This is a genomic window from Cryptosporangium minutisporangium, assembly GCF_039536245.1.
Lineage (GTDB): Bacteria > Actinomycetota > Actinomycetes > Mycobacteriales > Cryptosporangiaceae > Cryptosporangium > Cryptosporangium minutisporangium.
Window position 1 is genome coordinate 1 of record NZ_BAAAYN010000061.1, and the last position, 55,554, is coordinate 55,554.

Consider the following 55,554-nt stretch of genomic DNA (forward strand, 5'->3'; position numbering starts at 1 on the left):
GCGGACGCCGCGGCTGGGCCGGCCGCCGTCGCGTCGCCGAACGCCGAGCAGCCGGCCCCCGAGGTGCCGAGCTGCTCCAGCGGCACCCCCTGCTGAGCCGCGTCTCGGCGGGGCCGCGCGCGGGTCAGGCCGGGCCGGCGGACCGGGCGGCGGCGATGACGCGGGTCAGGGACGCGTGGAGTTGCTCCAGCTCGGAGAGCTCCATACCGAGACGCGCGACCACGGCCGGGGGAATCCGCTCGGCCTGCGCCCGCAGCGCCGCCCCGGCCTCGGTCAACGTGACCGCCAGCTGACGTTCGTCCCGCTGGTCCCGCTCGCGGCGGATCAGACCGGCCGCCTCCAGACGCTTGAGCAGCGGAGAGAGCGTTCCCGGATCGAGCTGGAGGACCTCGCTGAGCTCGCGGCCCGAGCGGGGGGCCTGCTCCCAGAGCGCGAGCATGACGAGGTACTGCGGATGGGTCAGGCCCAGCGGCTCCAGCAACGGCCGGTAGACCGCGATGACGCTCCGCGACGCGACCGCCAGCGCGAAGCACACCTGACGATCCAGCGCGAGCAGGTCCTCCGCGCGTACGACGTCGGAGTCGGGGGCACCCATGGCCCGAATCCTGCCACAGAGTTCTAACGCACACCAACCTTTGGTACACCAATAGTTGGCGTACAGTGGGACGTACCAGACCACTCGAGGAGGCAGCGGTGAACAGGTCGGACGAGGCAGCGCAGCCCACCCCTACCGCGAAGCCGGCACCCGCCGCCGCTCCGGCGCCGAGCACGGACGCCGGCCCGAGCGCGGACCCCGGCCCGAAGCCCAAGCGGCGACGCGGCGAGTGGCTGTTCCAGATCTTCGGCCCGCCGACCGTGTCCGGCGCGGTCCAGGGCCACAGCCCGGAGGCGCGGGCAGCGTGGAAGCGCCGGGTCGAGCAGGAGCGTGCGGCCCGCCGGCGCAAGCCCTGACGGACCCGCGTCGCACCTCAGGCGAGCACCGGGACGCGGGCGCGGGCGGTCAGCGGGGCGAGGGCGAGCGCGGCGATCGCGCAGAGCACGATGCCCACCACGAGCGCCTCCGCCGCGTCGGTGGGCGCGAGCGACGCGGTCACCGCGACGCCGAGCGCTGACCCGACGTACCGGGCGGTGTTGTTCGCCCCCGACCCCATCGCGCTGCGCTCCGGCGGCACCGTGCCCACCGCGAGCCTCGGCAGCGTCGCGTTGATCAACCCGCCGCCAAGACCGGCGACGATCATGCCGGGGAACAGCCAGCCCCACGCGTGGCCCACGGCCGGCAGCGCGAGGGCACACCCCACCGCAGAGAGCAGGAAACCGAGGCCCAGCTCAACGCCGCCGTGCACGCTCGACCGCATCCGCCGCGCGGCGAGCCCGACCAGGAACATCGTGAACGCCCAGGCGAACGCCAGCACCGCGGTCTGGGTGGCGGTCCAGCCGCTGCCGCGCTGCAACGTGGTCGGCAGGAACGTCATCGGGCCGATCACCGCGACCCCGGTACTCGCCGCGCCGAGCGTCGCGAGCAGGAACGGCAGGCGCCGGAACAGCCCCAGGTCGAGCATCGGCTCCCGGGCCCGCAGCTCGCGCAGCGCGAACAGCCCGAACAGCGCCAGGGCCAGAACGATCGGCAGCAGCGTGGGCGCCCGGAGCCACCCGGTGCGGCCGTTCGTCGCTCCGACCAGCAGGGCCGCCAGAGCGGCGGCGAGCAGCACCACCCCGGCCACGTCCAGCCGGCGAGCCTGCGCCGCGCGCGACTCCCGCAACACCGGCCGGGCCACGGCCGCGAGCACCAGCGCGACGAGTGCCGCGACCCAGTAGAACGTCCGCCAGCTGCCGACGTGGTCACCGGCGATGGCGAGCAACGGTCCGGCGGCGATCCCGAGCCCGATCATCGACCCCCAGGTCGCGGCCGCCCGGATCCGGTGCGGCCCGACCGGGAACGCGTGCGCGACCAGCCCGAGGCCGGCGGCGAGGATCGCGGCGCCGGCGATGCCCTGCACCACCCGGGCACCGACGAACACCCAGGCGGACGACGCGAGCGCGCTCGCCGCCATGCCCAGCCCGAGCCCCACCACGCCACCGAGGAACACCCGACGCCGCCCGTAGTCGTCGGCGACGCTGCCCGCGGAGAGCAGCAGCACGGCGAGCCCGAACGTGATGCCGTTGAGGATCCAGACCTGCGCGGTCGCCGACGCGTGCAGCGCGGTGGTGAGCGTCGGGAGCACGGCGGCCGGCGCCGTGTAGTCGGCGAGGGTCACCAGCGTCGCCGCGCTCACCACCCCGAGCACCAGCTGTTCACGGCGGCCCGGCGGCGGCGCCTCCGCCGTCGGCGACGGCACGGACGCTCCCATGGCTGTGGCCACGACGACCCCTCCTCCAGATGGTTCACGGCCGACCCTACAGGAGTCAGTTCAATGAACGAACCTATTTGACGAGCAGAGTTCGGTGAACGAACCAACCCGCTAGACTCCCCGGCGTGGGACTAGGCAAGGACTACGCCGGACAGAACTGCACGTTCGCGCGGACGCTGGAGATCCTCGGCGAGCGCTGGACGTTGCTCGTCGTCCGCGACGCGTTCTATGGCGTCCGGCGGTTCGGGGACTTCCTCGTCCACCTCGACATCCCCCGGGCGGTGCTCTCCGACCGGCTGGAGACCCTGGTGCGCGCGGGCGTCCTCGCGCGGCGGCGTTACCAGGACTCGCCGCCCCGCGACGAGTACGTGCTGACCGACGCCGGCGTCGAATTGTGGCCGGCGCTGTTCCAGCTGACCTCGTGGGGCGCCCGGCACCTGGCCATCGGCCCGTGGCCCCGGACCTTCCGGCACGTCGGCTGCGGCGGCACGATCACCGGGCCGGCCATGTGCCGCGACTGCGGCAAGCTCGTCGACCCCGCGGACACCCAGATCGAACCCGGTCCCGGCGCGGAGTTCACCCGCACCGACCGGGTCAGCGTCGCGCTCCGCCAGCCGCATCGCCTGCTGCAACCGCTGCCGCTGACGTAGCACCGTGGACACCTCGCCCGGTAACCGTTACGGTATCTCAGTTAGTGGCGATTAACTGAATTCCCCGGACGCAGCGAGGCGCACCCGATGACGGCACCCGCAGTAGACGCAACCCTTGCGGCCCACGAGGCACTCGTCGCCGACCTGCGGGCACGGCTCGCCGCCACCGCCGTCGGCGGTCCGGAGCGGGCCCGCGTCCGCCACGTCGAACGCGGCAAGTTGCTCCCCCGCGACCGGGTCGACACGCTGCTCGACCCCGGCAGCCCGTTCCTGGAGCTCTCGGCGCTGGCGGCGAACGGCCTGTACGACGACGAGTCGCCGGGCGCCGGGCTGATCACCGGCATCGGGCGAGTCTCCGGCCGGGAGTGCGTGATCGTGGCCAACGACGCCACGGTCAAAGGCGGCACGTACTACCCGATGACCGTGAAGAAGCACCTCCGCGCCCAGGAGGTCGCGCTCCACAACCACCTGCCGTGCGTCTACCTCGTCGACTCCGGCGGAGCGTTCCTCCCGCGGCAGGACGAGGTCTTCCCCGACCGCGAGCATTTCGGCCGGATCTTCTTCAACCAGGCGCAGCTCTCGGGCAAAGGCATCGCGCAGATCGCCGCCGTGCTCGGCTCCTGCACGGCCGGCGGCGCCTACGTGCCGGCGATGGCCGACGAGACCGTGATCGTCCGCAACCAGGGCACGATCTTCCTCGGCGGGCCCCCGCTCGTGAAGGCCGCGACCGGCGAGGTGGTCAGCGCGGAGGACCTGGGCGGCGGCGACCTGCACGCCAAGACGTCCGGCGTCGTCGACCACCTCGCCGAGGACGACACCGACGCGCTGCGCATCGTCCGCAACATCGTGTCGACCCTCGCGCCGAAACAACCCCCACCGTGGGAGCGCAGAGCGACGCGCCCGGCGAAGGACCAGCAGACGCTCTACGACCTCGTTCCGACCGACCCCCGCACGCCCTACGACGTCCACCCGGTCGTCGAGACGCTCGTCGACGGCGGAGAGTTCTCCGAGTTCAAGGCCGGTTACGGGCCCACGCTGGTCACCGGCTTCGCTCACCTGCACGGACACCCGGTCGGCATCATCGCGAACAACGGCGTGCTGTTCGGCGAGTCCGCGCTCAAGGGCGCCCACTTCATCGAACTCTGCGACCAGCGCGGCATTCCGCTGGTGTTCCTCCAGAACATCACCGGGTTCATGGTGGGCCGCGAGTACGAGGCAGGCGGGATCGCCAAGCACGGCGCGAAGATGGTCACCGCCGTGGCCTGCGCACGAGTGCCCAAGCTGACGGTCGTGATCGGCGGCTCGTTCGGCGCCGGGAACTACGCGATGTGCGGCCGGGCCTACGCACCCCGGTTCCTGTTCATGTGGCCCAACGCCCGGATCTCGGTGATGGGCGGCGAACAGGCCGCCGCGGTGCTCGCCACGGTGCGCGGCTCGATGACACCCGAGGAAGAGGACGCGTTCAAAGCGCCGATCCGGGCCCAGTACGAGAGCCAGGGCAACCCGTACTACTCCACCGCCCGGCTCTGGGACGACGGCGTCATCGACCCCGCCCGGACCCGCGACGTCCTCGGCCTGGCGCTCGGCGCCTGCGCCCAGGCGCCGCTGGAGCCGGTCTCCTACGGCATCTTCCGGATGTGAGCATGTTCCGCACCGTCCTCGTGGCAAACCGCGGCGAGATCGCCGTCCGCGTGATCCGGACACTGCGCCGGCTCGGCGTGCGGTCGGTGGCCGTCTACAGCGATGTGGACGCCGACGCGCGCCACGTCGTCGAGGCCGATACCGCGGTGGCGCTGGGGCCGCCCCGGGCCTACCTGGACATCGAGCGGGTAGTGGCGGCCGCACGGGCGACCGGCGCCGACGCCGTCCACCCCGGCTACGGCTTCCTCTCCGAGAACGCGCAGTTCGCCGCCGCGCTCGCCGACGCCGGGATCGCCTTCCTCGGGCCGCCGGTCCGCGCTCTGGAGGTGATGGGCGACAAGATCGCGGCGAAGAACGCGGTCGCGGCGTACGGCGTCCCGGTCACCCCTGGCCTCGCCCGGCCCGGGCTCTCCGACGACGAGCTGGTCGCCGCCGCAGACGACGTCGGCTACCCGGTCCTGATCAAGCCGTCGGCCGGTGGGGGCGGCAAGGGCATGCACCGCGTCGACGACCCGGCCGCCCTTCGCGGCGCGCTGGCGACCGCCCGCCGGGAGGCCGCCGCGAGCTTCGGCGACGACACGCTGTTCCTGGAGCGGTTCGTCTCCCGCCCCCGCCACATCGAGGTGCAGGTCCTCGCCGACCGCTACGGCACGATCGTGCACCTCGGTGAACGCGAGTGCAGCCTGCAGCGCCGCCACCAGAAGGTGATCGAGGAGGCGCCCTCGCCGCTCCTGGACGCCGACACCCGGGCGCGGATCGGGGCCGCCGCGGTCGCCACCGCGCGCAGCGTCGACTACGTGGGTGTGGGCACGGTCGAGTTCCTGGTCTCCGCGGAGCGGCCGGACGAGTTCTTCTTCATGGAGATGAACACCCGGCTGCAGGTCGAGCACCCGGTCACCGAGGAGGTCACCGGCCTGGACCTCGTCGAGTGGCAGCTCCGGGTCGCCGCCGGCGAGAAGCTGCCGTTCGCGCAGGACGACGTCGTGCTCACCGGCCACGCGATCGAGGCACGCGTCTACGCCGAAGACCCGGGGCTCGGTTTCCTGCCGACCGGTGGACGGGTGCTGGCGCTGACCGAGCCGAGCGGCCCCGGGGTAAGGGTCGACTCCGGGTTGAGACTGCGCACCGTGGTCGGTTCTGATTACGACCCGATGCTGGCCAAGGTCATCGCGTCCGGACCAGATCGCACCACCGCACTCCAGAGGCTCGACGCCGCACTGGCCGGCACCGCGGTCCTGGGCGTGACCACGAACGTCGAGTTCCTCCGCTTCCTGCTCGCCGACCCGGACGTCGTCGCCGGGCGCCTCGACACCGGCCTGCTCGACCGGCGGCTGCCGGACTTCGTGCCCGCCGAGCCCGGCAACGACGTGGTGGTGGCGGCCGCCGTGCGCGCCTGGCTCGCCGCCTGGTCGGCGTCGACCGACGACTTGTGGTCGCAGCCGTCCGGCTGGCGGCTCGGCGAGCCCGCGGCGACCGTCAGCCGGTGGCGGATCGGCGAGCGCACGGTCGAGGTCCGCCTTCGGGGGACGCCGGACGACGGGACGGTGACGGTGGGAGACACACCGCCGCAGACGTTCGCGGCGTCGCTCGACGGGGACGTGCTGGCGCTGACCCTTTCCGGGGTACGCGTGCACTACCGGGTCGCGATCGAGGCCGGTACCGCGTGGGTGAGCGGGCCCTCCGGCACGGCGGCGCTGCGGGTGCTGGGTCCGCGGCGGGCCCGTCCGGACACCGCGGCCGAAGCGACCGCCGAGCTTCCCAGCCCGATGCCCGGCGCGGTGATCGCCGTGCACGCGGTGGACGGGAAGGCGGTCGCGGCCGGCGCCCCGGTGCTGGTCGTCGAGGCGATGAAGATGGAGCACACGCTCACCGCGCCGGGCGACGGCATCCTCCGGCTGGCGGTGGCGCTCGGCGACCGGGTGAGCGTCGGCCAGATCCTGGCGACGATCGAGCCGGCCGAGGTAGAGCCGGCTGGGCGGCCACCGTCCGACGGTGCGGCCGTGCCGGACGTCGAGATGAAGGAGAGCAACCGATGACCGCGTGGACTCCCCCGGGACCGGCGTGGCTGTTCTGTCCGGCCGACAGGCCGGACCGCTACGCGAAGGCCGAGGCACTCGCGGACGTCGTGATCCTGGACCTGGAGGACGCGGTCGCCGCGGCCGACAAGGACGCCGCCCGGGACGCGCTGGCGGCGACGCCGCTCGACCCGGAGCGCACGCTGGTCCGGATCAACGCCGGCACTGCGACCGACTACGCGGGGGGGACGGCGGATCTGCGCGCGCTGGAGCGGACGCCGTACACGCGGGTGATGCTGCCGAAGGCGGAGACCGCCGCCGAGGTGCTCGCGCTGCGGCCGTACCAGGTGGTCGTGTTGATCGAGTCGCCGCGCGGGGCACTGGCCGCCGCCGAACTGGCCGCTGCGGAGAACACGATCGGTGTGATGTGGGGTCCGGAGGATCTGATCGCGGGGCTGGGCGGCAGCTCGGCCCGGCATGCCGACGGCCGGTTCCGCGACGTACCCCGGCACGTCCGGTCGTCGACGCTGCTCGCCGCGAAGGCGTTCGGACGGTTCGCGCTGGACACCGTCCACCTGAACATCGCCGATCTGGAGGGCCTGCGACTCGCCGCCGAGGACGCCGTGGCGCAGGGCTTCGACGGCGGCGTGGCCATTCACCCGACGCAGGTCCCGGTGATCCGTGCCGCGTTCGCCCCGCCGGAGGCACAGGTCGACTGGGCTCGCCGCGTACTCGCCGCGGCCCAGGTCGAGCGTGGGGTGTTCCGGTTCGAAGGCCGGATGGTCGACGGACCCGTGCTGCGGCACGCGGAGGCGCTGCTGCGTCGGGCGTAACAGCCTGACGCGCTTCGGCCGGCGGCCGTACAGTGCGGCATGGCTTCACGGAGCAACGGGGCACACCTGGACTTCACCGGCCGGACCGTGCTGGTCACCGGCGGCACCAAGGGGATCGGACGGGTCATCGCCGAGACGTTCGGCAAAGCCGGCGCCGACGTGGTGGTCTGCGCGCGGAGCGAGCCGGCGCAGCCGCCGCCGGGGGTGTTCGTCCAGACCGACGTCCGGGACCCGGCGGCGTGCCGCGCGCTGGTCGCCGCGGCCGCCGACCGGTTCGGACGGCTGGACGTCCTGGTCAACAACGCCGGTGGTTCTCCCGACGCGGACGCGACCACGGTCTCCCCGCGGTTCGTCGAGAAGATCGTCGCGCTCAACCTGCTCGCGCCGTTCTACGTGGCCCAGGCCGCGAACGAGGTGATGCAGGGGCAGGAGAGCGGCGGCTCGATCGTCAACATCGGCAGCGTCTCGGGCATCGACCCGCAGCCCGGCACCGCCGCGTACTCGGCCGCGAAGGCCGGATTACGGACGCTCACCCAGGCGCTGGCGCTGGAGTGGGGACCGGCCGTGCGCGTCAACCACATCACGGCCGGGCTGATTCGGACCGAGACCACCGACTACACCGAGCAGACCGCGAGCCTGATCCCGCTGGGCCGGTTGGCGACCCCCGAGGACGTCGCCAACGCGTGCACGTACCTCGCCAGCGACCTCGCCGGTTACGTGACCGGCGCCGACCTGGCCGTCCACGGCGGCGGCGAAGTCCCGGCCCGCTTCGTCGTCAATCCCTGACCCGAGCGGTCACCAGGCCGGTCTCGTACGCGGTGACGACCAACTGTGCCCGATCGCGGCAGTGCAACTTCATCAGCAGGCGCCCGATGTGCGTCTTGACCGTCGCCGGGCTGACGAACAGCCGGGCGCCGATCTCGTCGTTGGACAAGCCACCCGCCACCAGGCCGAGCACCTCGGTCTCCCGCTCGGTGAGGACGTCGAGCGCGGCCGGTGGTGGCGCCGACGGCGCGGGACGGCGCACGTAGGACTCGATCAGTTGGCGGGTGACGCTCGGCGCCAGCAGCGCCTCCCCCGCCGCGACGATCCGGATACCGGCCAGCAGCTGTGTCGGTGGAGTGTCCTTGAGCAGGAAGCCGCTGGCGCCGGCCCGCAGGGCGCCGAACACGTACTCGTCCAGGTCGAACGTGGTGAGGATGAGGATCTTCGTGTCCGGCACGGTACTCAGGATCGCCGCCGTCGCCTCCAGCCCGTCCATCACCGGCATCCGGATGTCCATCAGGACGACGTCCGGCGTGCTGGCGCGGGCCAGCTCCACGGCGTCCGCGCCGTTCGCCGCCGACCCCACCACCTCCACGCCGTCGTCGACCTCGATCAGTGCTTCGAAACCGGCGCGGACGAGCTCCTGGTCGTCGACGACGAGGACGCGGATCATGTGCTCACTCTCCCGAACGGCAGTACGGCGGACACCCGGAACCCTCCGTCCGGGCACGGACCTGCGTCCAGCGAGCCACCGAACACCGCGACCCGCTCCCGCATCCCGATCAGGCCGTGCCCCGTACCCGGAACCTGCGGTGTTCCGGCCACTGGACCGGGGTCGGTGACCTCGATCCGGACGTGATCCGGCGCTGCGGTGACCCGGAGCGTCGCCGACGGCCCGCCGTGCTTGAGGACGTTGGTCAAGCTCTCCTGCACGATGCGGTACGCCGAGAGGTCGACGCCCGGCGGGATCGCGCCGACGTCCCCGCTTACCTGGATCGTCACCGCGAGCCCTGCGTACTGCGCGACCAGGCCGTCCAGCTCGCCCAGGCCCGGGGACGGTGCGAGCGCGGCGCCCGGCTCGTTCGGCTGGCGCAGCACCCCCAGCAGCCGTCGCATCTCGACCAGCGCCGACCGGGACGTCGCCTCGATCGCGCCCAGCGCCTGACGAGCCAGGTCGGGGCGCCGCTCGATGACGTGGTGCGCGACGCCCGCCTGCACCGCGACGACGCTCATCGAGTGGGCGACGACGTCGTGCAGCTCCCGGGCGATCCGCATCCGCTCCTCGGTCACCGCCTGCCGGGCCCGCTCCTCGCGCTCGGCCTCGAGCCGCCGGGCCCGGTCCTCCAGGGCGGCCCACCGGGCGCGACGGGCCCGGACGTACTCGCCGCCGAGCCACGCGACGGTGACCACCAACACTGTGGTGAACCAGGTGCTGCCGTTCACCACGGTCTCCGGCTGCACGGCCAGCGCGGCCGACAGGACGACGAGCCCCACCACGTACGTCAGCCACGCCCGCGGCCGCTCGACGTGCAGCGCGTACGCGAACACCAGCACGAACATCGCGTAACCCGGGTAGCCGGCGTATTGGCGGGCGGAGTAGGCCAGTAAGCCGACCGCGGTCACCGCGAGGACGACGGTCGGAGCCCGACGGTGCAGCGCGTACGGCACCGTGAACGCGGCCGCGAGCAGGTAGGCGAGCGGGTCGGTGGAGGCCGCGCCGGGCTCCACCCGCGCGGTCAGCTCCACCGCGATCACGCCCAGCATCACCAGCGCGACGGCGGCATCAAGAAAGCGCGGCATGCGGACGACCGTAGGCAGCCACCCGGTGCGGGCGCATCAGACTCCCGGTGTACGCCGCTGCTCCGACGCGGAAGCCCTCGGGCTGACCGCACCGTCGAGAGCATGACGATTCTCGCCTCCCCTCCCCGGGTTCGCCGCCCGCTCCTACTGTTCGTGGTGACCGTGATCGCGGTCACGTGGGCCGTCCAGCTCGCCTTCCTCGCTGTGGGCCTCCCCCTCTTCCCCGCGCTGCTGATCGAGCTGGTCGTGCTGGTGGGCACGGCGGCTGTGCTGACCCGTCGTGCCGACGGCCGGGCCGGCGTGCGGCGCCTGTTCGCGGGCGTGCTGCGGTGGCGGTTCGGAGTGCGGTGGTACGTGCTGGCGCTGGTGGCTCTGCCCGTGCTGACTCTGGGCGTGGCCGTTCTCGCCGGGACGTTCCGGGCTCCGGACGGCTGGGCCGGTGAGCTGGTCCAGTACCTGTTCGTCGCCGTGGTGTTCGGCGCCCTGCTCGGCAACGTCTGGGAGGAGTTGGCCTGGACCGGCTATCTGCAGAGCCGGCTGGCCGATCGGCACGGATGGCTGCTCGGTGCGCTGCTCACCGCGGTGCCGTTCGGGCTGATCCACCTCCCGATGGCGTTCGAGGAGCACGGCCTCACCGGCACCGGCGTCGGCGAGGTGGCGATCGCCTGGGGTGCGCTGGTCGCGGTCGCGCCGTTCTTCCGGGTGTTGCTGGGTGTCGCTTACGAGCGGACCGGCCGCAGCGTGCTCGCCGTCGGGCTGCTCCACGGCAGCTTCAACGCCAGCGGCGCGACCGCGCTCGCCGGCGGAGGCTGGGAGTACCTCGTCGCGGCCGGCGTCCTCGCGATCGCGGTGGCGGGCTGGGCGGTGGCCGACCGACGCCGCGTCCGCACGTGACCCCGGCGAACAACGACGCGGCGGCCATCTGGATCGGGACGGCCGCCGCGTCGGGCCGTGCTCACCGGGCGGGGGCGCCGACGACTGCGGGGGCGAGCCGGTGGGGCATCGCCGCGCAGGCGCACTCGGGCACCGTGTAACGGGTCCGGACGAGTTCGACGCCACCGAACGTCACCGCGGCCTCGTAGACGTGGAAGCCACAGAACTCGTCCGTGGTCAGGTAGCGGGTCACCAGGTCGGCGTGCGCAGGCGGACGGCCGTCGGTGGTGCGGACCTCCAGTTCCCGGAGCCCGCACTGGTGGACGGCGGCCAGGGCAGCGGGGAGCTGGTCGGCGGCGACCACCCATCGCGGCTGCTGGTCATCCCGAGAGCACAGGCCTTCATACAGCAAGAAGACGACGTCTGGCATGGCTACCTTCTTCGCTCGGTGCGGTTCGGCGGCTCCCGGTGCCCCTCTGCCGTACACGCAGCGCGACGCTTCCCTGTTCAGTCGCGGTCGCAGTCATCGAGTCTCTTTGGCCCCGGCAGACCCATCCGTGACGTAGGCAACATCCGCTCAGGGTCGACGCCGTTCGGCCGACGGGACACCTCGGTCGGACGGATGAAGGGGTGGGCCGGTGCAGACGAACGACACGGCAGGCGACGCGGTGCGCGAATCGGCGGTGGCGATGCGTGCGCTGGTGGAGGCGAGCGCCGACATCGAGGCGTTCGTGACGCTGCTCAGCGGCGTCGCCGAACAGACCAAGTTGCTCGCGCTCAACGCCTCGGTCGAAGCCGCCCGCGCCGGGGAGGCCGGACGCGGGTTCGCGATCGTCGCGACCGAGGTGAAGGAGCTGGCGAACCGGACAGCGGAGGGAAGCGCGTCGATCCGGCGCTGCGTCGACGCGCTCCGCGAGCGGGGACGCGAGGCGGAGGCGGCGCTGAGCCGCCTCGCCGCCAGCTCTCCCTGACGTTTTCCAGCGGTCGCTTCACCGGCGACCGGCGGGGACGCCGGGAACCACGGTGGCGGACTCGGTGCCGTGCGCGACGATCAACGTGCGGGCGATACCGGCCATCCACAGCACGGTGAACGCGATGACCGTCGGGTTCTTCACCGCGACCAGCGTCGCGGCGACCGCGTCCCGATGCGTCTCCGGCACCCAGAGCGCGACCGCGGCATTCGGCAGGACGTCGCACACGACGAACGCGGCAGCGAGCACGACCAGCTGAAAGTAGAACGCGCCGCGCCGGGCGTCGATCGCCGCGCCCAGCCGCCGCAGCGCCGCGCGTCCGCCGAGACCGTGGCCGACGGCCAACTCCCGAGCCAGGAGCCGGACCACGAGCAGCACCAGCAGCAGCCGGACGCCGGTCACCAGCACCTCGCTGCCGATCGCGACAGCGGCCGGCACGTCGTACCGCACCACCAGGTACCGCTGCACGCTCGGCACCAGCGACAGCCCGAGGACGAGCGGTACGTGCCGACCGTAGAACCGCGCCGCCCAGTCTGCGGCAGCTTTGCTGAGCGACCACCCTGCTGCGATCATCGTCCGCTCCTCTCATATACTCCACGAGAGTGAACTATTCACGATGATGAAGCAAGGGCGGGACGGCAAGTGCGTGACTACGGCTGGGAGCTGAGCACCGCCGTGGTGCTGTTCCACGAGGCGATCGCCCGGCGGCTGGGCCTGTCCGCGGCGGAACACAAGGCGCTGGGCGCGATCGTCCGCTCCGGACCCCTGCCGACCGGCGCACTCGCCCCCGAACTGGGGGTGGGCATCACGGCGGTCACCGGCATCGTCGACCGGCTGGTGCGCGCCGGGTACGTGCGGCGCGAGCCGGATCCGGCCGACCGCCGACGGGTCCTGCTCTACGCCGAGACCGGCGCGATGCCCGATCTCGGCGCGATCTTCGCGGACCTCGGACAGGCGATGGCCGCGTTCACGTCGAAGTACGACGAGCGGGAGATGGCCGTGGTGGTCGACTACCTCGACAACACGATCCGGGTCCTGCGCGAACAGACCGCCAAGCTGGTGGACTAGAGCGCCATGCCGTTGGCGCTGTCGAGGTGGCACTGCTCGATCGAACCGCGGTAACCACGGGCGAACGCGGAGAGGCGCTGATCCATCGAGCCGTGGGCGTCCGGGGCGAGCCAGGTGACGATCGCGTCGCTGCCCTGCGCCCGGTCCCCGAGCGACCGCACGCCGCGCGTCAACTCGTCGAGGTCACCGTCCTCCAGCTCGAGCACGCCGGACCGGACCGAATCACCGACGAACGCGCCGGAAAGGCAGTCGGCCTGTAACTCGTACGTGATGCTGACCAGCCGGTTCGCCCGCACGCGCTCCTGAATGGCGTGGCCGTACTCGTGGGCGACGAGGAAGTACACGAACGAGTCGCCGATCTGCTGGTAACTCTGCCGCACCCAGTTGACGTCGTACCCGATGCTGTCGTCGGCCGGGCAGTAGAACGCGTTCTGCGTCGGCTGGGCTTGTCCGGCGCAGGTCAGCTCGCCGTCCTTCGTGTAGGGCCGGACCGCGGCGACCGGACGGAAGTCGTGCCCGCCGGCGGAGAACTTGCCGTCCCAGTAGTCGGCGACCAGCCGGAACGCCGCCTCGACCTCGACGTCGAACTCGCTGTTCGGCGAGGCGGTACTCGCGGTACTCGCGGCGTTCGCGGGGACGCCGGACGCGGCGGTTCGCGGCGCGGACGGTGCCGCCGGGTCCTGATCGGACGCGGTGCACCCGGCCACCGCCAGCAGCGCCACCGCGCCCGCCAGTGCCATCGTCCGGCGACCGATCCCGACCATCCCGCGCATCCGTCCGTCCTTCCGGTCGTATCCCGTGTGGTCAGCCGACTGAACCACGGGGCCCGGAGAATCGGTGTCACAGCGACTACAGATAGGAGCGCAGGTACGCGACATCCGTCACGACGCCGGGCGTCCCGGTCTTAAGAACTCGCATAGAGTACGTACGTTCGTTCGTTGAGTTAGCTAGGGTTGTTCCCTTCGTGCGCGGCGAGGCTGAGGGGAGGCCGGAGTCATGTGGGGTGTCGCCCTCACGATCGTCTTCTCCATCGCCGCCGCAGTCGCGCTCCTCACCGCCACCGTCGCCTACCGGCTCCGCCGGGTGGTCCCAGCCGGGACCGCGCTGTTCCTGATCGCGATCGGCATCACCTGCTGGTCGGTGACTGCGGCGGTGACCGCGGACCTGAGCGACCCGACGTTCGTTCCGGCGCTCGCATCGATCGGCGTATTCGGACAGTGCTTGATCGTGCTGGGCTACCTCGGCCTCGCCGAAGTCGTCACCGGCCGGCCGTGGCACCCCCGACTGCGCGCACGGCTCCTGCTCGCGGTCGAACCCACGCTGGTCCTGGCCATGCTGCTGACCGAGCCCTGGCACCACGCCTTCTTCGACGGCGTGGTCCGGTCACCGCACGGCACCTGGCAGGTCGGAATCGGCCCCGGGTACGTGCTGCACATCGTCTACAGCTACGCGATCACGATGATCGGGGCGTACCGCGGGCTGCTGTTCGCCCGCCACCGGTCGGCGTTCAGCCGCCGCGCTCGCCGATGGCTCGCCGCGATCGTGACGCCGCCGCTGGTCGCGAACGTCGTCGCGTTGACCGTGCTGCACGACATCGACGTCACGTTGATCGGCACGACGCTCAGCACGGTCATCGCCTACGGTGCGCTGACCCGGCGATCGCTGGAGCTGCTCCCGGTGGCCCGGGCCCAGCTGGTCGATACGCTCACCGACGGCGTGGTCGTGGTGGACCGCAACGGCAACATCGCGGACGTCAATGCGCCCGGCAGACGGATGATCCTGGGCACGGCACCGTGGATCGTCGACCCGATCGGCGTCGAGCTGGACTCGATCGATCCGACGTTCCCCGCGCTGGAGGAGACCGACACCCACTTCATCTTCGTCTCCGAACCGCTGGGGCTGGACCTCGAGATCCGTTCCCGGGTCATCCGCGACCGGCACGGCGTGCTCGCCGGGTGGGTGCTGGTCGCCCGGGACGTCACCGAGTTCCGGGCGCAGCGGCGTGCGCTGGAGGCCGCGAACGCGCAGCTCCGAGCGCAGATCGCGACGAACGAGCGGCTCCGCGCCGACCTCGCCGAGCAGGCGATCCGGGACGCGCTGACCGGCCTGCACAACCGGCGGCACCTGATGACCGTCCTCGCCGAGGCGGAGCGCGCGGAGTCCGGGCCGCTGAGCGTCGCGCTCATCGACGTCGACCACTTCAAGCGGGTCAACGACGAGTACGGGCACGCCGCCGGCGACCGGGTTCTGGTCGCGGTCGCCCGGTTGCTCGCCGACGGTGTGCGCTCCACGGACGTACTGGCCCGCTACGGCGGTGAGGAGTTCGTGCTCTTGATGCCCGGTTTGTCGGCCGAGGAGGCACAGGAACAGGTGAACCGGCTGCGACGGCTGGTGGCGAGCACGCCGATCGAGGTCGCCGGGCAGGCGGTCACGGTGAGCTTCAGCGCCGGCCTGGCGTCCGGCTCCGGCCCGGTGGACGCGGACGCGCTGCTCGAGGCCGCCGACCACGCGCTCTACGCTGCGAAGCGCAACGGCCGGGACCGGGTCGAGCGCGCCGCCTCGGTGGTCTGAGCCCGTGACGGGGCCGGGTACGGTGGAGAGCGGTGGATGAGAACAGAGCACGACGGGTCGTGGACGCGCTCCGCGATCGGGGCGTCGACGCCTTTCCGGCGAAGGTCGGGGTGTACCAGTTCGGCGTCGGCGTGATGCTGTCCGAGGGGCGCCAGGCGATCTGGGACTCCGACAGCACCGCTGGCATCGAGGCGCAGGTGATGCGCAACGGTGTGCTCGTGGGGTTCGTGCCGGTGATCGAGGGCTCCGAGAACTTCGACGAAGAGCAGATCATCGACGCGATCGTGCGCACCGACTACGACCAGCCGATCGCGCGACGGATGACGACCGCGCCGCCGCAGGCCGCGCCGCTCCCCCGTTCCGGAGGCGTGTTCCGCCGCTTCTTCGACGGGTTCCGTTACCGCTGACCGGCGGCGATCGTCGCGGATCGGCGGTAGTGGCTCGCGGCCTCGTCGCGACGCCCGAGCGCGGTGGCGAGGTCTCCGAGGTAACGGGCGACCGGGCCGAGCGTGAGCAGGCCGCTCCCGGCGCCGGCGAGCTCCCCTTCCGCGGGCAGTAGCGCGTCGTAGAGGCGCTCGGCCGCCGGCCGGTCACCCGCCTCGATCGCGATCAGCGCGTGCAGGCAGGTGCGCGCCTCGTACAGCAGGTCACGCGGCGAGTCCGGGATCTCGCGGAGGTCCGGCGCAGGTGTGGTGACGAACGGGCGACACCACGGGGCGTACGCGCCGAAGTCCGTGTCCGGCGGCAGCGCCGGCCGGCCGCCGTGCTGGACGGAGTGGCAGAGCAGCGCGAACGGCAGGATGCCGCGCTCCAGCCCGGACATGCCGGTCCCGGCCAGCCGCGCAGCAGCAGCCCGGTACCGCGCCTCGGCGTCGACGGTTCGCCGGGTGGCCGAGGCGCGCAGCGCCCGATACCAGTCGGTGAACACGCTCACCAGCGGAGACTGGTACCGCTCCCCCAGTGTGTCGGCGACCCGCGCGTGTTCGTCCGCGGCGGCGAAGTCCGCGAGCGCCGACCGCGCCTGGAGCAGGATCAGGTGGCCGAGGATCTCGAACGTCGCCAGCTCGTGACGCCGGGACAGCTCGACCAGCTCGGTGCCGACCCTGGCCCGCTCCGGCGCCAGGCCCGCGCGTCCGAACGACTGCATGAACGCGGCGTTCAGCGCGAACGCCAGCACCCGCGGGTCGCCCAGTTCGCGGGCGAGCGTCTCGGCCTCGCGGGCCGCCGCGGCGCCCCGGTCCCCGCCCGCGTTGCGCAGCTCCAACGCGAGCGTGGCGAGTAGGCGGCTGCGATCGGCGACGTGGTCGGCGGGCAACGCGGCGAGCGTCCGTTCGGTGACCTCGGCGATGTATCGCGCCAGCGCCGGATCGTCGTGCTCGGTCCAGAGGGCCGGGACGTCGAACGCGCCGATCACCCGTGCGGTCAGGGCCGGGTCGCCGATCTCCTCGGCGAGCGCGATCGCCTCGGCGCGGCGGTGCCGGGCGGGGGCGAGCGCACCGGTCACCGCCAGCGCCCGGACGCTGCCCATGATCAGGTCGAGCCGGGTACGCACGTCGTCGCCGTCGCGCCCGCCCCGGTGGACCGCGGCCCGGTCGAACGCGTCGAGCGCCGCGTCATAGAGCCGGGCCGCCTCCGACGGGTCCGGACGCCGCTCGGCGCGCTCGGCGGCGGCACGCGCGTACCGGGCGGCGCGCGCCGCGGTCTCCGGGCCGTCGGCTAGCAGGAAGTGGTGGGCCAGCGCCGCGACGTCGTCCGGACGGAGCCGTTCGAGGATGTCGGCGGCGGCCGCATGCCAGGCCGCCCGGCGCGAGTGCGAGACGTCGGCGGAGAGCGCGTCCCGCACCAGGGCGTGGGAGAACGCGAACCGGCGCGGGCCACGTTCGACGAGGAGCCCGCCGGCGGTGGCGACGTCGACGGCGTCCAGCACGGTGTGTTCTGCCCCGACCACCGCGCTGAGCAGGTCGAGGTCGACGCCGAGCACCGCCGCGCGCCGGAGGACGTCCGGTGCTGGCTCCGGCAGCGTCGCCACCCGGTACCGGACGACGTCCCGGACGCCCGGGGGCACCGCCGCGAGCCCGTCGGAGCCCGCGGTGGCGTAGAGCCGGGCCAGCTCCCGGACGAAGAACGGGTTGCCGCCGGTCCGGCGGTGGATCGCGGCCGCGGTATCGGCGTCGACGTCCTGGCCGGTCGTGGCGCGGACCAGATCGGGTACCACCTCGAGCGGAAGGCCGCCCAGGTACACCCGGGCCGGCTCGGCCCGGGCCACCCGGCCGAGGACGTCGGCGAGCGGCGGCGAGAGGTCGGTGCTGCGGTAGGTCGTGACGAGCAGCACCGGCGCGGCCAGGGGTTCGGTCACGACGGCCGCGAGCAGCGCGAGCGTCTCGGCGCCCGCCCAGTGCAGGTCCTCCACGACGAGCAGCAGCGGCGCCCGGCGCGCGACCGTGGTCAGGTGCGCACCGACGGCGCGGTGCCAGCGGAACCGGGCGGCGGCCGGGTCACCGCCGGGGGTGGGTGCGTAGGGCGGGTCGGGGACGACCGTGCTGAGCGTCTCGAGGATCCGGTGCCACGGCCAGCCGGCCGGAAGCCCTCGATCGTCGGGGTTGGTGCCCCACGCCGTACTCCAGCCGTCCGCGCCGAGCCTGGCGGTGAGCGCGTCGGCCAGCGCGGTCTTGCCCGCACCGGCCTCACCCGAGATCAGCGCGAGCCGCAGCCGTCCACGCGCGACGACGTCCGCCGCGGCGTCCGCCAGCTGGGTGAGCTCCGCGGCCCGTCCGACCAGCGGCTCCACGGCCGGTTCGACCAGCCGTTCCGCGTGGCCGTGCGAGCGCGGCGGCGCGGGAACGGCCGGGAGGGCGGGTTCGCGCCGCGGTATCTCGGACAGGGAGGGCGCCTGGGCGAGGATGTCGGCTTCGAGTCGACGCAGCTCCGGGCCGGGATCCAGCCCCGACGCCTCGGCCAGCACGCGCCGCACCCGGCGCAGCGCGGCCAGAGCGTCGCCCTGCCGTCCGGCACGGTAGAGGGCGAGCGCGTAGAGCCGCCAGGTGTCCTCGCGCCCGGGGTGGGCGCGCGCATGGGCCTCCAGGTCGGGGATCGCCTCCGCGTCCCGCCCGAGCGTGATCAGCGCCTCGGCCCGGCGGTCGGCCGCCAGCAGCCGAAGCTCCTCCAGCCGGGTCGCCTCGCCGCGGGCCCACCCGTGCGCCTCGAACTCGGCGTACGCCGGGCCCCGCCAGTCGGTGAGCGCGGCGTCGATCCCGGCCAGTGCCTCGGCCACCTGTCCTCGGCCGAGCAGCTCGCCCGACGCGGTCACCGCGTCCTCGAACCGCCACGCGTCCACGTCGTCCGGGGCGGCCCGCAGCGCGTACCCGGAGCCCGCGGTCACCAGCAGGGTCGCCGGCGCCCGGGGTGGCCGGTCGGGTTCGAGCGCCCGGCGCAGCGCCGAGACGAACGTCTGCACCGCACCGGTGGCGCCCTCCGGAGGCGCGCCGTCCCACAGATCGTCCACCAGCCGCTCGGTGGGGACCACCCGGCCGCGGGCCACCAGGAGACGGGCCAGCACCGACCGGTGCCGCGGCCCCTTCAGGTCCACCGGACCGCGGTCGTCCTCGGCCACCAACGGACCCAGGACCCCGAACCGCAGCACGCCCGAAGACTAGCTGCTCAGTCCGTGCTGACCGGCTGCTGAGTGCGGGGGCGCACGGTAGGCACTGTCCGACGAACAGAGAGGCACACCATGCGCATCCCCGGATTCGACTACCAGCGGGTGACCGTCGCCGACGGCGTCGCGCTGAACGTCGCCGTGGCCGGCTCCGGCAGCCCGATCGTGCTACTGCACGGCTTCCCGCAGACCCACCTGATGTGGCGGCACGTCGCCGCTGACCTCGCGGCCGACCACACCGTGCTCCTCCCGGACCTGCGCGGTTACGGCGACAGCGACAAGCCGGCCGAGAGCGGGCCGGACACCTACTCGAAGCGCACGATGGCCGCCGACATCGTCGCGCTGGCCGCCGCGTTCGGCCACGAACGCTTCGCGCTCGCCGGTCACGACCGCGGTGCGCTGGTGGCGATCCGCGCCGGGCTCGACCACCCGGAGACGGTCACCCACCTCGCCTCACTCGACGTGCTCCCGACGCTCGACATGTGGGACGTGCTGCGCGGCGTCAACGCGGCGGTCGGGTACCACCTGTACCTGATGGCGCAGCCGCCCGGCCTGCCCGAGCAGATGATCGGCGCGGTGCCGGACGCGTTCTTCGGCTCGTTCCTCGACGGCTGGGCGCAGAACCCGGACGCGATCCCGGCCGACGTCCGGTCCGAGTACCTGCGCGCGTCCCGTGAGGCGGTGCCCTCGATCGTCGCCGACTACCGGGCCACCGCGACGATCGACGTCGCGCACGACACCGCCGACAAGGAGGCGGGCAACCAGCTGCGGATGCCGGTCGCCGTGCTGCAGCAGGACTGGGGCGCGGCGCTGGGGTACGACGCCGCCGCGGTGTGGCGGGCGTGGGCACCGGACCTGGACCACCGGACGGTGTCCAGCGGCCACTTCATGGCCGAGGAGGCCCCGGCCGACGTCGTGAAGGCGATTCGCACGCTGCTCACCCGCTGATCTGCGGGGCGTGGGTGCGTTCTCGCGACCCCCGGGTCACGAGAACGCACCCACGCTCAGCGGTCCGGCAGCAGCCCGGTCGTGACGAGCGCGGCCAGCTCGGTGTAGGCGTCGGCGTCGGAGAGGCCGGTGGCCGCCGCCACCTGGCGCTGCTGGATCCGCACCATCGTCGACGCGACGACGTCGGCGACGAACCCGGTGTGCACGTCGCGGAACGCACCGGCCGCCACGCCCTCGTCGACGAACGACCGGATCCGGCGGGCTGCCGCCTGGGTGTTGCGCTCGTAGACCTCCGCCGCCGGGGCGAACGCGGCCACGTCGTCGATGAACGCGGCCGACGCCGGGCGCAGCGCCGCGGCGACCGCCGAGAGGTAGGTGGCGATCCGCACGGCCGGATCGGAGACCTCCGCGATCGCCTCCTCGACCGCGGCCGTCGAGGCCCGGAAGAAGTGCACGACGGCCGCCCGGACCAGCTGCTCCTTGCTGCCCGCGAGCGCGTAGAGCGTCCGCTTGGAGCAGTGCAGCCGGGCGGCCAGGTCGTCCAGCGTGAACGCCACGAACCCCTCGGCGAGCAGCAGTTCGACCAGCGCGTCGAGCAGCTCGGTACGCCGGGCGGCGCCGCGACGGACGGGGGCTCGGGTCACGGACGAGCATTGTGCCACCCCGGCTATCGGCTACTACTAACGGTTCTGTAGTACCGTTAGCGGTACCGAACGAGGAGATCACGATGTCCGTCGACCGCTTGCTTCCCAGCCCGGAAGCTGCCGACCTGCTCGACCTCACCCGGGCGATCGCCGACAAGGAGCTCGCGCCGCGGGTGGACGCACACGAGCGCGCGGAGACCTACCCGGAGGGCCTGTTCCGGACGCTCGGCGACGCCGGCCTGCTCGGGCTGCCGTACCCGGAGGAGTTCGGCGGCGGCGGCCAGCCCTACGAGGTGTACCTGCAGGTCCTGGAGGAGCTAGCCGCGCGCTGGGCCGCGGTCGCGGTGGCGACCAGCGTGCACGGGCTCTCCTGCTACCCGCTCGCCACCTACGGAACGCCCGAGCAGCAGGAGCGCTGGCTCCCCGCGTTGCTCGCCGGCGACCTGATCGGTGGCTACAGCCTGTCCGAGCCGCAGGCCGGCTCCGACGCCGCGGCGCTGACCTGCCGCGCGGAGCGGGTCGACGCCGGGTACCGGGTCACCGGCACGAAGGCCTGGATCACCCACGGCGGCAAGGCCGACGCGTACGCGCTGTTCGTCCGCACGGCTCCTGGGTCGAAGGGCATCTCCTGCCTGTTCGCACCGGGTGCGGTCGAGGGGCTCACGTTCGGCAGCCCGGAGCAGAAGATGGGCCTGCATGCGATCCCGACCACCGCCGCGTACTGGGACGGCGCGATCCTCGAGGCGGACCGGTTGATCGGCGCCGAGGGACAGGGTCTGCAGATCGCGTTCAGCGCGCTGGACTCCGGCCGCCTGGGCATCGCCGCCTGCGCGACCGGGCTCGCCCAGGCAGCGCTGGACGCGGCGGTCGACTACGCCAACGAGCGGACGACGTTCGGCCGCAAGATCGCCGACCACCAGGGCCTGGGGTTCCTGCTCGCGGACATGGCCGCCGCGGTCGACTCGGCCCGGGCGACCTACCTGGACGCCGCCCGCCGCCGCGACGCGGGCCGCCCGTACTCGCGCCAGGCGAGCGTCGCGAAGCTGATCGCCACCGATGCGGCGATGAAGGTGACCACCGACGCCGTGCAGGTGCTCGGCGGGTACGGCTACACCCGCGACTTCCCGGTCGAGCGGTACATGCGCGAAGCCAAGATCATGCAGATCTTCGAGGGCACGAACCAGATCCAGCGGCTGGTGATCAGCCGCGGCCTGGCGCACTCGGCGTAACGCTCAGCTCTCGAACGGGGTCAGGCCGAGGCGCTGACGGACCGCCGGGCGGCGCAGCGGCGGCACCGTGGCCGGCTCGCCCCGACGCGGCGGCAGACCGGCCAGCAGCGCCCGAGTGATCGCGGCGATCTCCTGCACCGCCTCCTCCATCGCCGGGGCGACGCTCGGATTCGGCTTACCGATACCGGTGACCTTGCGGATGAACTGAGCGGCTGCCGCGGTGATCTCGTCCTCGGTGGCGGGCGGCTGGAGGCCGCGCAGCTCGGTGATGTTTCGGCACATACCCCGACGGTAGGCCGTCCCTCCGACAGAACACACCGTGTTCCGGCTACTCGGAGCGAGCCACCCGGCGCGGGAACCGGCCCGACGCAGGGGTCGCACGGCCGGTCAGAGGAGACCGCGAGCCATCGCGGTGGTCACGGCCGCCGTGCGGTCGGAGACGTCGAGCTTCGTGAACGTCCGCAGCAGGTGCGTCTTCACCGTCGCCTCGCTGATGTGCAGCCGCCGCCCGATCTCAGCGTTCGTGTGGCCCTGCGCGACCAGGCCCAGCACCTCGATCTCGCGCGCGGAGAGCTGCTGCTGTGCCGGGTTGCGCACCTGCCGCACCAGCCGCCCGGCCACCGACGGCGCGAGCACGGTCTCTCCCCGGCTGGCCGCCCGGACCGCCGCGGTCAACTCCGCCCGCGAGGCGTCCTTGAGCAGGTAACCGGCGGCTCCGGCGTCGACGGCGCGCAGGATGTCGGCGTCCGTGTCGTAGGTGGTGAGCACGACGACGTGCGTCGTCCGCACCTCGGCGCGGATCCGGCCGGTCGCGGTCGCGCCGTCCCCGCCCGGCATCCGCAGGTCCATCAAGACGACGTCCGGCCGCAGCGCGCGCACCATCACCACCGCCTCCGGCCCCGATCCGGCCTCCCCCACCACCTCCAGGTCGGGCTCGGCGGCGAGCATGCCGCGCAGGCCGTCCCGGACCACCGGGTGGTCGTCGACGAGCAGCACCGTGATCATCGGGGTAACTCGCAGGTCACGGTGGTGCCCGCACCCGGAGCGGAGCGGACGCTCAGCACGCCGCCGAGCTGCTCCACCCGGGCCCGCATGCCCGGTAAGCCGAACCCGGACGGGTGCGCGGCCGGGTCGAACCCGACACCGTCGTCGTCGACGGTCAGGGTCACCACGTCCGCATGCGCGCACAGGTCGACGGTGACGGACGAGGCCGAGGCGTGCTTCCGGACGTTGGTCAGCGACTCCTGGACCGCCCGGACCAGGACGACCTGCGCCCGGGTGGGCAGGTCGGCAGGGACGCCGTCCACCGCGCAGCTCGTCTCCACCCCGGTCTCCTCCGCCAGCCGTGTCACCTGCTTGCGCACCACCTCGGCGAGGGTCCCGGCGCCCAGGTCGGCCGGCGCCAGCACGGTGACCATCGCCCTGGCCTCGGCGAGGTTCTCACGGGCGGTCCGCACGGCCAGCGCCAGGTGCCGGTCGGCGGCGGGCCGGTCGGCGTCCAGCTCCGACTCCGCCGCCTGGACGAGCGTCACGATGCTGGTGAAGCCCTGGGCGAGCGTGTCGTGGATCTCGGCGGCGAGCCGGGTCCGCTCGGCCGCGGCGCCGGCCTCGTGGGAGAGCGCCGTGACCTCGGCCCGGCGGGCCTCCAGTTCGTCGATGAGCTGGGCCCGCTCGGCGCTCTGCTTGCTGATGTTGACGAGCGAGACCCCGATGAGCACGGTGAACGCGAGTCCGAGCGCCGCGAGCGCGAGGTCCGGCCCGAGTTGGTCGAGCGACCGCTCCTGCAGTGCGTGCACCGGGACCGGGGTCAGGTTGAACACGGTGACCGCCACGAGCGACGTCCGCAGTCGCAGGCAGAGGAACGCGATCGGGCAGACCGCGAACAGCGCGAACGAGGCGAGCCCGTCCGCGGTGACCGCGGCCGCGAACAGCACGGCGACCGCCGTCACGTAGCCGATCGCCGCCGGGGTGTCCGGCTCGCGGTCGAGATCGTCGTCCCGCGCGAGCCGGCGACCGATCAGCCCCCAGCTCAGCGCAATCAACGCGAGGCAGGTCACCGACACCACCCGGTGAGCCGTGTCCGCCTCGTCGTCGGCGTAGACCAGCACGCTCAGACCGAGCAGGCACACGGTCAGGTAGGCGTCCCAGGACCCCAGCCACCGCCGCGACGCCGCAGCCGCGGTGGCCACTGTGGCCGCTGCGGCGCTGCCCGCCGGACCGGCCGTGGGGGCCGGTCCGGCGGGCGGGGCTACGGTCGGGGTGGCGGTCGGCGTCACCGGGTCCGCCGGTCGGTCCAGCGGAACGTCGCCAGCGCCAGTACCAGCCCGGCGACGCACCAGGCGCCGAGTACCAGCGCGATCCGGCCGTGCTCCCACTGCCCCGCCCCCTCCTGCGCTGCCAAGCCGTCCGGCAGGAACACCGACCGGAACCCCTGGCCCATCCACTTCACCGGGAAGATCGAGGCCACCTTCACCATCGCATCCGGCAGCGAGGCGATGTCGACGAAGACGCCGGAGACGAACATCAGCCCGATCACCGGCAGGTTGAGCACCGCCGCCGCGCTCTTCGCCGACCGGGCCACCGCACTCGCCGCGACACCGAACAGTGTGCAGGCGACCACCGACAAGGCGAACAGCCAGCCGAACGTCAGCCAGCGACCGGCGTCCTGCGGTAACGGCAGGTCGAACAGCAGGGCGCCGACGCCGAGCAGCAGCGCGATCTCGGCCAGCGTGGTGACCAGGACCAGGACGATCTTGCCGATCAGGTACGCCCCGGCGGTGGCCGGCGTCCCGTGCAGCCGCTTGAGCGTGCCGTCTTCGCGGTCGGTGACGATGCCGGTGCCGACGTTGAGGAACGCGGTCGAGAGGATGCCGTAGGCGATCATGCTCGCGGCGAAGATCTGCGAGACGCTCACGTCCGGGAATCCGGCCAGCGGCTCGTCGAAGATGAAGCCGAGCATCACCAGGATGAACGCGGGCAGCGTGAACGTGAAGATCACCGCGTCGCGCTCCCGGAAGAACTGCTTGATCTCGAGGGAGCCACGGGAGAGGCCGAGTCGCAGGGTCGACGGCAGCGGGGCGGTCACGGTGGTCATCGGGCCTCTCCGATCAGGTCGAGGTAGACGTCTTCGAGGCTGCGACGTTCGATCCGCAGCTCGCTCAGGCTCGGGTCGTCGCGGCGGCTGAGCGAGGCCACCAGCGCGGTCGGGTCGATGGTGGTCAGCCGGTGCGGACCGTCCGAGTCGCGCCAGGTCACCGTGGACTCGCCGGAGCGCCCGCCGATGTCCTGCGGTGTTCCCTCGGCGACGATGCGCCCGCCGACCAGGACCGCGAGCCGACCGGCCAGCGCCTCGACCTCGTCCAGGTAGTGGCTGGTCAGGATGATCGTCGTGCCGCCGTCGGCGAGGCTGCGGATCAGCGTCCAGAACTGCCGCCTGGCTTCCGGGTCGAAGCCGGTGGTGGGCTCGTCGAGGAAGAGGAGTTCGGGGTCCCCGACGATGCCGAGCGCCACGTCGACGCGGCGACGCTGACCTCCGGAGAGCGTGCGCAGCTTCGCACCGGCTTTCTCCGCCAGGCCGCACTGGGCGATCACCGCGTCCGGGTCGCGCGGCGCCGGGTAGTAGCCGGCGACGTGCCGGACGAGTTCGCGGACGGTCAGCTCGGGGGCGTCGGCGGTGCTCTGCAGCACGATGCCCAGGCGTGCTCGCCAGCGGCGGCCGGCCGCACCGGGGTCGTCGCCCAGGACGTGGACCGTGCCGCTGTCCCGGCGCCGGTGGCCCTCCAGGATCTCCACGGTCGTGGTCTTTCCGGCGCCGTTCGGGCCGAGTAGCCCGAACACCTCGCCGCGCTCGACCCGCAGGTCGATGCCGTCGACGGCGGTGTGCCCGCCATAGGACTTACGGAGTTGGGTTACCTCGATGACTGCCATGTATCGAGCGTCCCGTCGCGCGCGCCGCCCAGGGACGACCACCGGACTGAACCTGGCTGTCCACCAACCGGTGGACAGAACCGCCGCGTGCCCTGGCAAGCCGCAGCTTTCGGGAAGGCAACGTCTGGACGGGCCGCGGAGAGGTTGCCTTTCGGGAAATGCGCCCACGCCCGCGCGGCCCGCGCGTGGGCGGGCCGTGCGGGACGGGTTCAGGCGGCGGCCGGGTCGGCGGGTGCGTGCGCCTCTGCGAGGGCCTGCCACGCGGCGCGCTGGGCGTCGGTCAGGTGCTCCGGCACGACGATGCGCACCTCGGCGTAGAGGTCACCGGCGCCACCCCGCGGGTTCGGCAGGCCGCGTCCGCGCAGCCGGAGGCGGCGGCCGGACGACGACCCAGCAGGCACCTTCACGTCCACGCGCCCACCCGGCGTCACCACCGCGGCCTTCGCGCCGAGCACCGCTTCCCACGGCGCCACCGGCAACTCCACGGTGAGGTCGCGGCCGTCCACCCGGTACCGGGAGTGCGGCGCCAATCGCACGACCAGGTACAGATCGCCGCGCGGCGCACCCTCGCCGAGGCCGTCGCCGCCCTGGCCGGCCAGCCGGATTCGCTGCCCGTCGACCACCCCGGCCGGAATGTTCACGTCGACCGTCCGGACGCCCGACGAGGTCCCCATCGTCAGGCTGCGCCGCCCACCGGAGTAAGCGTCCTCGACCGACAGCTCCAGCTCCGCCTCGACGTCCGGTCCGGGCACCGTGCCGATGCCACCGCCCCCGAAGAACCCGGAGCGCCCACCCCCGAACAACCCACCGAGCAGGTCCTCGAAGCCGCCGGCGGCGAAACCGTCGCCCCCGGTGGAGAAGTGGACCCGCTGACCACCAAACGGCGTCCCGGCCGCGCCCGGGTCGAAGTTCTCGGGGACCTTCCGCCAGTCGTCGCCGAACTGCGGCGAGAACCGGTCGTACCGGGCCCGCGTCCCCGGATCCGAGAGCACCTCGTTGGCCTCGTTGATCCGCTTGAACTGGTCCTCGGCACCGGGGTCGGAGTTCACGTCCGGGTGGTACTTACGGGCCAGCTTGCGGTAGGCGCGCTGGATGTCCTCCTGGCTCGCCGACCGGTCGACGCCCAGCACCTCGTAGTAGTCGCTCGTGGTGGTGGCCACCTTTCCGCTCCTCGTCGCTCGCGTAGCTACGTCCAGCCCCAAAGACACCGGGGCAGGGCGTTTCATTCCCCGAAGTTGAGCGTACGACGCTCAACTTCGGCGTGGAACGGCTCAGACCTCCAGCGTCAGCGGCGTATCGGCGACCGAGCGGCCGACGTGCAGGGTGAACGGCCCGGGCTCGCGCTCCCACCCGTCGCCGGACCAGTGCTCGAACGCGCGCGCAGGCAGCGGGATCCGCACCGTCGCCGCCGCGCCGGACGCCGCGGACACGACGGCGAACCCGACGAGCCACCGGGCCGGCCGGTCGACCGCGCTCTCCGGCCGGGACGCGTACACCTGCACCACCTCGCGACCCTCGCGAGAGCCGGTGTTCGCCACGGTCACCTCGACGGCGTCGCCCTCGACCGCGGCGGAGTCGTACGACCACGTCGTGTACCCCAGCCCGTGCCCGAACCAGAACGCCGGCTCCGCGCCGGAGCGCAGCCATCCGCGGTGCCCGACGTGGATCGACTCGGCGTACGTGAGCCCGCCCTCGACCGGCTGCGTCGAGTACACCGGGACGTCGCTCTCCGACGCCGGCCAGGTAGTGGGCAGCCGTCCACCCGGCTCCGCGACGCCGAGCAACACGTCGGCGAGTGCGTTCCCGGTCTCCATCCCGGCGAACCACGACAGCAGCACCGCCGGCGCCTCAGCGAGCCACGGCAGCACGACCGGCGCGCCGGAGTTCACCACGACGACCGTGTTCGGGTTGGCCGCCAGTACCCGGCGCACCAGTTCGTCCTGCCGCCCGGGCAGCGCGAGTCCGGCGCGGTCGTAACCCTCGCTCTCGACCTCCTCGTTGGTGCCGACCGCGAGCACGACCGCGTCGGCCTCGGCGGCCAGCGCGACGGCGTGTGCGAGCTCGTCGTCCTCCGCGCGGCGCGGGGGCTGTGCGACCAGGCGGAGCATCGCGGCCGCGAACGTGTTCCCGGCGGGCAGGTCGTGCCGCAGCACGACGTCGACCGATCCACCGGCTGCGAGCCGGACCGGCGCGTAGGCCTGGTCGGGCTTCATCATCGCCTCGACCAGGTCCCCGCCCGGTGGGTCGATGACCTGGTCGATGACGTCGTGGCCGTCGACGGTCAGCCGGAACTGACCCACCCCGGCCGCGCCCAGGAGATGCTCGCCGTCCGCCGACGCGGTGTACCGGGTGGCGATCTCGACCGCCCTGACCTTCGCCGGGTCGGCGCCGGCGAAGCTGCCCAGATAGGTGAGCTGGGCGCTCTCCCGGTGCTCCTCGGCGAGCGTGGCGCCGGTCTCGTCGACGAAACGGACGCGCAGCCCCGGCGTGCCGTCGGCCGGGTCGGTGACCTGCTCCAACGGCACAGGCGCGAGCGACGTCGTGGGGAAACACCCCTCCGCGGCGACCACCTCGACACCCTCGCCGAGCGCCGCGGTCAGGCCCGCGAGCGGCGTCACCGTGTAGGTCGGGCTGACGCTCGCCGACCCGCCGCCCATCGTCCGCGCGTGCAGGGCGTTCGGGCCGAGTACGGCCACCTTCCGCAGCGCCCCGGCCGACAACGGCAGCACACCGGAGTTCTTCACCAGCACCATGCCGCAGGCCGCGGCCTCGCGGCCGAGCGCGGCGATCTCCGCCGCGGGCGCGGGCGCGACGAGCGGCACGACCGGCTCGACGCCCTCCAGCGCGCCCACCCGGGCGGCCAGCCGGAGGAGGCGCCGCACCTTGTCGTCGATCCGCGCCTCGTCGACCTCTCCGCTGCGGACCGCGGCGACCAGCGCGTCGCCCCACGGCCCGATGGGCCCGGGCATCGCCAGGTCCAGGCCCGCGTTGCCGGCCGCCACGGTGCTGCGGGTGGCGAACCAGTCCGACATGACGACGCCGTCGAAGCCCCACTCCTCCTGCAGGATCTCGCGCAGCAGCGGGCTCTCGGTCATCGTGGCCCCGGCCACCGCGTTGTAGGCGGCCATCACCGCCCAGACGCCCTCGGCGACGATGCGCTCGAACGGCGCCAGGTACACCTCCCGCAGTGCCCGGTCGTCGACGGTGACGTCGTAGGTCATCCGCTCGGTCTCGCTGTCGTTGGCGACGAAGTGCTTCACGGTCGCCGCGACGCCGCCGGACTGGACGCCGCGGACGTAGGCCGCGCCGATCTCCGCGGAGAGCAGCGGGTCCTCCGAATACGCCTCGAAGTGCCGCCCGCCCAGCGGCGACCGGTGCAGGTTCACGGTCGGTGCGAGCAGCACGTCGACGTTCTTCCGGCGCGCTTCGGCGGCCAGTAAACGGCCGAGGCGCTCCACCAGTGAAACGTCCCAGGACGCGGCGAGCGCGGTCGGCGACGGAATGTTGGCCGAGCGGTCCCGTTCGTCCCAGTTAGTGCCACGGACGCCCGCCGGCCCGTCGGAGACCAGGATCTTCCGCAGGCCGATCCTGGGCTCCGGGTACAGCGACCAGAAGTCCTCGCCGGTCAGCAGCCGGACCTTCTGCTCCAACGACAGCTCGCCGAGGAGGTCTTCGCTCATGCCACACTCCTGATTCTGGTGACGAGGAGCGCGCCGATGATCCCGACGACGGCTCCGGCGATGAACAGCAGCGGGTAGCCGCCGATCGCGAGGAACACCGGCGCGATCGCCGGTGCCAACGACTGGGGTAGCGCGTTCGCCATGTTGATGACGCCGAGGTCCTTGGCGACGTCGTCCGCGCTGGGCAGGACCTCGGTGATCAACGCGAGGTCCACCGCGTAGAAGCAGCCCGTCCCCACCCCCAGGATGACCTCACCGATCACCAGCTGGGTGAACGACCCCGACAACGCGACGACGATCAGACCGACCATCGCGACCAGCGCTGCGACCACGACGAACGGCTTGCGCCTGCCGATCCGGTCGGAGAGGAAGCCGCCGAGCACGCTGGCGAGCACGGTCGCACCGGCCGCCGCGACGGTGGCCACCGCCACCCGGCCGGGGACCTCGTCGGTCGGGATGCCCAGCTCGTCGCTGAGGAAGTACGGCAGGTAGGTCAGGCCGGTCGCGGCGGCGAACACGAACGTGAACCGCGTCAGCCAGGCCCACCCGAAGTCGGGGTAGCGGCGCGGGTCGAAGACGAACGACCCGAGGAAACCCCTGAGGTCCAGCCGAGCCGGCGTTCCGGACGCCATCCGATCCCGCAGGACCACCACGAACACGCCGACGAGAACCAGCGCGATCGCCGCGGGCACCAGGAACCGGCCGACATCCCCACCGAACACCGCCGCGAGCAGCGACCCGGCGACGACGCTCAGCAGCGTGGTGATGCCGACCAGGCCGCTCACCGCGCCACGACGTTCCGAGCGCACCTGGTCGGGCAGCGTGGCCGAGAGGGCGGCGAGCGCCCCGTTGTAGGCCACCTGGGTCACGCACCAGCCGACGCCGATCAGCAGCACGCCGTCCGCCAGGGCGATCACCGCCAGGCCGAGGGCTCCGAGAACGCTGCCGCCGAGCAGCCACGGCCGTCGCATGCCGAAGCGGGACGCCGTACGGTCGGACAGCCGCCCGGCGAGCGGGTTGCTGACCAGCGCGAGGAACGCCCCGATACCGAGGATGATGCCTAAGTCGCGTTCCTTCGTGGCCGGCGAGACGTCCTCGACCTTGAGCGCGAGCGTGACGACGACCGGCGTCAGCAGCGCGAGGTTCAGGCCGAACGCGGCGAGCGGCATCGTCACGCCGAAGCGCCCGAGCGGTGTGCCGGGGCGCGCTGTGGGCTCAGTCTGCGCCGACAACGCTGTCGGGTCCAAGGCCATGGACCGCTCCTCTGCGGTGGGTCGGCCGCGGCGAAAACCGACTGACCGATAGGTTTCTATTCTAGGAGAGACGTCCCGGACTAGCGTGTCGATGTGGTGAATCAACCGGTAGACGTCGATCCAGGGGCCCCTCCTCCGGGAGAGGCGGAGCCGGCCGGACGGCGCCGGCCTCGGGGTAGCTACTCCAAGGGCCGCGCGAAACGGGCCGAGATCCTGCGCGAGGCGGTACGGGTGTTCGCCGAGTCCGGGTACCGGGGTGGGTCGCTCAAGGAGATCGCCGACCGGGTCGGGCTGAGCCAAGCGGGGCTGCTGCACCACTTCGCGTCCAAGGAGCACCTGCTCGCCGAGGTCATCGCCGCCCGCGACGCCGAGGACATGGCGCGGATGCACGTCCAGGACGAGCGGGTCGCGCTCCACCGGATCACCGAGCAGGTCCGCTACAACACGACCGTGCCGGGGCTCGTGCAGCTCTACACGACGCTCGCCGGGGAGGCCGTCGCGGAGGGGCACCCGGCGCACGAGCATTTCGCCGAGCGCTACCGCTCGCTGCGCGGGCTGCTGCGGCGAGCCGTGGCGGAGGCGCAGCAGGCCGGCGAAGTCCCGGGTGACCTCGACCCGGACGCGACCGCCACCACGCTCGTCGCCCTGATGGACGGCCTGCAGATCCAGTGGCTCCTGGAGCCGGACGCCGTCGACATGCCTGCCGTCTTCGAGACGTTCCTCGCGCTCCTGCGCAACCAGCGCGACACCGCCTAAGAGTTATCGGACGCAGCCGAGAGCAACAGCGTCCGTTCGTACGCCTGACAGTTGAATCGCCGCACCCGTGAGGAACCCGACGTTTATCCCTCGCCGAGCGGGTACTTGGCACGGTGCGGATGGGGCCGCCGGGTTGGGTGTGAGCCGCTCCGGCCGGGTCCCGTTCGCAGCAGGCAGTACTGGCGGCGAAAGGGTTCCCACGATGCGTGTACTCGGGATCAACGCTCTGTTCCACGACCCGTCCGCGTGCCTCGTAGTGGACGGACGAATCGTGGCCGCCGCCGAGGAGGAGCGGTTCTCCCGGCGCAAACACGGCAAGCGTCCGGTGCCGTTCTCCGCATGGGAGGTTCCCGAGCAAGCCGCCGCCTGGTGCCTCGCCCAGGCCGGCCTGCGTCCGAGGGATGTGGACCTCGTCGGTTACGCCTACGATCCCGCGCTCGCCGAACCCGCCGACGCGCTCGGTCTGCACGACCCGTGGGACCACCTGCGCCAGATGTACGCGCGGGAGGCCCCTGGCTTCCTCGCCGAGGCGCTGCCCGGTCTCGACCCGTCGAAGGTCCGATTCGTCCGGCACCACGTCGCGCACGCCGCGTCCGCCGCCTACGCCGCGCCGGACGCCGCCACCGGATCGGTGCTGGTGCTGGACGGCCGCGGTGAGTCGACGTCGCATCTGGCCGGTCGGCGGGTGGGCAACGAGCTGCAGACGCTGGCGTCCCAGCGACTGCCGCACTCGCTCGGACTGTTCTACGAGGACCTCACCGCCCACCTCGGCTTCCTGCGCTCGTCCGACGAGTACAAGGTGATGGCGCTGGCCTCCTACGGATCGCCGCGGATCGCCGCTGAGCTACGGCGCCGCGTCTACGCCACGGAGGACGGCGGCTTCCGGACCACCGGCATCGACTGGACCGAGTTCTGCCCGCCGCGCCGCGCCGACGAGGCTTGGACCCAGCACCACGCGGACGTGGCGTCCTCGGCGCAGCTCGTCCTCGAGGAAGTGCTGCTCGACCTGGCGCGCTGGCTGCACGGCCAGACCGGCGACGAACTGCTCACGATGGCGGGCGGCACCGCGCTGAACTGCGTCGCGAACTCCCGGATCGCCCGCGAAGGGCCGTTCTCCCGGGTCTGGGTGCAGCCGGCCGCCGGTGACGCCGGGACCGCGCTGGGCGCCGCCGTCTACCTGTCCGCGATGCACGGCGCCGACCCGGAGCCGATGCCCGGCGCCGACCTCGGTCGCGGCTGGTCGGACGCGGAGCTGGAGGCGTGGCTCAAGACCGCCGGCGTCCCGTACGAGCGCCCGGACGACGTCGCCGAAGCGGTCGCCGAAGCGCTCGCCGCCAACCAGATCGTCGCGTGGTTTCAGGGCCGAGCCGAGTTCGGTCCGCGGGCGCTGGGCCACCGCTCGCTGATGGCCCACCCCGGCCACTCCGGCAACCTGGAGCGGCTCAACGACGTCAAGGGCCGGGAGCAGTTCCGTCCGGTCGCTCCGATGGTGCTCTCCGACCGGGCCGGGGAGATCTTCACCAGCGGTCCGTTCCCCAGCCCCTACATGCTGTTCGTGCACGACACGAAGCCCGAGTGGCGGGACCGCATTCCGGCGGTCGTCCACGTCGACGGCACCGCGCGGATCCAGACGGTCGACCCGGCCACCGAGCCGCGGGTGGCCGCGATGCTCCGCGGGTTCGAGCGCCGGACCGGACTGCCGGTGGTCGTGAACACGAGCCTCAACACCGCGGGGCGGCCGATGGTCGACGACCCCCGGGACGCGCTGGAGTGTTTCGGGTCCGCGCCGGTGGACCTGCTCGCCCTCGGCCCGTTCGTGGTGCGGCGTGGGTCGATGTTCCGCAGCGAGGGCGGCCGATGAGCGCTTGCGCGAAGAGCGGAGCGCACCGATGACTTGGTCGGTCGTGATCCCGACGGTCGGGCGGCCGTCGCTCACCGCGTGCCTGTCCGGTCTGGCCGCGAGTGTGGCCTCGGCCGACGTCGGCGGGCGCGCGGGAAGTTCGGCGCCGACCGAGGTCGTGCTGGTGGACGACCGGCCGCTCACCGAGTGCGGCCCGCTCCCGGTCGAGATCCCGTCGTCGCTCCGGGTGCGGGTGGTCTACGGCTGCGGCAACGGGCCGGCGGCCGCCCGCAACGCCGGCTGGCGCACCGTGGGGACGCCCTGGGTGGTGTTCCTCGACGACGACGTCGTGCCCGGTCCGTCTTGGGCCGCCGATCTCGCCGCCGACCTCGCCGACGCCGACCGGCGGACCGGCGCGGTCCAGGGCCGGATCGAGGTACCGCTCCCCACCGACCGGAGCCCCACCGACGCCGAGCGGAACACCGCAGGGCTGGCCACGGCTGCCTGGATCACCGCCGACATCGCGTACCGGGCGTCGGCCCTGACCGCCGTCGGCGGCTTCGACGAGCGGTTCCGCCGCGCCTTCCGGGAAGACGCCGACCTCGCGCTCCGCGTCCAGGACGCCGGGTGGGAACTGGTCATGGGCCGACGCACCACCGTCCACCCGGTACGGATTGACGACGCGTTCGCTTCGGTGCGCGCCCAGGCAGGCAACGCGGACGACGTCCTGATGACCCGGCTGCACGGCGACGAGTGGTGGGAGCGCGCCGACGCGCCCCGCGGCCGGTTCACCCGGCACGTCGTCGTCACCGCCGCGGGTATGGCCGCGGTCGCCCTCGGGCTGGCCGGACGGCGACGAGCCGCAGGGCTCGCCGCCGGGGCCTGGCTCGCCGGCACCGCGGAGTTCGCCGCGGCGCGGATCGCGCCGGGACCGCGGACGCCACGCGAGATCGCCACGATGCTCGCCACCAGCGCGCTGATCCCGCCCGCTGCGCTCACCCATCACCTGCGCGGCCGCTGGCGTCACCGCCATGCGGAGCCGTGGCCCCCGGAGCCATGGCCGCCCGGTGCCGCCGCACCCGCCGCACCGGCCGCGGTGCTGGACGCGGTGCCCGCCGGGTCGGCCGCACGCGTCGCCGCGGAGAGCGGGGTGGTGGCCCGGTGAACGCGACGGCTGTCGCGTCGGTGCTCGCGCCGGACGCCTGGCTGTACCGCGGCCGTCCACAGCCGGAGCCGGCGGACTCCGGCCCCGGCGCGGTCCCCCGGGCCGTCCTGTTCGACCGGGACGGCACGCTGACCGAGGACGACCCGCCGTACAACGGCGACCCGGCGAACGTTCGGCTCCGACCGACCGCCCGGGAGGCGGTGGACGTCCTCCGTGCCCGCGGTATCGCGGTCGGCGTCGTCAGCAACCAGTCCGGCGTCGGGCGTGGCCTGCTCACCCGCTCCCAGGTCGAGGCCGTCGCCGGCCGGATCGAGGAGCTGCTGGGCCGGTTCGACGTCTGGGTCTTCTGCCCGCACGTCCCCGACGACGGCTGCACCTGCCGTAAGCCCGCGCCGGGGATGGTGCTGGCGGCCGCCGGCGCGCTCGGCGTCGCACCGTCCGACGTGGCCGTGATCGGCGACATCGGCGCGGACCTGGGCGCCGCCGCCGCGGCCGGGGCCACCGGCATCCTGGTCCCGACCACGGTCACCCGGCCCGAGGAGGTCGCCGCCGCGGGCACCGTGGCGCCCGATCTGCTCACCGCCGTCTCCGCGCTGCTGAGCCCCCGGAAGGCCGCCGGGCAGGTGGTCCGATGACGACGCTGATCGTCCGACTGGACAGCGCCGGGGACGTCCTGCTCGCCGGGCCCGCCGTCCGGGCCGTGGCGGCGGGCTCCGACCACGTCGTGTTCCTCTGTGGACCACAGGGCGCCGCCGCCGCCCGCCTGCTGCCCGGCGTCGACGAGATCGTGGTCTGGGACGCGCCGTGGGTCGGCCTGCAGCCGCCGCCGGTCCGCCCGGACGACGTCCAGCAGATCGTCCACGCGCTGCACGGCATCGACCGAGCGCTGATCCTGGCCAGCTTCCACCAGAGCCCGCTCCCGACCGCACTCGTGCTGCGCCTGTCCGGCGTCGGATGGATCGGCGCCGACAGCGAGCACTACCCGGGCTCGCTGCTCGACCTACGGCACCAGCGGGCCCCGCACCGGCACGAAGCCGACGCCGCCCTCGACCTCGCGATCGCCGCCGGGTACCGGCTCCCGCCCGGCGACGACGGCCGGATGGCGATCCTGCCGCCGCCGGACGTCCGCGCGCTGACCGGTGAGGACCCGTACGTCGTGGTCCACCCGGGCGCCGCAGTTCCGGCCCGGGCACCGAGCATGGACACCGCCGTCGACGCCACCGAGGCGCTGCTCACCGCCGGTCACCGCGTGCTGCTCACCGGCGGCCCCGACGAGACCGCGCTGACCGCCGCGATCGCCCGCCGCACCGGCGCCGTCGACCTCGGCGGCCGCACCAATCTGCACGGCCTCGGCGGCATCCTCGCCGGCGCAGCCGCCGTCGTGGTCGGCAACACCGGACCGGCGCACCTCGCCGCCGCGGTCGGTACGCCCGTCGTCTCGCTGTTCGCCCCGGTGGTGCCCGCCGAGCGGTGGGCGCCCTACCGGGTGCCCCAGGTCCTGCTCGGCGATCAGGACGCCCCCTGCGCCGGAAGCCGAGCGCGCACCTGCCCGATCCCGGGTCACCCCTGTCTCTCGTCGATCCGCGGTGCCGATGTCGTGGCCGCTGTCGACTCCCTCATCGCCCGGGTCAAGCAGCGGCCCGCCCCTCAGAACACCCGGGAGGTGATCGCGTGAACATCCTGCTCTGGCACGTGCACGGCTCGTGGACCACCGCGTTCGTCCACGGTCCACACCGGTACCTGATACCGGTGACGCCGGACCGAGGGCCGGACGGACTGGGCCGCGCCCAGACCTACGAGTGGCCGGCCTCCGCCGTCGAGCTGACCCCGGAGCAGCTGCGCGAGGCCGCGATCGACGTGGTCGTGCTGCAGCGGCCATCCGAGGTCGCGCTGGTCGAGCAGTGGATCGGTCGCCGTCCCGGCGTCGACGTCCCGGCCGTCTACCTGGAGCACAACGCTCCGGGGACGGGCGGCGCCGGCACCGGCGGCGTGCCCGACACCCGGCACCCGATGGCCGACGCCGGGCTGCCGATCGTCCACGTGACGCACTTCAACCGGTTGTTCTGGGACTCGGGCGCCAGCCGGACCGTCGTCATCGAACACGGGATCCCGGACCCGGGACACCGGTACACCGGCGAGATCCCCCGGGCCGCGGTCGTGGTCAACGACCCGGTCCGCCGGGGCCGGTGGACCGGGACCGACCTGCTGCCGGGGCTGGCGGCCGCGGCGCCGCTGGACGTGTTCGGCATGCGCGCGGACCAGCTCGACGTTCCCGGGATCCGCACGTTCGACCTGCCACAGGCCCAGCTGCACGACGCGATGGCCGCCCGGCGGCTCTACCTGCACCCGATCCGCTGGACGTCGCTCGGGCTGTCGTTGCTGGAGGCGATGCACCTCGGGGTCCCGGTGGTGGCGCTGGCGACCACCGAGGTCTACCGGGCCGTGCCGCCCGGCGCCGGGGTGATCTCCACCGACCCGGAGGAGCTGGCCGCCGCCGCGCGCCGGTACCTCGCCGACCCGGACCTGGCCGCGGCGCACGGTACCGCCGCCCGGCACGCAGTGCTCGAGCGGTACGGCCTCAAACGATTCCTGGACGACTGGGACGCACTGTTGGAGGAGGTGGTCGCATGAGGATCTCCTTGATATCCGAACACGCCAGCCCGCTGGCGGTCCTCGGCGAGGTCGACGCCGGCGGGCAGAACGTCCACGTGGCGAGCCTGGCCACCGCGCTCGCCGCACGCGGCCACCAGGTGACCGTCCACACCCGGCGGGACGACCCCGCGCTGCCGACGACCACCCCGTTCGCGCCGGGGGTCACCGTGCACCACGTGACCGCCGGCCCACCCACCTACGTCCCCAAGGACGAGCTGGTGCCGTTCATGCCGTCGTTCGGCGACGAGCTCGCGGCGTACTGGCGGACCGCGCGGCCGGACGTGGTCCACGCGCATTTCTGGATGTCCGGGCTCGCCGCGCTCGGCGGCGCCCGGCAGCTCGACGGGCCGCCGGTCCCGGTCGTGCAGACGTTCCACGCGCTCGGCAGCGTCAAGCGGCGTCACCAGGGCGCGGCCGACACCAGCCCGCCCGGGCGGATCGCGGACGAGCTGATGATCGGCCGCAGCGTCCACCGCACGGTCGCGACCTGCGCCGACGAGGTACGGGAGCTGCGGGAACTCGGGGTGCCGGTGGAGCGCATCCAGGTCGTGCCGTGCGGGGTGGACGTCGAGACGTTCACCCCGTCCGGCCCGGTCGAGCCGCGCACCGCCCGTCCGCGGCTGCTGCAGGTCGGTCGCTTGGTGCCGCGTAAGGGCGCGGACGTCGCTCTGCGCGCGCTGCGCCGCATTCCGGACGCCGAGCTGCTGCTCGCCGGGGGCCCCGCCGCCGACCGCCTCGACGACGATCCGGAGGCACAGCGGCTGCGTTCGCTGGCGCTCGAACACGGCGTCGCCGACCGGCTCGTGCTGCTCGGCGGCGTCGAGCGGAGCCGGATGCCGGCCCTGTTCCGCAGCGCCGACGTCGTCCTCTGCCCACCGCGGTACGAGCCGTTCGGCATCGTGCCGCTGGAGGCGATGGCCTGCGCGAGACCGGTCGTGGCCAGTGCCGTCGGCGGTCACCTGGACACCGTCGCGGACGGCCGCACCGGGCGGCTCGTCCCCCCGGACGACCCGCAGGCGCTCGCCGCGGCCGCGTGTGACCTGCTCGCCGACTCCCGCATGCGCACCGCGTTCGGCGCCGCCGGACGGCGCCGTGCCGAGAGCCGCTACGGCTGGGACCGGGTCGCCGCGGCGACCGAGGTCGCCTACCGCGGCGTGCTCTCCGCCCGTCCCGCGCCACGCCGCATCACCACCTCGGCGGTCCGCCGCAGCCGGTCGACCGCCACCGCGACAGGAGCAGCCCGATGACCTCTCAGCTGGACCGTCCTGTATATACCGGCCTCGACCAGGCCGTCGAGCACTGTGTCGCTCTGGAGGAGACCCTCGTCCGGCTCCGCCGTACTCAGCTGCCGCTGCTCAGCGAGTGGGGCGAGTCGCTCGCCGACCGGCTCTCGACCGGATCGCGTCTGCTCGCCGCCGGTAACGGCGGGAGCGCCGCGCAGGCGCAGCACCTCACCGCCGAGCTGGTCGGCCGTTACCAGGAGGACCGGCCCGCGTTCTCGGCGATCGCGCTGCACGCCGAGACGTCCAGCCTGACCGCGATCGGCAACGACTACGGGTTCGAGGAGCTGTTCGCCCGTCAGGTCGCCGCGCACGGCCGGCCGGGCGACGTGCTGGTCGCGATGTCGACGTCCGGCAGCAGCCGCAACCTGCTGCGCGCCGCCGATGTGGCCCGTGAGCTGGGCGTCACGGTCTGGGCGATGACCGGGCCCGCCTCCAACCCGCTGGCGGCCGCGGCGGACTCCGCGCTCTGCGTCGAGGCGAGAAGCACCGCGACCGTGCAGGAGGCCCACCTCGTCGCGCTGCACCTGATGTGCGCGGCGTTCGACACGGCGCTGGCCGGGCGCCGGTTGTCGGCATGAGCGGGCCGCTCGTCGTCGTCGGGGACGCGCTCCTCGACCGGGACCTCGACGGGACTGCGACCCGGCTCGCGCCGGACGCGCCCGTGCCGGTCGTGGATCTCACCGGCGAACGGGCCCGTCCCGGCGGCGCGGCACTCGCCGCGTGCCTGGCCGCCGAGCGCACGTCCCGCGAGGTCGTGCTGGTGACCGCGATCGGCTCGGGCCCGGACGCCGACACGCTGCGCGGCCTGCTGGCCGGTCGGGTGCGGCTGGTCGAGCTGCCGCTGCGCGGCAGCCTGCCGGTCAAGACCCGGGTCCGCGCCGGCGGGCGTCCGCTGCTGCGGCTCGACCGAGGTGACGGCGTGCCGCTCCCCGGTCCGGACGCCGGAGTCGGCGACGTTCTGGCGCACGCCGCCGCGGTGCTCGTCGCCGACTACGGGCGCGGCCTGGCCGACGTCGTCCGCCCGGAGCTGGCCGCTGCGGCCCGTCGGGTACCGCTGCTCTGGGACCCGCACCCGCGCGGCGACGTACCGGTGCCGGGCGCCCGGCTGGTCACGCCGAACGCGTCCGAGGCGGACGGTTCCAGCGCGGCCGAGCTGGCGGCCTCCTGGAACGCGTCGTCGGTGGCGGTGACGCTGGGGTCGCGCGGGGCAATGCTCAGCCGCGGCACGGCGTCGCCGATGCTGGTCCCGACGCCGTTCGTCGCGACCGGTGACCCCTGCGGCGCCGGCGACTGCTTCTCCGCGACCGCGGCGGTCGCGCTCGCCGACGGAGCGCTGCCCGAGGAGGCGGTGGCCCGCGCGGTCGCCGCCGCCACTGCGTTCGTGGACGCCGGGGGCGCCGCGGCGTGGCCGGGGCCCGGACCCCGCACGCCGGCTACGGACTCGCTCGCCGAGGCGAAGGCGCTGGTGCGGGCCGTGCACGCCCGCGGTGGAACCGTGGTGGCCACCGGCGGGTGCTTCGATCTGCTGCACGCCGGCCACGTCGGGCTGCTGGAGGCGGCCCGCCGCACCGGCGACTGCCTGATCGTGTGCCTCAACTCCGACGCGTCGGTGGCCCGGCTGAAGGGCCCCGGCCGGCCGCTGAACACCGCCGCGGACCGTGCCCGGGTGCTGGCCGGGCTGGCCTGCGTCGACGCGGTCGTCGTGTTCGACGAGGACACTCCGGAGCAGGTGCTGACCGAACTCCGGCCGGACCGCTGGGTCAAGGGTGGCGACTACACGGTGGAGGCGCTGCCCGAGGCTGCGGTGGTGCGCTCGTGGGGCGGTGAGGCCGTGGTCCTGCCCTATCTGGACGGGCACTCGACGACGAGCCTGGTGCAGCGCGCTGCCGTGGGAGCGTCGCGATGAGCAGCGTCCTGGTGCTGCGGGCGCTCGGACTCGGTGATCTGCTCACCGTGGTTCCGGCGCTGCGGGCGCTCCGGCGACACTTCCCGTCGCACGAGATCGTGCTGGCGGCACCGTCGCGGCTCGCCGAGGCCGCTGCGGCTACCGGCGTGGTCGACCGGCTGCTGCCGACGACCGCGCCCGGCCGGGAGGTGCCGACGACGCTGGATTGGTCCGGGCCGCCCCCGGACGTCGCGGTGGACCTGCACGGCAACGGTCTGCTCAGCCATCGGGTGCTCGCCGCGCTGCGGCCGGGTCGCCTGCTCGGGTGGGCCCACCCGGACCTGCCGTCCCACGAGGGGCCGGTGTGGAGCGCGGACGACCACGAGCGGGTGCGGTGGTGCCGTCTGCTGCGGTGGTACGGGATCTCCGCCGAGCCGGACGACGTCCGGCTCGACGTGAGCGCGCTACCCGGGCCCGGGCCGGTGCTGATCCACCCGGGCGCCGACGCCGGAGCGCGCCGCTGGCCCGCCGAGCGGTTCGCCGCGGTCGCCCGGGCGCTGGTCACGGCCGGGGTACCGGTGATGGTGACCGCCGGGATCGGCGAGCGGGACCTCGCGGAACAGGTGGCGGACGCCGCCGGGCTGCCGCGGGAGGCGGTGGTCGGCGGTGCGGCCGACGTTCCGTTCCGGGAGCTGGCGGTACGCGTGGCCGGGGCCCGCGCCGTCGTCGTCGGCGACACCGGCATCGCGCACCTGGCCAGTGCGGTCGCCGCACCCTCGGTCGTCCTGTTCGGACCGGTGTCGCCCGCGCTGTGGGGACCGCCTGCGCACACCCGGCACCGCGTGCTGTGGCGCGCCGACGACCCCGCGGTACTCCGGCCCGGCGACGCCCACGGCACGTCGCCGGACCCGCGTCTGCTGCGCATCCGGGTCGAGGACGTGCTGGCCGAGCTGGAGACGCTCGGTGTCCCGACCAGTTCACCGCTCCCGGCCAGTTCGCCGCTCCCGGCCAGTTCACCGCTCCCGGCCAGTTCGCCGCTCCCGGCCGGCTCGCCGCTCAGCGGAGCGGTCCGGTGACCGTCTCGCTCGCCCCACTACGGACCGCCACCACCGGGGTGGTCCTGATCACCCGCGACCGGCGCGAGCGGACCCTGGACACGCTCGACCACCTGGCGACGCTGCCGGACCAGCCGCCGATCGTGGTGGTCGACAACGCGTCCACCGACGGCACCGCGGACGCGGTCGCCGCCCGGCACCCTTCCGTCCGGGTCCTGCGGCTGGACACCAATCAGGGGGCCGTGGCCCGAACGCTCGGCGCGCGGCTGCTCGACACGCCCTACCTCGGGTTCAGCGACGACGACTCCTGGTGGAGCCCGGGATCGCTGTCGCGGGCGGCCGGGTTGATGACCCGGTATCCCCGGCTCGGACTGATCGCCGCACGGGCCCTCGTCGGCCCGGAGGAGCGCGAGGATCCGCTGAACGAGGTCCTGGCCACCTCGCCGCTCGGTACCGCCGCCGACCTGCCCGGCCCGTCCGTCCTCGGGTTCCTGGCCTGCGCGAGCATCGTCCGCCGGAGCGCGTTCCTCGAGGTCGGCGGCTTCTCGCCGGTACTGCACTTCGCCGGGGAGGAGACGCTGCTGGCGATCGACCTCTCCGCGGCCGGCTGGGGCGTCGCGTACGTCCCGTCGGTGATCGCCCACCACCACCCGGACACCGGCCCGCGGGTGGGCCGGAACCTCCGGCAGCGCCGCAACGCGCTGCTCACCACCTGGCTGCGCCGTCCGTGGCCGGTCGTCGCCGCCGAGACGGCGAGCCTGGCCGGGCGGGATCCCGAAGCCCGCCGCGCGCTGCTCGCCGCACTGCCCAAACTTCCCGCCGCACTGCGGCACCGCCGACGCCTTCCGGGCCGCGTCGAGCACGATCTGACGCTCCTTTCCTGAGAGGACTTCATGTTCGACGAACGTGTCACCGTCGCGGTGATCACGCACAACCGCCGGGACGAGCTGCTGCACACGCTCGACCAGCTCGCCGCCCTCCCGGAGCGGCCGGCGGTCATCGTGGTGGACAACGCGTCCACCGACGGGACCGCGGAGGCCGTCGCCCAGCGCCACCCGGACGTCCGGCTGCTGCGCCCCGGGCGCAACCTCGGTGCGTGCGGCCGGAACCTCGCCGCACGGGAGGTGACCACCCCGTACCTCGCGTTCTGCGACGACGACACGTGGTGGGAGCCGAAGTCGCTGGCCGGCGCCGCCGACCTGCTCGACGCCCACCCGATGGTCGCCGCGGTGACCGCCCGGATCGTCGTCCACGACCGGGACCATCCCGAGCGCGAGCCGTACGAGGATCCGATCGTCCCGGAGCTGCGTGACTCGCCGGTGCCTTCGCCGGCCTGGCTGCCCGGCCCGGCGCTCGGCTCGTTCTTGGCCGGCGCGACCGTGGTCCGGCTCGAGCCGTTCCGGGACGCCGGTGGCTTCTCGCCGCGGCTGTGGCTCGGCGGCGAGGAGGAGCTGCTCGCGGTCGACCTGGCCGCGGCGGGATGGTGGCTGGTCTACGCGGAGCACCTGACGATCCACCACCGGCCCTCCCCCGCCCGCGATTCGACGCTCCGACGGCGGCACGGCATCCGGAACACACTGTGGTTCACCTGGCTGCGCCGGCCGGTCGGGCGGGCGCTGCGGCGCAGTGCATTCCTCGCGACGACCGTGCCCAGGGACAAGACGTCACTGCTGGCGTTCGCCGAGGCCGCGGCCGGGTTGCCGTGGGTGCTCCGGGAACGGCGGGCCGCGCCGGACTGGGTCGAACGTGGCCTCCGGGCGCTGGAGGCTCCCCAGCGCGAGTCGGGAGCCCGTACCTATGTCGGCTAGCCCTGCGTCGGATCCCGGCTCTCCCTCAGCGCCCAGCGACGGTGCGGTCGGCGAGACGAGGGTTAGCCCTGCGTCGGATCCCGGCTCTCCCTCAGCGCCCAGCGACGGTGCGGTCGGCGAGACGAGGGTTAGCCCTGCGTCGGATCCCGGCTCTCCCTCAGCGCCCAGCGACGGTGCGGTCGGCGAGACGAGGGTTAGCCCTGCGTCGGATCCCGGCTCTCCCTCAGCGCCCAGCGACGGTGCGGTCGGCGAGACGAGGGTTAGCCCTGCGTCGGATCCCGGCTCTCCCTCAGCGCCCAGCGACGGTGCGGTCGGCGAGACGAGGGTTAGCCCTGCGTCGGATCCCGGCTCTCCCTCAGCGCCCAGCGACGGTGCGGTCGGCGAGACGAGGGTTAGCCCTGCGTCGGATCCCGGCTCTCCCTCAGCGCCCAGCGACGGTGCGGTCGGCGAGACGAGGGTTAGCCCTGCGTCGGATCCCGGCTCTCCCTCAGCGCCCAGCGACGGTGCGGTCGGCGAGACGAGGGTTGACCGTCCCATTCTGGTCACCGGGTGGTTCAGCTTCCTGCACGGCGAGGCGACCGCCGGTGACGTGCTCGCGGCCGACGCGGTCACCACGACGCTGGACGCCGCCCGGCTGCCGTACGACGTCGCCTGGTCACCCGGCTTCCGTCCGGACGCCCTGCACCTGGACGCCGTCGACCCGTCCGACTACGCCGCGGTGGTGTTCGCCTGCGGGCCGCTGCACAGCACGCCGCCCGGCCCGGGTATCCCCAGTCCGCTGCTCGACCTGCACGAGCGGTTCGCGGGCACGCGCCGCGTAGCGGTCGGCGTGTCCGTCCCCGACCCGTGCGACCCGGCCGTGACCGGCTTCGACGTCGTCCTCGCGAGGGACGCCGCCGACCAGCAGCCGGCGGCCGACCTGGCGCTCGCCGCCCCGGAGCCGTCCCCGGTGCCGGTGGTGGGCGTGATCCTCACCGACGGCCAGCAGGAGTACGGCGCCCGTCGCCGGCACGGGTCGGTGGCCGATGCGCTCACCGGCTGGCTGCACGGACTCGACGTCGCCCGGCTGCCGCTCGACACCCGGCTGGACACCCGCGACTGGCGGCTGGCGGCCACGCCCGGCCAGCTGCGCTCGGTGCTGACCTGCCTGGACGCGATCGTCACGACCCGGCTGCACGGGCTGGTGCTGGGCCTGCAGGCGGGCGTTCCGGTGCTCGCGGTCGATCCGGTGGCCGGCGGCGCCAAGGTGACCGCCCAGGGCAGGGCCCTCGACTGGCCCGCCGTACTCGCCGCCGACGACCTGGACAACCTCGAAGACCAGTGGCGGTGGTGCCTCTCCCCCGCGGCCAGGGCCCGCGCGGCGACGTACCGGACCGGGCACGCCCCGGACGACCTGACCAAGGGGTTGATCGACGCGCTCCGGGTACCGCTGCAGGTATGACACGAGTTCTCGCGGTCACCGCCGGCTCGCACAGCGTCGGGGTCGCGCTGCTCCGGACGACCGGCGACCCGGACGCGATCGAGGAGCTCGCCGCCCGGACCCTGGACGTCGAGCCGGGATCCTCCGAGGCGGCGGACGCGCTCCGGGACTTCGTCGGAGACCTTCCGGAGCAGCCGGACGCGGTCGGGCACCGACTCGTGCACGGCGGCCGCGTGGTGGCGGTGCCCACCGTCGTCGACGACGCGCTCGCCGACGCACTGGCCGACACGGCCGACCTGGCGCCGCAGCACGTCCCACCCGCGCTCGCGCTGCTGGCTTCGGCGCGGGACGCCCTCCCGGACGTTCCCCACTACGTCTGTCCGGACACCGCCTTCCACGCCGGACTGCCACCGGCCGCGGCGATGCTGCCGCTGCCCGCCGAGTGGCGGGAGCGCTGGCGGCTGCACCGCTACGGGTTCCACGGCCTGTCCTACGCGTGGGCGTCCCGGCGCGCTGCGGTGCTGCTCGGCCGGCCGTCTCCCAACCTCGTGGTCGCCCATCTCGGGGGCGGCGGCTCGGTCTGCGCGATCGCCGGCGGGCGGAGCGTCGACACTACGATGGGGATGACGCCGCTGGACGGGATCCCGATGACCAAGCGCTCCGGGGCGGTGGACCCCGGGCTGTTGCTCTGGCTGCTGGACGGGCGGTTGACGCTCGACGAGCTCTCCGAGGGGTTGCAGCGCCGGTCGGGGCTGCTGGGCATGTCCGGTGGGCTCTCCGACGACACCCGGGAGCTGGTCGCGTCCTCCGAGCCGGCCGCCGCCGCGGCGCTGGACGCGTACGCGCACGCGGTGCGGCGGGCGATCGGGGCGATGGCCGCGTCGCTGCCCCACTTGGACGCGCTGGTGTTCACCGGGGAGATCGGGTGGGACCAGCCCGAGGTGCGCGCGGCGGTCTGCTCGGAGCTCGCGGTGCTGGGCATTCAGCCGGTGAGCGGCGGCAACCGCGAGGACGACGGCGTGATCTCCAGCGCGGGCGTCCCCGTGCTCGTCGTCGAAACGAAGGAGGAGCACCAGATCGCCCGAGAAGTGACCACCGCACTCAGGTAGCGCAACCTCATATGGACGCTACGAGCCGGTCGGTAGCGTCCATATGGCGTGCTTGGGCTTGTTATTACAAGCCACGCCGCGCCCGAGCCCGGCGCCCGCCCACGCGGGTGGACGCCGGGCCTCCGTGCTACGCCGGCGGAACGGCGGACGCCATCACCAGCTCCTGCCGGTCCCAGACCCGGTGCGACCCGACCGCCTGCACGAACGCGGCACCGAAGTCCTTGTCCACCTTGTCCGTGAGCAGCACCCCCGGCCCGGACGCGATGCCCGCACCAGCGAGCACCTTCGCCCCGTCGCCCCACGCGGCGATCGCCTTGTTGTGCCGGTACGCCTCCAGCAGCAAGATGCGCGCCTTGATGTCACCGGCGTCCGGCGTCTCGGCCACACCGGCGGCCACCACGATCGCGTCGAACTCGATCGAGCGGGCGGTGAGGAACGTCCGCTCGACGACCTGCATGTGCTTGCCCTTGCCGAGCATCCCGCCGTGGGGGGCAATCACTCGCAGGATCGCGCCGGCGGCCTCGATCGGTCCGCGCAGCTCGTCGATGCCCGCGAGGTCGGCGCCCGGCCCGGCCACCACGCCGATGATCCGGCCGGTGATCGGCCCCGGCCCCGGCGGGATCTGCGACAGCTTCGGCGACACCGGCCCGTGCGTCACCAGTTCGCTCTTCGGCGCCGGCAGCCCCAGCCCGGCCGCGACCGTCTCGCAGAGCGTCGCGTCGATCTTCGCCAGCACCGTGAGGTACCGCTCCTTGATCGCCTGCTCGTAGCACTTACCCAGCTCGAACGTGAACGCCTCGATGATGTGCGCCTGCTCGATCGGCGTCAGCGAGTGGTAGAACAGCGCCGCCTGGCTGAAGTGATCGTCGAACGAGGCCGGGTTCTCCCGCACCTTCGGGCCGGACACCTGGCGCGGGACCTCGACGTACCCGTCGGTCGTGAAGGGACCGCCGCCGTCGATCGAGTTCGGCAGGTAAGGCGCCTGACCCCGATGGACGGCGGTCTGGTGCATGCCGTCCCGCAGGTTGTCGTTGACCGGGGTGTGCGGCCGGTTGATCGGCAGCTGCGGGAAGTTCGGCCCGCCCAGCCGGGTGAGCTGAGTGTCCAGGTAGGAGAAGAGCCGGGCCTGCAGCAGCGGGTCGTTCGTCACCTGGATGCCCGGCACCAGGTGACCGAGGTGGAACGCGACCTGCTCGGTCTCGGCGAAGAAGTTGGTGGGGTTCCGGTCGAGCGTCAACTTGCCGACCAGCTGTACCGGCGCGAGCTCCTCGGGAACGATCTTCGTCGGGTCCAGCAGGTCGATGCCCTCGAACGTCTCCTCCTCGCTGTCCGGGAACAGCTGCAGGCCCAGCTCGTACTCGAAGAACGCGCCGGCCTCGATCGAGTCGGCCATGTCCCGGCGGTGGAAGTCGGGGTCGACGCCCGCGGCGATCTGGGCTTCCTCCCAGACCAGCGAGTGGATACCGGCGACCGGCTTCCAGTGGAACTTCGCCAGGCAGGTCTCCCCCGCCTCGTTCTCCAGCCGGAACGTGTGGACGCCGAAGCCCTCCATCGTCCGGTAGCTACGCGGGATACCGCGGTCGGACATGTTCCAGAAGACGTGGTGGGTAGCCTCGGTGTGCAGCCCGACGAAGTCCCAGAACGTGTCGTGCGCCGACTGGGCCTGCGGGATCTCGCGGTCCGGGTGCGGCTTACCGGCGTGGATGATGTCCGGGAACTTGATGCCGTCCTGGATGAAGAAGACGGGGATGTTGTTGCCGACGAGGTCGAACGTCCCCTCGTCCGTATAGAACTTGGTGGCGAACCCTCGCGTGTCCCGCACCGTGTCCGCGGACCCGCGGGAGCCCAGCACTGTGGAGAACCGGACGAAGACGTCGGTCTTCTTGCCCTTCTCGGCGAGGAACTTCGCCTTGGTCGCCGAGCCGGCGTTGCCGTACGCGACGAACGTGCCGTGCGCTGCGGCGCCACGCGCGTGCACGACCCGCTCGGGGATGCGCTCGTGGTCGAAGTGGGTGATCTTCTCCCGCAGGTGGAAGTCCTCGAGCAGCGACGGACCGCGCGGTCCTGCCTTGAGCGAGTGGTCGGTGTCGGAGAGCCGTAGCCCCTGCGACGTGGTGAGATGCTCCCCGGCCTGCGCTCGGGGATCGCCGCCGAGCAGGTGCTCCCGCTCGGTCCGGCCGGTGGGGCTCACCGGCTTCGGTGCGGCTTGGTCGGGATTCTGCGTCACGTTGCTGTCTGCCATGAGCACACTCCGGGACATCATCGGACGGAAGCGGATGCATCCGTATGCCACTGGAGGAGCCCTCGAAACCGCTGCGCGCCGATAACTTGAAGAATTCCAGGATGGCCGTCGCGGAGTGTCAACGGCGATCGGCCGGGCACTCCGACCTTCATGGTGAGCATCGGATACTTCCTGTCCTGCGAGGAGTTCGGCCCGAAAGACCTGGTGGAGCAGGCCCGCAAGGCCGAGCAGGCCGGCTTCACGCGGCTCTGGATCTCCGACCACTTCCATCCCTGGAACGGCGAGCAGGGCAACAGCCCGTTCGTCTGGTCGGTGATCGGAGCGCTGTCGGAGGCCGTTTCCCTACCGGTCACGACGGCCGTGACCTGCCCGACCGTGCGCATCCACCCGGCCATCATCGCCCAGGCCGCGGCTACCGCCGCGGTGCAGCTGGAGGGCCGGTTCGTGCTCGGTGTCGGCTCCGGCGAAGCCTTGAACGAACACATCCTGGGCGACGCGTGGCCGCCGGCCGGCGTCCGTCAGGAGATGCTCGAGGAGGCGGTCGCGGTCATCCGTGAGCTGCACACCGGCAAGCTCGTCACGCACCACGGCGAGTACTACGTCGTGGAGAACGCCCGGATCTACACGCTGCCGGAGCAGCCGGTGCCGATCTACGTCTCGGCGTTCGGAGAGAAGGCGGCCCGTCTCGCCGCGGAGATCGGTGACGGGTTCTGCACGACGCAGCCGGACGCTTCTCTCGTCCAGCAGTACCGACGCGCCGGCGGCAAGGGCCCGGCGCAGGGCGGCATGAAGGTCTGTTACGCCCCGGACCGGGCGTCGGCGGTACGGACCGTGCACCGGCTCTGGCCGAACGAGCAGCTGCCCGGGCAGCTGGCGCAGGAACTGGCGACGCCGCTGCTGTTCGAGCAGGCATCCGAGCTCATCACCGAGGAGACCATCGATTCGTCGCCGCTGCCGCTCGGGCCGGATCTCGACCAGCACGCCCAGTCCGTGCAGCAGTACGTGGACGCGGGCTTCGACGAGGTGTACGTGCAGCAGATCGGCGCCGACCAGGACGCGTTCTTCGCGGCTTGGCAGAAGGAGGTCCTCCCCCGCTTCGCCTGAACACCGCCGCTGGGGGCGCGCCACGCGCGGGCGCGTCACACGCGGACATGCGTCGGGCGCGGGCGCGCGTCCGGAGGGGCGCGCGTCCGGAAGGGCGCGCGTCCGGAAGGGCGCGCGTCCGGAGAGTGGATTTCGGGAAGACCACCTCTGACGGCGCTTCGCGAGGTGGTCTTTCGGGAACAGCACCTCTCGCCGCGCCCGGAGAGGTGGTCTCTCGGGAAGACCACCTCTCGGCGCGCTCGGGGAGGTGCATTTTCGGGAAGACCACCTCGCGCGGCGCGAGTTACCGGCGGGTGCCCGCTTCGCCGCCGGAGAAGCGGGCGTAGGTGGTCATCACCTTGCGGAGCCCGCGCCGGGCGTAGAAGCGCTCGGCGCCGTCGTTGCCCGCCAGCACCTCCAGCATCAGGTCGTGAACGCCGCGGACGTCCAGCTCCGCGTCGACCCGGTCGAGCAGGAGCGTGCCGAGCCCGCGGCCGCGCCACTCCGGCGCCACCGAGAGCGTCTGCAACTCGGCGATCAGGTCACCGGTGATCCAGGTGTCCTCCGGCCCCTCGATGATCTCGACCAGCGCGTACCCGACCGGGGTCGCGCCGTCGTAGGCGACCAGCACGAACGCCTGCGGGTGAGCCAGCCAGTGGTGGTACTGCGCCCGGCGGATCCGCCAGGAGGTGGCCGGCGGGTGGTAGGCGAAACCGGGCAAACCCTCCTGATGGTGCGCGTGCAGGGCTAACCAGAGTTCTTTGAGCTCGTCGACGAGCTCGATCCGCCCGATCGTGATCGTCGGTTCCACCGTGTGCATCCGCCCAGCCTGCCTCGGCTTTTCGGCACCGACCAGGTATTTAACGGTCACGCGCGAAGTACGTGCCCGGCGGCGCACCAACGGTCCGGTGGAACGCCGCCACGAACGCGCTGGCCGTTCCGTAGCCGGCGCGCCGGGCCGCCGCCGCGACCGGTTGACCGGCGGCAAGCACCGGCATGGCGGCCCGCAGTCGCGCGTGCGTACGCCAGCGGCCGAACGAGAGCCCGGTCTCGGCCAGGAACACCCGGCGTAACGTGCGGGCGCTGGCACCGGTCAGCGCGCCCCACTGGGCCAGTGTGCGGCCGTCCGCCGGATCGTCGATCAGCGCGGCGGCGACCTGGCCGGCGCGGGCGTCCCGCGGCATCGGCAGCGGGATCGCCACCGTGGAGAGCGGCCGGAGCAGGTCGAACACGACGGCCTCGGCCCGGATTCGCTGTTCGGTCGGGAGCGCGGCATCGGCGAGGTGGTCGATCAGCGCGGCGAGCAGCGGCGTCACCGCGACCACGGTCGGCTCGGCCCAAGCCGAGATCGCCGCCGGGCACCGCTCCGGCAGGAAGTACGGGCTCCGGTTCCAGGACGGGTCCACCGCACCGGTCGCGTGGACCACCCCGGCCGGAACCCACAGCGCCAGTGTCCGGGGCAGGAACCAGGTCTCGTCGCCGACCCGGACGCTGCCCACGCCGCGCCGGGACCACACCAGCTGGTGCGCCGAGTGCCGGTGCGGCGGGAACCACTCGCCGCCGGTGAGCGCGAAGTCGCCGACCACGACCGCCCCGGGCACGCCGTCGTAAGGGGCGTCCCACATGGGTGCGTGGCCGTTACGCGACATGGCTTGGCAAGCTAGCGCATCGCGGCCGCGCGTGCTCCGCGCCTAACGTCCCGCTCATGCCGATGAACTGGATACACCGCAAGCTCTGCAGCTCCGATCGGTGGGCCGCGACGGTCGAGGGCACGCTGCTGCCGTGGGCCCTGTCCGGGGTCGAACTCGGCGACGAGGTGCTGGAGATCGGTCCCGGCTTCGGCGCCACGACGACGGTTCTCGCCCGGGACGTGCCACGCTTGACCGCCGTCGAGATCGACCCGGCGTCCGCCGAATCGCTGCGGCGCACGCTCGCCGACCGCGCGACGATCGTGAACGGGGACGCGACCGACCTGCCGTTCCCGGACGAGTCCTTCGACGCGGTCGTGTGTTTCACGATGCTGCACCACGTGCCGTCGCCGTCCGCTCAGGACACCCTGTTCGCGCAGGCCTGCCGAGTGCTCCGCCCCGGCGGCACGTTCGCGGGATCGGACAGCCGGTACAGCCGGGCCTTCCGCCTCCTGCACCTGCGCGACACGATGGTCGTCGTCGATCCGGACGGGCTGCCCGAACGGCTCCGGGCGGCCGGGCTCACCGATCCTCAGGTGACGACGGGGCGCGGGAGTTTCCGTTTCCGGGCCAGTAAGCCAGGCACCGTCCGTAAAAGTTAACGGCGAGTCTCGACAGCCCCGGGTGCCACAGGTCACGATGCCTGGGCCAGGTAACCAAGGTCGGCGCCGACCCGGGCGCGGGCCTCGGACTCCTCCGAGCGCGTGAGGTGTTGCCCGTGTACCCAGGAGCCTACGTCGCCTCCACCCCTGACAAGCCCGCCGTTGTCATGGAAGACGACAGCGAGATCCTCACCTATGCCCAGCTGGAAGAACGGTCGACCCGGCTCGCGAACGCATTCGCGGCGGCCGGATTACGGCCGGGCGACGTGGTCGCGCTGCTCTGCGAGAACAGCCCGCGCGTGTTCGAGGTGTACTGGGCCTGCCTGCGGTCCGGGTTGTACCTCACCGCGGTCAACTGGCACCTCGCCAAGCCCGAGGTCGCCTACATCCTGCGGAACAGCGACGCCGCCGCGCTCGTCGTCTCCGCAAGTCTGCGCCCCCTCGTCGAGGACGACTTCCCGGCCCTGCACACGCGCGTCCTGATCGGCAACGGGACACACCCGGAGTACCACGACTACGAGGAGTTCCTGGCGAGCGCGTCGCCCGAGCCGCCGGCCCACCAGCCGCGGGGCGGCGACATGCTCTACTCGTCGGGCACCACCGGACGCCCGAAGGGCATCAAGCCGGTCCTACCGGACCGCCAGGTGCACGAGCCGGGCGACCCCTATGTCGGAGTGTTCGCACCGATCTACGGAATGGACCAGAACACGGTCTACCTCTCCCCCGCGCCGCTCTACCACGCCGCGCCGCTGCGTTTCGGGATGGTGGTCACCAGCATCGGCGGCACGGTGGTCGTGATGCCGAGCTTCGACGCCGAGCGCGCCGTGCGGGCGATCGCCCGGTTCCGGGTGACGCACAGCCAGTGGGTGCCGACCCACTTCGTCCGGATGCTGCGGCTGCCGGTGTCGGTGCGCGGTGGCTTCGACCTGAGCTCGCACCGGGTCGCGATCCACGCCGCCGCGCCCTGCCCGGTCGAGGTGAAGCGGCAGATGATCGAGTGGTGGGGGCCGATCCTGGAGGAGTACTACGCGTCCACCGAAGGGGCCGGCGGCACGTTCATCGGCTCCGAGGATTGGCTCAAGCACCCGGGCTCGGTCGGCAAGCCGATGATCGGGATACCGCGCATCTGCGACGACAAGGGCAACGAGCTGCCGGTCGGCGAGACCGGGCTGATCTATTTCGAGCGCGACGACCTGCCGTTCACGTACCACAACGACCCGGAGAAGACCCGAAGCGCGCAGCACCCGGACCACCCCACCTGGACCACGGTCGGCGACGTCGGGCGGCTGGACGAGGAGGGGTACCTGTACCTGAGCGACCGGAAGGCGTTCACGATCATCTCCGGCGGCGTGAACATCTACCCACAGGAGATCGAGGACGCGCTGCTGCAGCACCCGGCGGTGCTCGACGTCGCGGTGATCGGCGTCCCCGACCCGGAGTTCGGTGAGACGGTGCTCGCGGTCGTCCAGCTGGTCTCCTCCGCCGAGCCGTCGGACGAGACCCGCGCGTCGCTCGGGGAGTTCGCCCGGGCACGGCTGGCCGGCTTCAAGGTGCCGCGCCGGATCGAGTTCACCGACGCCCTCCCCCGCACCCCCACCGGGAAGCTAGTCAAGGGCAAACTCCGCGACGAGTACAGCGGAACGCCCGCCTGATCCCGGCTCAGAAGATCGACCCGTTATCGACGTATCGCCGGCTGGCGATACGTCGATACGGGTCAGTTTTCTCGGAGGGTCAGACGGTGAGGTTCACGCTCGCTTCGCCGGTTTGGACGACGAACGTGAGGCTCTCCTGGAGGTACAGCTCGATCGACGTGGCGTCGTGGGAGAGGTAGCCGATCGAGACGTCCTGGCCCAGGTAGAGCTCGTAGTCCCCGCCGCGGGTGGAGAGCACGACGGCACCGTCGATCGCCGGCGCCCAGATGATCTCGCCGTCCCGCAGCACCCGGGCGATGTGCTCGTGGATCGGGTAACCGTGGTCACTGGTCTCCGCGACGGCGGTGTACGCCTCGGCCGACAGCAGCAGGCTGTACGGACCGTCGACACCGGCGAGCCGCAGCGACGTGATCGCCTGCGCCACCGCGTTCGGGTACTCGCGCACGTCGGCGGGGAGCGCGACCGTCGTGTTGGTACTGCCCGGCCGCACGCCGACGATGCCGCCCGCGGCGTACCCGTCGAGGATCGCGCGGTCCTCGGCGAACGCCAGCGCCTTCGCGGCGTCTTTGACCGGCTGCCAGTCCGAGTCCTTCGCCCCGCGCTCGACGTCGTCCACCGCCTGGCGGTCGACGACGAACGGGATGCGGAACTCGAGGACCGGCTGGACGATGCGGCTCCGCGCCCGCACGCCGTCGGCGGGCGGGACCAGCTCGCTCAGGTGCCCGGTGCCGACGGCGGACAGCTCCTCACCGGACGGACCGATCAGGTCGACGACTCGACGTGCGGCGACGTGCCTGCTGAACGTCCGGCGCGCTTCGGTCTCGATGTCGGCCCAGGCGGCGTCGGAGATCGGGGCGAGCTCGCGGTACAGGTTGTTCACGGTGCGGTGCTCCTCTTGAGGCTGCCGATACCCAGCGAGCCGTCGTCGACTGATGCTTGTCGGGCCGGGATCCGCGCAGGCGGACCGGGTGGGTCGTCCAGCCAGTCGGCGCTGGGGACGAAGAACAGGCTGCCGGTGACCGCGGTCGAGAAGTCGAGGATGCGGTCGTAGGTGCCCGGCGGGCGCCCGACGAACATGTTGACCAGCATCTGCTCGGTCACCGACGGGGTCGCGGCGTAGCCGATGAAGTAGGTGCCGAACTCCCCGGACGCCACCGACCCGAACGGCATGTTGTCCCGGACGATCTGCCGCTCGGTGCCGTCCTCGTCGACGATCGTGTTCAGCGCGACGTGCGAGTCGGGCGGCTTCACGTCGTCGGGCAGCTCGAGGTCGTCCAGCTTGGTGCGGCCGATGATTCGCTCCTGCGCCTCCACCGGCAGCCGGTTCCACGCGTCCATGTCGTGCAGGTACTTCTGCACGATCACGTAGCTTCCGCCGACGAAGTCGGGGTCCTCGTCGCCGATCGTGGCCACCTCGATCGCGGACGCGCCGGTCGGGTTCTCGGTGCCGTCGACGAAGCCCATCAGGTCGCGCTGGTCGAAGTACCGGAACCCGACCGTCTCGTCCACGACCTCGGCGGCGTCCCCGAGCCGCTTCACCAGGTGGGTGGCGAGCTCGAAGCAGAGGTCCATCCGCCGGGCGCGGAGATGGAACAGGAGGTCACCCGGGGTCGACGGCGCTTTGTGCGCGGCACCGGCCAGCTCCCGGAACGGGTGCAGCTCGGCCGGGCGCGGACCGCCGAACAGCCGGTCCCAGGCGTCCGACCCGATCCCCACGACGACGCTGAGGTCACCCTCCGGCGCGCGGAACCCCACCGAGCGGCCGATGCCTGCCACGTCCGGGAGCAGGTCCCGGACGACGTCCTCGCCGCCCTCGCGAATCACCACGACGAGGAAGATCGCCGCCTCGGTGAGCGGAGTGAGCACCGGTTGCGGCTCCACCGGCTTGACCATCGCGAACCCGTCTCTTTCGGCAGCTGACGACGTCCATCCTGCCGCTATCGAAATCAAACGCATCCGTCGGATGACTGTCTTTCCCATCACGCGGTAAGCAGACTCGAAGGATGACGGTGACCTCGGCACTGGTGTCGTTCGCGGCCGTGGCCGCGCTGCTGACGATCGTTCCCGGGCTGGACACCGCGTTCGTGCTGCGGACCGCGATGGTGGGCGGGCGCCGTCCGGCGTTCGCCGCAGCGGTTGGGATCGGCACCGGCTCGCTGGCCTGGGGAGCTGCGGCCGCGGTCGGCGTCTCCGCCCTGCTCACGGCGTCGACCGTGGCATACACCGCACTCCGCATCGCCGGTGCCGGTTACCTGGTCTGGCTCGGCGTCCAGCTGATCCGGGAGACGCTGGGCCGCCGCGCCACGGCCGCGGCGCGCCCCGAGACGACGGGCGCGAGCAGCGCATGGCGGGCGTGGCGGCGAGGCGTGCTGACGAACCTGCTCAACCCGAAGGTCGGCGCGTTCTACGTCGCGGTGATCCCGCAGTTCCTCCCCGAGCAGGC

At 73.0% G+C, this 55,554-nt stretch carries 53 protein-coding genes (1 of these 53 only partly in view); 31 read left to right on the forward strand and 22 right to left on the reverse strand.

Annotated elements, in window-relative coordinates:
- Window positions 1–124: 124 nt before the first annotated feature.
- Window positions 125–595, reverse strand: a complete 471-nt coding sequence (locus ABEB28_RS37455; RefSeq protein ID WP_345733041.1) for a MarR family winged helix-turn-helix transcriptional regulator — start codon at window positions 593–595, stop codon at window positions 125–127.
- 98 nt (window positions 596–693) lie between these two features.
- Between ABEB28_RS37455 and ABEB28_RS37460 the strand changes: the two genes are divergently transcribed.
- The gene (locus ABEB28_RS37460; RefSeq protein ID WP_345733042.1) at window positions 694–951 is read left to right on the forward strand and encodes a hypothetical protein; all 258 of its coding nucleotides are present in this window, start codon (window positions 694–696) and stop codon (window positions 949–951) included.
- A gap of 17 nt (window positions 952–968) precedes the next feature.
- Here the strand turns inward: ABEB28_RS37460 and ABEB28_RS37465 are convergent, their stop codons facing one another.
- Entirely contained in the window at window positions 969–2,360 is a 1,392-nt protein-coding gene (locus ABEB28_RS37465; protein WP_345733043.1) for an MFS transporter, read from the reverse strand.
- Window positions 2,361–2,473: 113 nt separating this feature from the next.
- On the opposite strand from ABEB28_RS37465, the gene ABEB28_RS37470 reads away from it, so the two are divergent.
- From ABEB28_RS37470 to ABEB28_RS37490, 5 genes are all read left to right on the forward strand, one after another.
- Window positions 2,474–2,998, forward strand: coding sequence for a winged helix-turn-helix transcriptional regulator (locus tag ABEB28_RS37470; protein ID WP_345733044.1), 525 nt, complete (start codon window positions 2,474–2,476; stop codon window positions 2,996–2,998).
- 87 nt (window positions 2,999–3,085) lie between these two features.
- Complete coding sequence (locus ABEB28_RS37475) at window positions 3,086–4,639, forward strand: carboxyl transferase domain-containing protein (protein ID WP_345733045.1); 1,554 nt, start codon at window positions 3,086–3,088, stop codon at window positions 4,637–4,639.
- Between the two features lie 2 nt (window positions 4,640–4,641).
- Window positions 4,642–6,675, forward strand: coding sequence for an ATP-binding protein (locus ABEB28_RS37480; RefSeq protein ID WP_345733046.1), 2,034 nt, complete (start codon window positions 4,642–4,644; stop codon window positions 6,673–6,675).
- Window positions 6,672–7,487, forward strand: coding sequence for an HpcH/HpaI aldolase/citrate lyase family protein (locus ABEB28_RS37485; protein ID WP_345733047.1), 816 nt, complete (start codon window positions 6,672–6,674; stop codon window positions 7,485–7,487). The genes ABEB28_RS37480 and ABEB28_RS37485 overlap by 4 nt, the downstream gene beginning before the upstream one ends.
- A 39-nt stretch (window positions 7,488–7,526) precedes the next feature.
- A complete protein-coding gene (locus tag ABEB28_RS37490) occupies window positions 7,527–8,273 on the forward strand; it encodes an SDR family oxidoreductase (RefSeq protein WP_345733048.1) in 747 nt (248 codons plus the stop codon).
- Here the strand turns inward: ABEB28_RS37490 and ABEB28_RS37495 are convergent.
- Window positions 8,263–8,925 (reverse strand): response regulator transcription factor, encoded by a 663-nt coding sequence (locus tag ABEB28_RS37495; RefSeq protein ID WP_345733049.1) that lies wholly within the window; start codon window positions 8,923–8,925, stop codon window positions 8,263–8,265. The two genes, ABEB28_RS37490 and ABEB28_RS37495, sit on opposite strands and share 11 nt — an antisense overlap.
- A complete protein-coding gene (locus ABEB28_RS37500; RefSeq protein WP_345733050.1) occupies window positions 8,922–10,052 on the reverse strand; it encodes a sensor histidine kinase in 1,131 nt (376 codons plus the stop codon). Before ABEB28_RS37500 ends, ABEB28_RS37495 begins: the two co-directional genes overlap by 4 nt.
- Window positions 10,053–10,154: 102 nt before the next feature.
- Here ABEB28_RS37500 and ABEB28_RS37505 point away from each other — a divergent pair, with 102 nt between their 5' ends.
- On the forward strand, window positions 10,155–10,946 hold the full coding sequence (locus ABEB28_RS37505) for a CPBP family intramembrane glutamic endopeptidase (RefSeq protein WP_345733051.1): 792 nt from the start codon (window positions 10,155–10,157) through the stop codon (window positions 10,944–10,946).
- A 61-nt stretch (window positions 10,947–11,007) separates the two neighbouring features.
- Here the strand turns inward: ABEB28_RS37505 and ABEB28_RS37510 are convergent, their stop codons facing one another.
- Entirely contained in the window at window positions 11,008–11,355 is a 348-nt protein-coding gene (locus ABEB28_RS37510; RefSeq protein WP_345733052.1) for a hypothetical protein, read from the reverse strand.
- A 208-nt stretch (window positions 11,356–11,563) separates the two neighbouring features.
- Between ABEB28_RS37510 and ABEB28_RS37515 the strand changes: the two genes are divergently transcribed.
- Complete coding sequence (locus ABEB28_RS37515) at window positions 11,564–11,896, forward strand: methyl-accepting chemotaxis protein (RefSeq protein ID WP_345733053.1); 333 nt, start codon at window positions 11,564–11,566, stop codon at window positions 11,894–11,896.
- Between the two features lie 18 nt (window positions 11,897–11,914).
- On the opposite strand, the gene ABEB28_RS37520 is transcribed toward ABEB28_RS37515, so the two are convergent.
- The gene (locus ABEB28_RS37520) at window positions 11,915–12,469 is read right to left on the reverse strand and encodes a hypothetical protein (RefSeq protein WP_345733054.1); all 555 of its coding nucleotides are present in this window, start codon (window positions 12,467–12,469) and stop codon (window positions 11,915–11,917) included.
- Between the two features lie 69 nt (window positions 12,470–12,538).
- Here ABEB28_RS37520 and ABEB28_RS37525 point away from each other — a divergent pair, with 69 nt between their 5' ends.
- Window positions 12,539–12,964 carry a MarR family winged helix-turn-helix transcriptional regulator gene (locus tag ABEB28_RS37525; RefSeq protein WP_345733055.1) on the forward strand — a complete coding sequence of 142 codons (426 nt, stop codon included), beginning with the start codon at window positions 12,539–12,541 and terminating at the stop codon, window positions 12,962–12,964.
- On the opposite strand, the gene ABEB28_RS37530 is transcribed toward ABEB28_RS37525, so the two are convergent.
- A complete protein-coding gene (locus ABEB28_RS37530; RefSeq protein ID WP_345733056.1) occupies window positions 12,961–13,737 on the reverse strand; it encodes a neutral zinc metallopeptidase in 777 nt (258 codons plus the stop codon). The genes ABEB28_RS37525 and ABEB28_RS37530 overlap by 4 nt on opposite strands.
- A gap of 223 nt (window positions 13,738–13,960) precedes the next feature.
- On the opposite strand from ABEB28_RS37530, the gene ABEB28_RS37535 reads away from it, so the two are divergent.
- Window positions 13,961–15,535, forward strand: coding sequence for a histidine kinase N-terminal 7TM domain-containing diguanylate cyclase (locus ABEB28_RS37535; protein ID WP_345733057.1), 1,575 nt, complete (start codon window positions 13,961–13,963; stop codon window positions 15,533–15,535).
- A gap of 32 nt (window positions 15,536–15,567) precedes the next feature.
- Window positions 15,568–15,942, forward strand: coding sequence for a hypothetical protein (locus ABEB28_RS37540; protein ID WP_345733058.1), 375 nt, complete (start codon window positions 15,568–15,570; stop codon window positions 15,940–15,942).
- On the opposite strand, the gene ABEB28_RS37545 is transcribed toward ABEB28_RS37540, so the two are convergent.
- Entirely contained in the window at window positions 15,933–19,175 is a 3,243-nt protein-coding gene (locus tag ABEB28_RS37545) for an ATP-binding protein (protein ID WP_345733059.1), read from the reverse strand. The genes ABEB28_RS37540 and ABEB28_RS37545 overlap by 10 nt on opposite strands.
- Before the next feature lie 90 nt (window positions 19,176–19,265).
- Here ABEB28_RS37545 and ABEB28_RS37550 point away from each other — a divergent pair, with 90 nt between their 5' ends.
- Window positions 19,266–20,138 (forward strand): alpha/beta fold hydrolase, encoded by an 873-nt coding sequence (locus ABEB28_RS37550; RefSeq protein ID WP_345733060.1) that lies wholly within the window; start codon window positions 19,266–19,268, stop codon window positions 20,136–20,138.
- A gap of 56 nt (window positions 20,139–20,194) precedes the next feature.
- Here ABEB28_RS37550 and ABEB28_RS37555 read toward each other — a convergent pair whose 3' ends face one another.
- A complete protein-coding gene (locus ABEB28_RS37555) occupies window positions 20,195–20,782 on the reverse strand; it encodes a TetR/AcrR family transcriptional regulator (RefSeq protein WP_345733061.1) in 588 nt (195 codons plus the stop codon).
- An 83-nt stretch (window positions 20,783–20,865) separates the two neighbouring features.
- Here ABEB28_RS37555 and ABEB28_RS37560 point away from each other — a divergent pair, with 83 nt between their 5' ends.
- Window positions 20,866–22,011: an acyl-CoA dehydrogenase family protein gene (locus tag ABEB28_RS37560; protein ID WP_345733062.1), complete on the forward strand. Its 1,146-nt coding sequence runs from the start codon at window positions 20,866–20,868 to the stop codon at window positions 22,009–22,011.
- Between the two features lie 3 nt (window positions 22,012–22,014).
- Here the strand turns inward: ABEB28_RS37560 and ABEB28_RS37565 are convergent, their stop codons facing one another.
- The 8 genes from ABEB28_RS37565 to ABEB28_RS37600 form a co-directional block, all read right to left on the reverse strand.
- Window positions 22,015–22,293, reverse strand: coding sequence for a DUF2277 domain-containing protein (locus ABEB28_RS37565; RefSeq protein WP_345733063.1), 279 nt, complete (start codon window positions 22,291–22,293; stop codon window positions 22,015–22,017).
- Window positions 22,294–22,398: 105 nt separating this feature from the next.
- A complete protein-coding gene (locus tag ABEB28_RS37570) occupies window positions 22,399–23,016 on the reverse strand; it encodes a response regulator (protein WP_345733064.1) in 618 nt (205 codons plus the stop codon).
- Entirely contained in the window at window positions 23,013–24,287 is a 1,275-nt protein-coding gene (locus ABEB28_RS37575) for a sensor histidine kinase (RefSeq protein ID WP_345733065.1), read from the reverse strand. The genes ABEB28_RS37570 and ABEB28_RS37575 overlap by 4 nt, the downstream gene beginning before the upstream one ends.
- A complete protein-coding gene (locus ABEB28_RS37580; RefSeq protein WP_345733066.1) occupies window positions 24,284–25,105 on the reverse strand; it encodes an ABC transporter permease in 822 nt (273 codons plus the stop codon). The genes ABEB28_RS37575 and ABEB28_RS37580 overlap by 4 nt, the downstream gene beginning before the upstream one ends.
- Window positions 25,102–25,938 (reverse strand): ABC transporter ATP-binding protein, encoded by an 837-nt coding sequence (locus tag ABEB28_RS37585; RefSeq protein ID WP_345733067.1) that lies wholly within the window; start codon window positions 25,936–25,938, stop codon window positions 25,102–25,104. The genes ABEB28_RS37580 and ABEB28_RS37585 overlap by 4 nt, the downstream gene beginning before the upstream one ends.
- A 209-nt stretch (window positions 25,939–26,147) precedes the next feature.
- Window positions 26,148–27,098 (reverse strand): DnaJ C-terminal domain-containing protein, encoded by a 951-nt coding sequence (locus ABEB28_RS37590; RefSeq protein ID WP_345733068.1) that lies wholly within the window; start codon window positions 27,096–27,098, stop codon window positions 26,148–26,150.
- 111 nt (window positions 27,099–27,209) lie between these two features.
- Entirely contained in the window at window positions 27,210–29,618 is a 2,409-nt protein-coding gene (locus ABEB28_RS37595) for a beta-glucosidase family protein (RefSeq protein WP_345733069.1), read from the reverse strand.
- Window positions 29,615–30,871, reverse strand: a complete 1,257-nt coding sequence (locus ABEB28_RS37600; protein ID WP_345733070.1) for an MFS transporter — start codon at window positions 30,869–30,871, stop codon at window positions 29,615–29,617. Before ABEB28_RS37600 ends, ABEB28_RS37595 begins: the two co-directional genes overlap by 4 nt.
- 96 nt (window positions 30,872–30,967) lie before the next feature.
- Between ABEB28_RS37600 and ABEB28_RS37605 the strand changes: the two genes are divergently transcribed.
- The 14 genes from ABEB28_RS37605 to ABEB28_RS37670 all read left to right on the forward strand — a co-directional run bounded on the left by ABEB28_RS37605 (window position 30,968) and on the right by ABEB28_RS37670 (window position 45,844).
- On the forward strand, window positions 30,968–31,627 hold the full coding sequence (locus tag ABEB28_RS37605; protein WP_345733071.1) for a TetR/AcrR family transcriptional regulator: 660 nt from the start codon (window positions 30,968–30,970) through the stop codon (window positions 31,625–31,627).
- A gap of 202 nt (window positions 31,628–31,829) precedes the next feature.
- Window positions 31,830–33,488, forward strand: coding sequence for a carbamoyltransferase family protein (locus tag ABEB28_RS37610; protein ID WP_345733072.1), 1,659 nt, complete (start codon window positions 31,830–31,832; stop codon window positions 33,486–33,488).
- Between the two features lie 28 nt (window positions 33,489–33,516).
- Window positions 33,517–34,632, forward strand: coding sequence for a glycosyltransferase family 2 protein (locus ABEB28_RS37615; RefSeq protein ID WP_345733073.1), 1,116 nt, complete (start codon window positions 33,517–33,519; stop codon window positions 34,630–34,632).
- Window positions 34,629–35,267 (forward strand): D-glycero-alpha-D-manno-heptose-1,7-bisphosphate 7-phosphatase, encoded by a 639-nt coding sequence (locus ABEB28_RS37620; protein ID WP_345733074.1) that lies wholly within the window; start codon window positions 34,629–34,631, stop codon window positions 35,265–35,267. The genes ABEB28_RS37615 and ABEB28_RS37620 overlap by 4 nt, the downstream gene beginning before the upstream one ends.
- Complete coding sequence (locus ABEB28_RS37625; RefSeq protein WP_345733075.1) at window positions 35,264–36,307, forward strand: glycosyltransferase family 9 protein; 1,044 nt, start codon at window positions 35,264–35,266, stop codon at window positions 36,305–36,307. The genes ABEB28_RS37620 and ABEB28_RS37625 overlap by 4 nt, the downstream gene beginning before the upstream one ends.
- A complete protein-coding gene (locus ABEB28_RS37630; RefSeq protein ID WP_345733076.1) occupies window positions 36,304–37,263 on the forward strand; it encodes a glycosyltransferase in 960 nt (319 codons plus the stop codon). The genes ABEB28_RS37625 and ABEB28_RS37630 overlap by 4 nt, the downstream gene beginning before the upstream one ends.
- The gene (locus tag ABEB28_RS37635; protein ID WP_345733077.1) at window positions 37,260–38,531 is read left to right on the forward strand and encodes a glycosyltransferase; all 1,272 of its coding nucleotides are present in this window, start codon (window positions 37,260–37,262) and stop codon (window positions 38,529–38,531) included. Before ABEB28_RS37630 ends, ABEB28_RS37635 begins: the two co-directional genes overlap by 4 nt.
- Window positions 38,528–39,145, forward strand: a complete 618-nt coding sequence (locus ABEB28_RS37640; RefSeq protein ID WP_345733078.1) for a D-sedoheptulose-7-phosphate isomerase — start codon at window positions 38,528–38,530, stop codon at window positions 39,143–39,145. Before ABEB28_RS37635 ends, ABEB28_RS37640 begins: the two co-directional genes overlap by 4 nt.
- Window positions 39,142–40,473, forward strand: a complete 1,332-nt coding sequence (gene rfaE2 / locus ABEB28_RS37645) for a D-glycero-beta-D-manno-heptose 1-phosphate adenylyltransferase (RefSeq protein ID WP_345733079.1) — start codon at window positions 39,142–39,144, stop codon at window positions 40,471–40,473. The genes ABEB28_RS37640 and rfaE2 overlap by 4 nt, the downstream gene beginning before the upstream one ends.
- Entirely contained in the window at window positions 40,470–41,528 is a 1,059-nt protein-coding gene (locus ABEB28_RS37650; RefSeq protein WP_345733080.1) for a glycosyltransferase family 9 protein, read from the forward strand. The genes rfaE2 and ABEB28_RS37650 overlap by 4 nt, the downstream gene beginning before the upstream one ends.
- Window positions 41,525–42,391: a glycosyltransferase family 2 protein gene (locus ABEB28_RS37655; protein WP_345733081.1), complete on the forward strand. Its 867-nt coding sequence runs from the start codon at window positions 41,525–41,527 to the stop codon at window positions 42,389–42,391. Before ABEB28_RS37650 ends, ABEB28_RS37655 begins: the two co-directional genes overlap by 4 nt.
- Before the next feature lie 9 nt (window positions 42,392–42,400).
- The gene (locus ABEB28_RS37660) at window positions 42,401–43,315 is read left to right on the forward strand and encodes a glycosyltransferase family 2 protein (protein WP_345733082.1); all 915 of its coding nucleotides are present in this window, start codon (window positions 42,401–42,403) and stop codon (window positions 43,313–43,315) included.
- A 589-nt stretch (window positions 43,316–43,904) separates the two neighbouring features.
- Window positions 43,905–44,756, forward strand: a complete 852-nt coding sequence (locus ABEB28_RS37665) for a polysaccharide pyruvyl transferase family protein (RefSeq protein WP_345733083.1) — start codon at window positions 43,905–43,907, stop codon at window positions 44,754–44,756.
- Window positions 44,753–45,844 (forward strand): acetate kinase, encoded by a 1,092-nt coding sequence (locus ABEB28_RS37670; protein WP_345733084.1) that lies wholly within the window; start codon window positions 44,753–44,755, stop codon window positions 45,842–45,844. Before ABEB28_RS37665 ends, ABEB28_RS37670 begins: the two co-directional genes overlap by 4 nt.
- A 127-nt stretch (window positions 45,845–45,971) precedes the next feature.
- Here ABEB28_RS37670 and ABEB28_RS37675 read toward each other — a convergent pair whose 3' ends face one another.
- Entirely contained in the window at window positions 45,972–48,086 is a 2,115-nt protein-coding gene (locus tag ABEB28_RS37675; RefSeq protein ID WP_345733085.1) for a catalase, read from the reverse strand.
- A 150-nt stretch (window positions 48,087–48,236) separates the two neighbouring features.
- Between ABEB28_RS37675 and ABEB28_RS37680 the strand changes: the two genes are divergently transcribed.
- Window positions 48,237–49,190, forward strand: a complete 954-nt coding sequence (locus ABEB28_RS37680; protein ID WP_345733086.1) for a TIGR03557 family F420-dependent LLM class oxidoreductase — start codon at window positions 48,237–48,239, stop codon at window positions 49,188–49,190.
- Between the two features lie 283 nt (window positions 49,191–49,473).
- On the opposite strand, the gene ABEB28_RS37685 is transcribed toward ABEB28_RS37680, so the two are convergent.
- Window positions 49,474–49,989, reverse strand: coding sequence for a GNAT family N-acetyltransferase (locus tag ABEB28_RS37685; protein WP_345733087.1), 516 nt, complete (start codon window positions 49,987–49,989; stop codon window positions 49,474–49,476).
- A gap of 40 nt (window positions 49,990–50,029) precedes the next feature.
- Complete coding sequence (locus ABEB28_RS37690; protein ID WP_345733088.1) at window positions 50,030–50,818, reverse strand: AraC family transcriptional regulator; 789 nt, start codon at window positions 50,816–50,818, stop codon at window positions 50,030–50,032.
- A 62-nt stretch (window positions 50,819–50,880) separates the two neighbouring features.
- Here ABEB28_RS37690 and ABEB28_RS37695 point away from each other — a divergent pair, with 62 nt between their 5' ends.
- Window positions 50,881–51,459 carry a class I SAM-dependent methyltransferase gene (locus ABEB28_RS37695; protein WP_345733089.1) on the forward strand — a complete coding sequence of 193 codons (579 nt, stop codon included), beginning with the start codon at window positions 50,881–50,883 and terminating at the stop codon, window positions 51,457–51,459.
- Window positions 51,460–51,575: 116 nt separating this feature from the next.
- On the forward strand, window positions 51,576–53,111 hold the full coding sequence (locus ABEB28_RS37700) for an acyl-CoA synthetase (RefSeq protein ID WP_345733090.1): 1,536 nt from the start codon (window positions 51,576–51,578) through the stop codon (window positions 53,109–53,111).
- Window positions 53,112–53,190: 79 nt separating this feature from the next.
- On the opposite strand, the gene ABEB28_RS37705 is transcribed toward ABEB28_RS37700, so the two are convergent.
- Both ABEB28_RS37705 and ABEB28_RS37710 read right to left on the reverse strand, forming a co-directional pair.
- The gene (locus ABEB28_RS37705; protein WP_345733091.1) at window positions 53,191–53,991 is read right to left on the reverse strand and encodes a family 1 encapsulin nanocompartment shell protein; all 801 of its coding nucleotides are present in this window, start codon (window positions 53,989–53,991) and stop codon (window positions 53,191–53,193) included.
- The gene (locus tag ABEB28_RS37710) at window positions 53,988–55,004 is read right to left on the reverse strand and encodes a Dyp-type peroxidase (protein ID WP_345733092.1); all 1,017 of its coding nucleotides are present in this window, start codon (window positions 55,002–55,004) and stop codon (window positions 53,988–53,990) included. The genes ABEB28_RS37705 and ABEB28_RS37710 overlap by 4 nt, the downstream gene beginning before the upstream one ends.
- 110 nt (window positions 55,005–55,114) lie before the next feature.
- Here ABEB28_RS37710 and ABEB28_RS37715 point away from each other — a divergent pair, with 110 nt between their 5' ends.
- A protein-coding gene (locus tag ABEB28_RS37715; RefSeq protein WP_345733093.1) for a LysE family translocator crosses the window boundary here: on the forward strand, window positions 55,115–55,554 show its 5' portion. 196 nt of this gene lie beyond the right edge of the window; the window shows 440 of its 636 coding nt (coding positions 1–440); it begins with the start codon at window positions 55,115–55,117; the stop codon falls past the right edge of the window.

What these genes read in the sequence shown, in the direction of transcription:
- ABEB28_RS37615 (WP_345733073.1), top strand. Translation starts at nt 33,517, where the DNA reads ATGACTTGGTCGGTCGTGATCCCGACGGTCGGGCGGCCGTCGCTCACC.
- ABEB28_RS37675 (WP_345733085.1), bottom strand. Translation starts at nt 48,086, where the DNA reads ATGGCAGACAGCAACGTGACGCAGAATCCCGACCAAGCCGCACCGAAG.
- ABEB28_RS37565 (WP_345733063.1), bottom strand. Translation starts at nt 22,293, where the DNA reads ATGTGCCGAAACATCACCGAGCTGCGCGGCCTCCAGCCGCCCGCCACC.
- ABEB28_RS37535 (WP_345733057.1), top strand. Translation starts at nt 13,961, where the DNA reads ATGTGGGGTGTCGCCCTCACGATCGTCTTCTCCATCGCCGCCGCAGTC.
- ABEB28_RS37670 (WP_345733084.1), top strand. Translation starts at nt 44,753, where the DNA reads ATGACACGAGTTCTCGCGGTCACCGCCGGCTCGCACAGCGTCGGGGTC.
- ABEB28_RS37680 (WP_345733086.1), top strand. Translation starts at nt 48,237, where the DNA reads ATGGTGAGCATCGGATACTTCCTGTCCTGCGAGGAGTTCGGCCCGAAA.
- ABEB28_RS37610 (WP_345733072.1), top strand. Translation starts at nt 31,830, where the DNA reads ATGCGTGTACTCGGGATCAACGCTCTGTTCCACGACCCGTCCGCGTGC.
- ABEB28_RS37530 (WP_345733056.1), bottom strand. Translation starts at nt 13,737, where the DNA reads ATGCGCGGGATGGTCGGGATCGGTCGCCGGACGATGGCACTGGCGGGC.
- ABEB28_RS37595 (WP_345733069.1), bottom strand. Translation starts at nt 29,618, where the DNA reads ATGAGCGAAGACCTCCTCGGCGAGCTGTCGTTGGAGCAGAAGGTCCGG.
- ABEB28_RS37570 (WP_345733064.1), bottom strand. Translation starts at nt 23,016, where the DNA reads ATGATCACGGTGCTGCTCGTCGACGACCACCCGGTGGTCCGGGACGGC.
- ABEB28_RS37695 (WP_345733089.1), top strand. Translation starts at nt 50,881, where the DNA reads ATGAACTGGATACACCGCAAGCTCTGCAGCTCCGATCGGTGGGCCGCG.
- ABEB28_RS37640 (WP_345733078.1), top strand. Translation starts at nt 38,528, where the DNA reads ATGACCTCTCAGCTGGACCGTCCTGTATATACCGGCCTCGACCAGGCC.
- ABEB28_RS37635 (WP_345733077.1), top strand. Translation starts at nt 37,260, where the DNA reads ATGAGGATCTCCTTGATATCCGAACACGCCAGCCCGCTGGCGGTCCTC.
- ABEB28_RS37690 (WP_345733088.1), bottom strand. Translation starts at nt 50,818, where the DNA reads ATGTCGCGTAACGGCCACGCACCCATGTGGGACGCCCCTTACGACGGC.
- ABEB28_RS37650 (WP_345733080.1), top strand. Translation starts at nt 40,470, where the DNA reads ATGAGCAGCGTCCTGGTGCTGCGGGCGCTCGGACTCGGTGATCTGCTC.
- ABEB28_RS37490 (WP_345733048.1), top strand. Translation starts at nt 7,527, where the DNA reads ATGGCTTCACGGAGCAACGGGGCACACCTGGACTTCACCGGCCGGACC.
- ABEB28_RS37660 (WP_345733082.1), top strand. Translation starts at nt 42,401, where the DNA reads ATGTTCGACGAACGTGTCACCGTCGCGGTGATCACGCACAACCGCCGG.
- ABEB28_RS37600 (WP_345733070.1), bottom strand. Translation starts at nt 30,871, where the DNA reads ATGGCCTTGGACCCGACAGCGTTGTCGGCGCAGACTGAGCCCACAGCG.
- ABEB28_RS37480 (WP_345733046.1), top strand. Translation starts at nt 4,642, where the DNA reads ATGTTCCGCACCGTCCTCGTGGCAAACCGCGGCGAGATCGCCGTCCGC.
- ABEB28_RS37585 (WP_345733067.1), bottom strand. Translation starts at nt 25,938, where the DNA reads ATGGCAGTCATCGAGGTAACCCAACTCCGTAAGTCCTATGGCGGGCAC.
- ABEB28_RS37685 (WP_345733087.1), bottom strand. Translation starts at nt 49,989, where the DNA reads ATGCACACGGTGGAACCGACGATCACGATCGGGCGGATCGAGCTCGTC.
- ABEB28_RS37485 (WP_345733047.1), top strand. Translation starts at nt 6,672, where the DNA reads ATGACCGCGTGGACTCCCCCGGGACCGGCGTGGCTGTTCTGTCCGGCC.
- ABEB28_RS37710 (WP_345733092.1), bottom strand. Translation starts at nt 55,004, where the DNA reads ATGGTCAAGCCGGTGGAGCCGCAACCGGTGCTCACTCCGCTCACCGAG.
- ABEB28_RS37475 (WP_345733045.1), top strand. Translation starts at nt 3,086, where the DNA reads ATGACGGCACCCGCAGTAGACGCAACCCTTGCGGCCCACGAGGCACTC.
- ABEB28_RS37455 (WP_345733041.1), bottom strand. Translation starts at nt 595, where the DNA reads ATGGGTGCCCCCGACTCCGACGTCGTACGCGCGGAGGACCTGCTCGCG.
- ABEB28_RS37580 (WP_345733066.1), bottom strand. Translation starts at nt 25,105, where the DNA reads ATGACCACCGTGACCGCCCCGCTGCCGTCGACCCTGCGACTCGGCCTC.
- ABEB28_RS37550 (WP_345733060.1), top strand. Translation starts at nt 19,266, where the DNA reads ATGCGCATCCCCGGATTCGACTACCAGCGGGTGACCGTCGCCGACGGC.
- ABEB28_RS37510 (WP_345733052.1), bottom strand. Translation starts at nt 11,355, where the DNA reads ATGCCAGACGTCGTCTTCTTGCTGTATGAAGGCCTGTGCTCTCGGGAT.
- ABEB28_RS37625 (WP_345733075.1), top strand. Translation starts at nt 35,264, where the DNA reads ATGACGACGCTGATCGTCCGACTGGACAGCGCCGGGGACGTCCTGCTC.
- ABEB28_RS37505 (WP_345733051.1), top strand. Translation starts at nt 10,155, where the DNA reads ATGACGATTCTCGCCTCCCCTCCCCGGGTTCGCCGCCCGCTCCTACTG.
- ABEB28_RS37520 (WP_345733054.1), bottom strand. Translation starts at nt 12,469, where the DNA reads ATGATCGCAGCAGGGTGGTCGCTCAGCAAAGCTGCCGCAGACTGGGCG.
- ABEB28_RS37560 (WP_345733062.1), top strand. Translation starts at nt 20,866, where the DNA reads ATGTCCGTCGACCGCTTGCTTCCCAGCCCGGAAGCTGCCGACCTGCTC.
- rfaE2 (WP_345733079.1), top strand. Translation starts at nt 39,142, where the DNA reads ATGAGCGGGCCGCTCGTCGTCGTCGGGGACGCGCTCCTCGACCGGGAC.
- ABEB28_RS37495 (WP_345733049.1), bottom strand. Translation starts at nt 8,925, where the DNA reads ATGATCCGCGTCCTCGTCGTCGACGACCAGGAGCTCGTCCGCGCCGGT.
- ABEB28_RS37500 (WP_345733050.1), bottom strand. Translation starts at nt 10,052, where the DNA reads ATGCCGCGCTTTCTTGATGCCGCCGTCGCGCTGGTGATGCTGGGCGTG.